At 60.6% G+C, this 55,951-nt stretch carries 54 protein-coding genes, 4 tRNA genes and 1 riboswitch (2 of these 59 only partly in view); of the genes, 39 read left to right on the top strand and 19 right to left on the bottom strand.

Annotation, left to right across the window (positions count from 1 at the left end):
• Positions 1-765 carry the final stretch of a methyl-accepting chemotaxis protein gene (locus ACVWXD_RS04975; RefSeq protein ID WP_457370737.1) on the top strand. It extends 1,293 nt beyond the left edge of the window, so 765 of the gene's 2,058 nt are visible here — the last part of the coding sequence; its start codon lies beyond the left edge, outside the window; the stop codon is at positions 763-765.
• A gap of 3 nt (positions 766-768) precedes the next feature.
• Here the strand turns inward: ACVWXD_RS04975 and ACVWXD_RS04980 are convergent, their stop codons facing one another.
• Positions 769-1,890 (bottom strand): lactonase family protein, encoded by a 1,122-nt coding sequence (locus ACVWXD_RS04980; protein WP_095185534.1) that lies wholly within the window; start codon positions 1,888-1,890, stop codon positions 769-771.
• Positions 1,891-2,104: 214 nt separating this feature from the next.
• Between ACVWXD_RS04980 and ACVWXD_RS04985 the strand changes: the two genes are divergently transcribed.
• A complete protein-coding gene (locus tag ACVWXD_RS04985) occupies positions 2,105-2,563 on the top strand; it encodes an REP-associated tyrosine transposase (protein ID WP_032885881.1) in 459 nt (152 codons plus the stop codon).
• 979 nt (positions 2,564-3,542) lie between these two features.
• Positions 3,543-5,279: an OPT/YSL family transporter gene (locus ACVWXD_RS04990; protein WP_442116397.1), complete on the top strand. Its 1,737-nt coding sequence runs from the start codon at positions 3,543-3,545 to the stop codon at positions 5,277-5,279.
• Positions 5,280-5,306: 27 nt separating this feature from the next.
• On the opposite strand, the gene ACVWXD_RS04995 is transcribed toward ACVWXD_RS04990, so the two are convergent.
• From ACVWXD_RS04995 to ACVWXD_RS05005, 3 genes are all read right to left on the bottom strand, one after another.
• Positions 5,307-5,933 carry a glutathione S-transferase family protein gene (locus tag ACVWXD_RS04995; RefSeq protein WP_032885879.1) on the bottom strand — a complete coding sequence of 209 codons (627 nt, stop codon included), beginning with the start codon at positions 5,931-5,933 and terminating at the stop codon, positions 5,307-5,309.
• Positions 5,934-6,022: 89 nt separating this feature from the next.
• Positions 6,023-7,267, bottom strand: coding sequence for a hypothetical protein (locus ACVWXD_RS05000; protein WP_095185537.1), 1,245 nt, complete (start codon positions 7,265-7,267; stop codon positions 6,023-6,025).
• A gap of 61 nt (positions 7,268-7,328) precedes the next feature.
• Entirely contained in the window at positions 7,329-7,682 is a 354-nt protein-coding gene (locus ACVWXD_RS05005) for a hypothetical protein (RefSeq protein ID WP_181644232.1), read from the bottom strand.
• Positions 7,683-7,792: 110 nt separating this feature from the next.
• Between ACVWXD_RS05005 and ACVWXD_RS05010 the strand changes: the two genes are divergently transcribed.
• Positions 7,793-8,152 carry a hypothetical protein gene (locus ACVWXD_RS05010; RefSeq protein ID WP_143499393.1) on the top strand — a complete coding sequence of 120 codons (360 nt, stop codon included), beginning with the start codon at positions 7,793-7,795 and terminating at the stop codon, positions 8,150-8,152.
• Positions 8,153-8,158: 6 nt separating this feature from the next.
• The gene (locus ACVWXD_RS05015) at positions 8,159-8,467 is read left to right on the top strand and encodes a hypothetical protein (RefSeq protein WP_181644231.1); all 309 of its coding nucleotides are present in this window, start codon (positions 8,159-8,161) and stop codon (positions 8,465-8,467) included.
• Here ACVWXD_RS05015 and ACVWXD_RS05020 read toward each other — a convergent pair.
• Together ACVWXD_RS05020 and ACVWXD_RS05025 are read right to left on the bottom strand one after the other, a co-directional pair.
• A complete protein-coding gene (locus ACVWXD_RS05020; RefSeq protein ID WP_032885870.1) occupies positions 8,455-8,820 on the bottom strand; it encodes a cupin domain-containing protein in 366 nt (121 codons plus the stop codon). The genes ACVWXD_RS05015 and ACVWXD_RS05020 overlap by 13 nt on opposite strands.
• 91 nt (positions 8,821-8,911) lie before the next feature.
• Positions 8,912-9,520, bottom strand: coding sequence for a LysE family translocator (locus ACVWXD_RS05025; RefSeq protein ID WP_181644230.1), 609 nt, complete (start codon positions 9,518-9,520; stop codon positions 8,912-8,914).
• Positions 9,521-9,632: 112 nt separating this feature from the next.
• Here ACVWXD_RS05025 and ACVWXD_RS05030 point away from each other — a divergent pair, with 112 nt between their 5' ends.
• From ACVWXD_RS05030 to ACVWXD_RS05040, 3 genes are all read left to right on the top strand, one after another.
• Complete coding sequence (locus ACVWXD_RS05030; protein WP_032885868.1) at positions 9,633-10,490, top strand: LysR family transcriptional regulator; 858 nt, start codon at positions 9,633-9,635, stop codon at positions 10,488-10,490.
• A 74-nt stretch (positions 10,491-10,564) separates the two neighbouring features.
• Positions 10,565-11,293 (top strand): hypothetical protein, encoded by a 729-nt coding sequence (locus ACVWXD_RS05035; RefSeq protein WP_099603109.1) that lies wholly within the window; start codon positions 10,565-10,567, stop codon positions 11,291-11,293.
• Positions 11,294-11,895: 602 nt separating this feature from the next.
• Positions 11,896-12,456, top strand: a complete 561-nt coding sequence (locus ACVWXD_RS05040; RefSeq protein ID WP_457370738.1) for a hypothetical protein — start codon at positions 11,896-11,898, stop codon at positions 12,454-12,456.
• An 8-nt stretch (positions 12,457-12,464) separates the two neighbouring features.
• Here the strand turns inward: ACVWXD_RS05040 and ACVWXD_RS05045 are convergent, their stop codons facing one another.
• The 4 genes from ACVWXD_RS05045 to ACVWXD_RS05060 form a co-directional block, all read right to left on the bottom strand.
• A complete protein-coding gene (locus tag ACVWXD_RS05045; protein ID WP_457370739.1) occupies positions 12,465-13,088 on the bottom strand; it encodes an SMI1/KNR4 family protein in 624 nt (207 codons plus the stop codon).
• Positions 13,089-13,105: 17 nt separating this feature from the next.
• Positions 13,106-13,801 carry a DUF1963 domain-containing protein gene (locus ACVWXD_RS05050; protein WP_457370740.1) on the bottom strand — a complete coding sequence of 232 codons (696 nt, stop codon included), beginning with the start codon at positions 13,799-13,801 and terminating at the stop codon, positions 13,106-13,108.
• A gap of 81 nt (positions 13,802-13,882) precedes the next feature.
• Positions 13,883-14,821: a hypothetical protein gene (locus ACVWXD_RS05055; RefSeq protein WP_457371575.1), complete on the bottom strand. Its 939-nt coding sequence runs from the start codon at positions 14,819-14,821 to the stop codon at positions 13,883-13,885.
• 72 nt (positions 14,822-14,893) lie between these two features.
• Positions 14,894-15,052: a hypothetical protein gene (locus tag ACVWXD_RS05060; RefSeq protein ID WP_457370741.1), complete on the bottom strand. Its 159-nt coding sequence runs from the start codon at positions 15,050-15,052 to the stop codon at positions 14,894-14,896.
• A gap of 190 nt (positions 15,053-15,242) precedes the next feature.
• Between ACVWXD_RS05060 and ACVWXD_RS05065 the strand changes: the two genes are divergently transcribed.
• The 4 genes from ACVWXD_RS05065 to ACVWXD_RS05080 all read left to right on the top strand — a co-directional run bounded on the left by ACVWXD_RS05065 (position 15,243) and on the right by ACVWXD_RS05080 (position 17,572).
• Positions 15,243-15,476: a hypothetical protein gene (locus ACVWXD_RS05065; RefSeq protein ID WP_032885861.1), complete on the top strand. Its 234-nt coding sequence runs from the start codon at positions 15,243-15,245 to the stop codon at positions 15,474-15,476.
• Between the two features lie 67 nt (positions 15,477-15,543).
• The gene (locus ACVWXD_RS05070) at positions 15,544-16,107 is read left to right on the top strand and encodes a nucleotidyltransferase family protein (protein WP_032885860.1); all 564 of its coding nucleotides are present in this window, start codon (positions 15,544-15,546) and stop codon (positions 16,105-16,107) included.
• A 104-nt stretch (positions 16,108-16,211) separates the two neighbouring features.
• A complete protein-coding gene (gene tspO / locus ACVWXD_RS05075) occupies positions 16,212-16,652 on the top strand; it encodes a tryptophan-rich sensory protein TspO (RefSeq protein ID WP_032885858.1) in 441 nt (146 codons plus the stop codon).
• Complete coding sequence (locus ACVWXD_RS05080) at positions 16,652-17,572, top strand: alpha/beta hydrolase fold domain-containing protein (protein ID WP_401380428.1); 921 nt, start codon at positions 16,652-16,654, stop codon at positions 17,570-17,572. Before tspO ends, ACVWXD_RS05080 begins: the two co-directional genes overlap by 1 nt.
• 89 nt (positions 17,573-17,661) lie before the next feature.
• Here the strand turns inward: ACVWXD_RS05080 and ACVWXD_RS05085 are convergent, their stop codons facing one another.
• Positions 17,662-18,714 (bottom strand): alkene reductase, encoded by a 1,053-nt coding sequence (locus ACVWXD_RS05085; protein ID WP_401380426.1) that lies wholly within the window; start codon positions 18,712-18,714, stop codon positions 17,662-17,664.
• Between the two features lie 100 nt (positions 18,715-18,814).
• On the opposite strand from ACVWXD_RS05085, the gene ACVWXD_RS05090 reads away from it, so the two are divergent.
• The 3 genes from ACVWXD_RS05090 to ACVWXD_RS05100 all read left to right on the top strand — a co-directional run bounded on the left by ACVWXD_RS05090 (position 18,815) and on the right by ACVWXD_RS05100 (position 20,768).
• A complete protein-coding gene (locus ACVWXD_RS05090; RefSeq protein WP_122764658.1) occupies positions 18,815-19,696 on the top strand; it encodes a LysR family transcriptional regulator in 882 nt (293 codons plus the stop codon).
• Positions 19,697-19,833: 137 nt separating this feature from the next.
• Entirely contained in the window at positions 19,834-20,283 is a 450-nt protein-coding gene (locus tag ACVWXD_RS05095) for an N-acetyltransferase family protein (RefSeq protein ID WP_457370742.1), read from the top strand.
• Positions 20,280-20,768: a GNAT family N-acetyltransferase gene (locus ACVWXD_RS05100; protein WP_260366409.1), complete on the top strand. Its 489-nt coding sequence runs from the start codon at positions 20,280-20,282 to the stop codon at positions 20,766-20,768. The genes ACVWXD_RS05095 and ACVWXD_RS05100 overlap by 4 nt, the downstream gene beginning before the upstream one ends.
• Before the next feature lie 528 nt (positions 20,769-21,296).
• On the opposite strand, the gene ACVWXD_RS05105 is transcribed toward ACVWXD_RS05100, so the two are convergent.
• From ACVWXD_RS05105 to ACVWXD_RS05120, 4 genes are all read right to left on the bottom strand, one after another.
• Positions 21,297-22,061, bottom strand: a complete 765-nt coding sequence (locus ACVWXD_RS05105) for an ABC transporter ATP-binding protein (protein ID WP_032885852.1) — start codon at positions 22,059-22,061, stop codon at positions 21,297-21,299.
• Complete coding sequence (locus ACVWXD_RS05110) at positions 22,058-23,074, bottom strand: FecCD family ABC transporter permease (RefSeq protein WP_185168329.1); 1,017 nt, start codon at positions 23,072-23,074, stop codon at positions 22,058-22,060. Before ACVWXD_RS05110 ends, ACVWXD_RS05105 begins: the two co-directional genes overlap by 4 nt.
• Positions 23,071-24,081, bottom strand: a complete 1,011-nt coding sequence (locus ACVWXD_RS05115; RefSeq protein ID WP_032885849.1) for an ABC transporter substrate-binding protein — start codon at positions 24,079-24,081, stop codon at positions 23,071-23,073. Before ACVWXD_RS05115 ends, ACVWXD_RS05110 begins: the two co-directional genes overlap by 4 nt.
• 115 nt (positions 24,082-24,196) lie before the next feature.
• Positions 24,197-24,390: riboswitch (cobalamin riboswitch) on the bottom strand.
• A gap of 252 nt (positions 24,391-24,642) precedes the next feature.
• The gene (locus ACVWXD_RS05120; RefSeq protein ID WP_260366410.1) at positions 24,643-26,025 is read right to left on the bottom strand and encodes an aldehyde dehydrogenase family protein; all 1,383 of its coding nucleotides are present in this window, start codon (positions 26,023-26,025) and stop codon (positions 24,643-24,645) included.
• 103 nt (positions 26,026-26,128) lie between these two features.
• Here ACVWXD_RS05120 and ptrR point away from each other — a divergent pair, with 103 nt between their 5' ends.
• The gene (gene ptrR / locus ACVWXD_RS05125) at positions 26,129-27,001 is read left to right on the top strand and encodes a putrescine utilization regulator PtrR (RefSeq protein ID WP_032885963.1); all 873 of its coding nucleotides are present in this window, start codon (positions 26,129-26,131) and stop codon (positions 26,999-27,001) included.
• A 44-nt stretch (positions 27,002-27,045) separates the two neighbouring features.
• Here ptrR and ACVWXD_RS05130 read toward each other — a convergent pair whose 3' ends face one another.
• Together ACVWXD_RS05130 and ACVWXD_RS05135 are read right to left on the bottom strand one after the other, a co-directional pair.
• The gene (locus tag ACVWXD_RS05130; protein ID WP_032885847.1) at positions 27,046-27,255 is read right to left on the bottom strand and encodes a hypothetical protein; all 210 of its coding nucleotides are present in this window, start codon (positions 27,253-27,255) and stop codon (positions 27,046-27,048) included.
• A gap of 98 nt (positions 27,256-27,353) precedes the next feature.
• Positions 27,354-28,550, bottom strand: a complete 1,197-nt coding sequence (locus ACVWXD_RS05135) for an amino acid aminotransferase (RefSeq protein ID WP_032885846.1) — start codon at positions 28,548-28,550, stop codon at positions 27,354-27,356.
• A 343-nt stretch (positions 28,551-28,893) separates the two neighbouring features.
• Here ACVWXD_RS05135 and uvrB point away from each other — a divergent pair, with 343 nt between their 5' ends.
• From uvrB to ACVWXD_RS05185, 10 genes are all read left to right on the top strand, one after another.
• On the top strand, positions 28,894-30,909 hold the full coding sequence (uvrB, locus tag ACVWXD_RS05140) for an excinuclease ABC subunit UvrB (protein ID WP_032885845.1): 2,016 nt from the start codon (positions 28,894-28,896) through the stop codon (positions 30,907-30,909).
• A gap of 201 nt (positions 30,910-31,110) precedes the next feature.
• On the top strand, positions 31,111-32,592 hold the full coding sequence (gene gltX / locus ACVWXD_RS05145) for a glutamate--tRNA ligase (protein WP_032885844.1): 1,482 nt from the start codon (positions 31,111-31,113) through the stop codon (positions 32,590-32,592).
• Positions 32,593-32,739: 147 nt separating this feature from the next.
• Positions 32,740-32,815, top strand: a tRNA-Ala gene (locus tag ACVWXD_RS05150).
• 78 nt (positions 32,816-32,893) lie between these two features.
• Positions 32,894-32,969, top strand: a tRNA-Glu gene (locus ACVWXD_RS05155).
• A gap of 50 nt (positions 32,970-33,019) precedes the next feature.
• Positions 33,020-33,095 (top strand) — tRNA-Ala (locus ACVWXD_RS05160).
• Between the two features lie 78 nt (positions 33,096-33,173).
• Positions 33,174-33,249: transfer RNA gene (locus ACVWXD_RS05165), tRNA-Glu, on the top strand.
• A 183-nt stretch (positions 33,250-33,432) separates the two neighbouring features.
• Positions 33,433-33,972: a TetR/AcrR family transcriptional regulator gene (locus ACVWXD_RS05170; RefSeq protein ID WP_032888304.1), complete on the top strand. Its 540-nt coding sequence runs from the start codon at positions 33,433-33,435 to the stop codon at positions 33,970-33,972.
• A gap of 16 nt (positions 33,973-33,988) precedes the next feature.
• Entirely contained in the window at positions 33,989-34,822 is an 834-nt protein-coding gene (locus tag ACVWXD_RS05175) for an alpha/beta hydrolase (RefSeq protein WP_032888301.1), read from the top strand.
• A gap of 41 nt (positions 34,823-34,863) precedes the next feature.
• Positions 34,864-35,298: an acyl-CoA thioesterase gene (locus ACVWXD_RS05180; protein ID WP_016976616.1), complete on the top strand. Its 435-nt coding sequence runs from the start codon at positions 34,864-34,866 to the stop codon at positions 35,296-35,298.
• Positions 35,299-35,353: 55 nt separating this feature from the next.
• Complete coding sequence (locus tag ACVWXD_RS05185; protein ID WP_457370743.1) at positions 35,354-36,313, top strand: tRNA dihydrouridine synthase; 960 nt, start codon at positions 35,354-35,356, stop codon at positions 36,311-36,313.
• Positions 36,314-37,062: 749 nt separating this feature from the next.
• Here ACVWXD_RS05185 and ACVWXD_RS05190 read toward each other — a convergent pair.
• Together ACVWXD_RS05190 and ACVWXD_RS05195 are read right to left on the bottom strand one after the other, a co-directional pair.
• Positions 37,063-40,341, bottom strand: a complete 3,279-nt coding sequence (locus ACVWXD_RS05190; RefSeq protein ID WP_032888294.1) for an EAL domain-containing protein — start codon at positions 40,339-40,341, stop codon at positions 37,063-37,065.
• Between the two features lie 66 nt (positions 40,342-40,407).
• Positions 40,408-41,298, bottom strand: coding sequence for a LysR family transcriptional regulator (locus ACVWXD_RS05195; RefSeq protein WP_122680516.1), 891 nt, complete (start codon positions 41,296-41,298; stop codon positions 40,408-40,410).
• 139 nt (positions 41,299-41,437) lie between these two features.
• On the opposite strand from ACVWXD_RS05195, the gene leuC reads away from it, so the two are divergent.
• The 13 genes from leuC to ACVWXD_RS05260 form a co-directional block, all read left to right on the top strand.
• Positions 41,438-42,856, top strand: coding sequence for a 3-isopropylmalate dehydratase large subunit (gene leuC / locus ACVWXD_RS05200; RefSeq protein WP_053128838.1), 1,419 nt, complete (start codon positions 41,438-41,440; stop codon positions 42,854-42,856).
• A 10-nt stretch (positions 42,857-42,866) separates the two neighbouring features.
• Positions 42,867-43,511 carry a 3-isopropylmalate dehydratase small subunit gene (gene leuD / locus ACVWXD_RS05205; protein ID WP_032888286.1) on the top strand — a complete coding sequence of 215 codons (645 nt, stop codon included), beginning with the start codon at positions 42,867-42,869 and terminating at the stop codon, positions 43,509-43,511.
• Between the two features lie 129 nt (positions 43,512-43,640).
• Positions 43,641-44,405: a class I SAM-dependent methyltransferase gene (locus ACVWXD_RS05210; protein WP_032888283.1), complete on the top strand. Its 765-nt coding sequence runs from the start codon at positions 43,641-43,643 to the stop codon at positions 44,403-44,405.
• A gap of 52 nt (positions 44,406-44,457) precedes the next feature.
• Positions 44,458-45,540 (top strand): 3-isopropylmalate dehydrogenase, encoded by a 1,083-nt coding sequence (gene leuB, locus ACVWXD_RS05215; protein WP_017530190.1) that lies wholly within the window; start codon positions 44,458-44,460, stop codon positions 45,538-45,540.
• 64 nt (positions 45,541-45,604) lie between these two features.
• On the top strand, positions 45,605-46,717 hold the full coding sequence (gene asd / locus ACVWXD_RS05220; RefSeq protein ID WP_032888280.1) for an aspartate-semialdehyde dehydrogenase: 1,113 nt from the start codon (positions 45,605-45,607) through the stop codon (positions 46,715-46,717).
• Positions 46,718-46,966: 249 nt separating this feature from the next.
• Positions 46,967-47,977, top strand: coding sequence for an aspartate-semialdehyde dehydrogenase (locus ACVWXD_RS05225; protein ID WP_122680518.1), 1,011 nt, complete (start codon positions 46,967-46,969; stop codon positions 47,975-47,977).
• A gap of 162 nt (positions 47,978-48,139) precedes the next feature.
• Positions 48,140-50,725: a FimV/HubP family polar landmark protein gene (locus ACVWXD_RS05230; RefSeq protein WP_457370744.1), complete on the top strand. Its 2,586-nt coding sequence runs from the start codon at positions 48,140-48,142 to the stop codon at positions 50,723-50,725.
• A gap of 230 nt (positions 50,726-50,955) precedes the next feature.
• Positions 50,956-51,780 (top strand): tRNA pseudouridine(38-40) synthase TruA, encoded by an 825-nt coding sequence (truA, locus tag ACVWXD_RS05235; protein WP_053128844.1) that lies wholly within the window; start codon positions 50,956-50,958, stop codon positions 51,778-51,780.
• A 63-nt stretch (positions 51,781-51,843) separates the two neighbouring features.
• The gene (locus ACVWXD_RS05240) at positions 51,844-52,464 is read left to right on the top strand and encodes a phosphoribosylanthranilate isomerase (RefSeq protein ID WP_099603136.1); all 621 of its coding nucleotides are present in this window, start codon (positions 51,844-51,846) and stop codon (positions 52,462-52,464) included.
• Positions 52,465-52,708: 244 nt separating this feature from the next.
• The gene (gene accD, locus ACVWXD_RS05245; protein ID WP_032888267.1) at positions 52,709-53,629 is read left to right on the top strand and encodes an acetyl-CoA carboxylase, carboxyltransferase subunit beta; all 921 of its coding nucleotides are present in this window, start codon (positions 52,709-52,711) and stop codon (positions 53,627-53,629) included.
• On the top strand, positions 53,626-54,933 hold the full coding sequence (folC, locus tag ACVWXD_RS05250) for a bifunctional tetrahydrofolate synthase/dihydrofolate synthase (RefSeq protein ID WP_401380408.1): 1,308 nt from the start codon (positions 53,626-53,628) through the stop codon (positions 54,931-54,933). The genes accD and folC overlap by 4 nt, the downstream gene beginning before the upstream one ends.
• Complete coding sequence (locus ACVWXD_RS05255) at positions 54,917-55,567, top strand: SPOR domain-containing protein (RefSeq protein WP_122752901.1); 651 nt, start codon at positions 54,917-54,919, stop codon at positions 55,565-55,567. The genes folC and ACVWXD_RS05255 overlap by 17 nt, the downstream gene beginning before the upstream one ends.
• 257 nt (positions 55,568-55,824) lie before the next feature.
• On the top strand, positions 55,825-55,951 hold the start of the coding sequence (locus tag ACVWXD_RS05260) for a CvpA family protein (protein WP_003192538.1). Its footprint extends 431 nt past the window's final position; only the first 127 of its 558 coding nucleotides appear in the window; it begins with the start codon at positions 55,825-55,827; its stop codon lies beyond the right edge, outside the window.

A 55,951-nucleotide genomic window follows, 5' to 3' on the forward strand; every position in this document is an offset into this window, starting at 1 on the left:
AGCGAAGTCGAAGACCAGCAGCATCAAATCAGCCAGATCGCCGCCGCCGCTACGCAGTTGGCCGCGACGTCCATGGGCGTCGCCAGAAGCTGTGAACAAGCGTCGGGCAGTGCCCAGCAAACACGACGCATCGCCGAAGACAGCAGCCGCGACAGCCAACGCACCACGGCCAGCATCCAGCAACTCAACCAACGCCTTACCGATACGGCTGATGCTTTGCAGCAAGTCAGTCAGCAGGGGCAGCAGATTCAGTCGGTGGTCGACACGATTCGCGGCATCGCCGAGCAGACCAACCTGCTCGCACTCAACGCGGCCATCGAAGCAGCTCGCGCCGGCGAGCAGGGCAGGGGCTTTGCGGTGGTGGCCGATGAAGTGCGCAGTCTGTCCCAACGCACCCAGGCCTCCACGGCGCAGATCGCCGGCACCGTCGACAGCCTGCGCGCGACCGTGAGCCAGGCCGTTACGCTGATGGGCGCTGCGTGCGAGCAAGCATTGACCGACGCCGAGTCCGTCACCGGCCTGGGCACGCGCTTGGGCGAGATTGCCGGCGCGGTGCAGAACGTCACCGACACCCTGGCGCAGATCGCCACAGCGGTGGAAGAGCAAGCGGCGACGGCGGACGAAGTGAGCGGCAACATCCAGCAAGTCGATCAGGCGGCAGGACGTTTGCTGGATGGCGCGCGAGCGGTCAACCGGGCGGCGGACACCTTGAGCAAGGGCAGCCAGGCGTTGAGTGACAACACCGCGCGGTTTCGTTTGAGCTGAGTGCTATTTGGCTGCGGTGCGCAGGACTTCAATCCACAGCGCACCTTTGCCTGAAGCCGCCTCACCCACGCGCTTCAACGCACCTGCGCCGCTGACCGCGTAGGTACCGACCTTGTCGCTTTTCTCGCCGGTCACCAGCAACCATTGGCCATTGGGAGAGAAGGCGATATTGCGCGGTTGTTTCTCTTCGACCGGGTAGTTGTCGAGAAACGTCAGGCCACCCGTAGCCGCATCCACCGCAAACGCCGACACCGAGCTGCTGGTGCGCTCGCTCATCAGCAGTAGGGTGCCATCCGGCGACAGGCGCAGGTCGGCGGCCCAGATGCGTGGCGTCGGGTCGTCCTTCAAATCATTGTTGCGCGCGTCCCGCACTTCGCCGTGGGCCAGTTTCAAACGCGCGGGAATGCCGTTGGCTACGCCGATCTGCGTCAGCGCGCCGGTGCTGTCGTCAATGGAAAATGCAGTGACGGTGCCGCTCATTTCGCCGACCACATACAGGTATTTACCGTTGGCTGAAAACGCCAAGTGCCGAGGCCCGGTGTTGGCCGGCACGCTCACGTAGCCGGTGCCGATCGGCGTGAGTGCGCCGGTGTTTGCCTCGAAGCGATATTGCAGCACGTGGTCGTTGCCCAAGTTGCCGGCGTAGGCAAAGCGATTGCTGGGGTCGGTGCGCAGGGAGTGCGCGTGGGGGCCGGTCTTGTAGGTGAGGATCGGCTCGGGCTTATCGACGGGCTGCACACTGAGGGTGTCGGCCCCGTAAGAGGCCGCGAGCAGATAACGTCCGGCGCGGTCGGTGGCCAGGTAGGCCATGCTTTCTGCCAGCGGGGCCTTGGAGCGTGGCGTCAACCGCCCGCTGGCTGGATCAATGCTGAAGCTCTGCACCTGAAACGGCTTGACCCGCAGCGCGGCATACAAGGTTTTACCGTCGGGGCTCAGGGCCATGGGGTTGACCTGATCACCGGCTGTTACCTGGTCAACCAGGCTCAACGCGCCGTTGCTCTCGTCCAGCCGATACTGGGAAATCAGGCCATCGCCGGGGCTGGAAATGTACGCGAAGGTCGCAGCGTTGGCGTGTGCGCTGAGTCCGCAGGCAATGGCGGCGGCCATGAGGAGGGGTTTATTCACGAGTGAGCCTTTATTGTTATGTTTGTGATCAGTCATCGTATGACTGTATTTCTTTCTCCGCAATAGTTGGTTTTTGGGCTCACTTGGTTGTGTCTCTTGCGACGCACCGGTATGCCTGACCCACAGGGTTACATGTGGTCAACAAGCGACAGTTGCTCGTCCCCTGCGGCGCGCTAGCGTTAAGGCTCTTCAGGCATTTCACGTAGAGCAGCGGATGCGCCCCACACCTCAATCACACCGTCTGCGTCACGGCCGTTACTCGGAACACGGTCGCAGCTACCTCATCACCGCCGTGGTTCATCAGCGCCAGCGCTTATTCACTGACCTTTACCTGGGTCGCCTGCTGGTTGCCGAATTCCGGCAGGCTCATGAACTGGGACTGGTCGATTCACTGGCCTGGGTCGTCATGCCTGACCACATTCACTGGTTGTTTGAGTTGAAGCAAAAGGCGTTGGCAGACGTGGTGCGACGTATTAAGTCGCGCAGTACGCTGGTCATTAACCAGCGTCGTCAAAGTAAAGAGCGTGTTTGGCAACCCGGCTATCACGATAGGGCAGTGCGTGCGGACGATGATCTTCGCAAGATGGCGCGTTACATCATTGCCAACCCTTTACGAGCTGGCCTGGTGGAGCGCGTGGGGGATTATTCGTTGTGGGATGCGGCGTGGCTATGAATAAAAGGGGAGAATTCCTGTGTTTGGCAGACTTCCCTGGTGAGCAGGTTTTTGTGGTGGGCAGGCTTCTCTGGTGAGCAGGTTTCTGTAGTGAGCAGGCTTCTTATGGTGAGCAGTGGCTTTTGTGGTGAGCGGGCTTGCCCCGCGCTGGGCTGCGAAGCAGCCCCAAAACCTGCCAGCGTGATCTACCTGACGAAACGCGGTGTTCTTGATGGGGCCGCTTCGCAGCCCAGCGCGGGGCAAGCCCGCTCACCACAAAAAGCTTTCTTGCCACCCACAAGCAGGCTGATCACAAAAAGCTCACTTGCCACCTAAGAACAGGCGAACTCCTGTGTTTGGCAGACTTCTCTGGTGAGCAGGCTTCTTATGGTGAGCAGTGGCTTTTGTGGTGAGCGGGCTTGCCCCGCGCTGGGCTGCGAAGCAGCCCCAAAACCTGCCAGCGCGATCTACCTGACGAAACGCGGTGTTCTTGATGGGGCCGCTTCGCAGCCCAGCGCGGGGCAAGCCCGCTCACCACAAAAAGCTTTCTTGCCACCCACAAGCAGGCTGATCACAAAAAGCTCACTTGCCACCTGAGAACAGGCGAACTCCTGTGTTTGGCAGGCTTCTCTGGTGAGCAGGCCTCTTACGGTGAGCAGTGGCTTTTGTGGTGAGCGGGCTTGCCCCGCGCTGGGCTGCGAAGCAGCCCCAAAACCTGCCAGCGCGATCTACCTGACGAAACGCGGTGCTCTTGATGGGGCCGCTTCGCAGCCCAGCGCGGGGCAAGCCCGCTCACTACAAAAAGCTTAGTTGCCACCTACAGCAGGCTGACCACAAAAAGCTTATGTGCCACCTACACGCAGGCTGACCAAAAAAAGCCCGCACATCACAAGAGCGGACGTGCTTTGTGCTGCTGTTCCTTCTTGCCGATTCAGGAACCTTCAGGGCCCACAGGGCTCACTTGTTAGGTCGCCCTGTTTCATTGCCGAAAGGAATCCGCATGCTGTCAGCCTCGCCAGCCATTCCCCAGTACGCCCCCGTCGAACGCGAACTCAGCCTGCGTGCCGTCGTCACCGGCACCGTGCTCGGTATTTTGCTCACACCATCCAATGTGTACGCCGGCTTGAAGATCGGCTGGTCGTTCAACATGTCGATCATCGCCCTGCTGGTGGGTTATGCGATCTGGCAAGGCTTGGCTAAGCGTTCCACCGAGCAACTGCCGTGGACCTTGCATGAGAGCAATATCAACCAGACCGTCGCCTCGGCCGCCGCTTCGATCATCTCTGGCGGTTTGGTGGCGCCGATTCCGGCCTACACCTTGTTGACCGGCAACCAGTTAGACGCGTTGCCGATGATCGCCTGGGTGTTCTCGGTGAGTTTCCTGGGCATTTGGATCGCCTGGTACCTGCGCCCCTCGTTGCTCAATGACAAGGCGCTGAAGTTCCCCGAAGGCATGGCCACCCTGGAAACCCTGCTGCACATCTACAACCACGGACGCGAAGCCGCGACACGTTTGAAGGTGCTGCTCAGCGCCGCGTTGCTGTCCGGATTGGTGAAGTGGGTGGACACCTTCATGTGGGCCTTTCCGCGCTGGTCGCCGACAGCCTCTTGGGAGCGTCTGACCTTTACCGCCGATCCTTCGCTGTTGCTGCTGGGGTTCGGCGGCATTATCGGTATTCGCGTCGGCCTGACTCTGCTGCTCGGCGCTTTGATTGCGTGGGGTGGCCTGGGCCCGTGGCTGCTGGCACAAAACCTGGTGACGTTGCCGGCAGACAGCAGCGGCCCGCAATTCGCTGCATTGGTGGAATGGTTGCTGTGGCCCGGTGTGAGCCTGATGGTGTGTTCCACCTTGGCCTCGCTGACGATTCGTTTGTGGGCGTTGCGCTCCTCCACGAAAGCTGACGGCGGCAAGATGTGGAGCGTGCCCAAGCCCGGACCGGCCGCTGGTTTTATCCTGTCGATAGGCTTGGTAGTCAGTCTGCAAGCGCTGTTGTTCGGCATCAATCTGTGGATGGCATTGCTGACCATTCCCCTGGCGATCTGCCTGGCGGCCGTGGCCGCCCGCGTGGTGGGTGCCACCGGTATTCCGCCGATTGGCGCCATCGGGCAATTGTCCCAACTGAGCTTTGGCATCGTTGCTCCCGGCCAGGTGCCGATCAACCTGATGAGCGCCAACACCGCTGGCGGCTCGGCGGGGCAATGTACGGACTTGATGAACGATTTCAAGGTGGGCAAAGCGATTGGTGCTACGCCGCACAAACAAGTGATCGCGCAGATCCTGGGGATTTTCATCGGCAGCATCGTTGGCGTGTTTGCGTACCTGGCGCTGATTCCGGATCCGCAGTCCATGCTGCTTACCGAAGAGTGGCCGGCGCCCGCGGTGGCGACGTGGAAAGCCGTGGCGCAAACCCTGACCCACGGGCTGGATTCATTGTCGACGAGCATCCGCTGGGCGATTGCCATTGGCGGCGGTGCAGGCGTGTTGTTGGGCGTGCTCGACAGCCTGTTGCCGGCCCATCGTTCCCGCTACTTGCCGAGTGCCGCCGCGTTGGGGTTGGCTTTTGTCCTGCCGGCTTCGGTGTCGTTGATGATGGCGATGGGCGCGGTGCTCACCTGGTTGGTGAGTTGCCGTTGGCCAAGTATCACTGAGCGCTTTGCGATTACCGCAGCGGCGGGGTTGATTGCCGGGGAGAGCATTACCGGGGTGGGCGCATCGTTGTGGCAGATGGTGGGCTAGTCGCACACCCACCGTGCCCGGGTTTACTTAGTTGGCAAATGCATACTCGCCGCCCTGTTCCAGCGCCTGGCGATACGCCGGCCGCGCCTGGAACCGCTGCACCCACGCTGACAAGTGCGGGTACGCCTGCAACTTGCCCTGGGCCTTGGCGATTTCGCCGATGAAACTCATCTGGATGTCTGCACCGCTCAGCTCATCACCCAGCAGATACGGCGCGTGCCCCAGTGCATCGTTCAGATAGCCCAAATAGTTGGCGACCTCGGATTCGATGCGTGGATGCAACGGTGCACCGGCATCCCCCAGGCGTCCCACGTAGAGGTTAAGCATCAGCGGCAACATGGCCGAACCTTCGGCGAAATGCAGCCATTGCACGTATTTATCGTAGTCGGCCGAGGCGGGATCGGGTTGCAGGCGGCCGTCGCCATGGCGGCGGATCAGGTAGTCGACGATGGCGCCGGATTCGATCACCACATTGGCACCGTCTTCAATCACCGGGGACTTGCCCAGGGCGTTGATTGCCTTGAGTTCAGGCGGTGCGAGGTTGGTCTTTGGGTCGCGCTGGTAACGCTTGATTTCGTAGGGCAGGCCAAGCTCTTCCAGCAGCCACAGGATGCGCTGCGAGCGTGAGTTGTTGAGGTGGTGAACAATGATCATGGGAACTCCACGGGGCAGGGGGTGTGCATCAACAGACCGCTGGGCTGGCGCAGAGTGCCCCAGATCCCAGCGTCCTGGCGTTGGGCTGATCAGCGCACGACATCCAGCGCGGTGTATTGATTCACGTAGTGGAACTGGCTCGACGTCGACTCCAGCGTCAGGGCCACGCCCAAGTCCTCGATAAACGCACGCGAGGTCTTGTAGTCGCCCTGGTCGCACTCAAGCTTGATGGCGTCGCCGGTCAAGGAGGCAAACACCTGGCGCGCCGGGAAGCGCTCACCCACCTTGCAGATCAATGAGGTGTCGGTGGGGGTGTCGGTGGGCTTGGCGGGGACGTTCAGCATCTGCATGTCTGCGCGCAAGATCTGGCCAGGGGCCCAACTGCTCGGCACTTTCAACTCGACTGCGAGGGTTTGCAGCACTCGCCCATCGCCGACGCCGTTCATCTTCGACTTCAACTGGATCAAGTCGGCGAGCACCAGTCGATCGACGTTGAAGGCGTTGCCGTACACCTCATTCTTCTTCAGCAAGCCGCCGTCGGCGGTGAAGGTGACCGAAGTCGGGCTGTCCTGGCTGCCGTCGCCTTTCTTGGACAGGTAGGAGTAGCTCAACCTCTTGAATTTCGGCTGCAACAGCGGTGAATCAAGGCGTTGGAGCACGCTGGCAGGTACGTCGACATCGTTGATGCTGGTTTCTACCACGGTACGCGGGTAGTCAACCGGCGCAATGTCCGGCCGCAGCCAGGCCAGCAGCGCAGCATCGACGCCGCCCTGAACCGAGCAACTGACGCGTGTTTGCTCGCCATCGGGTTCGACAATCAGCACGCGCTCAACGTTGCGTGTGCCCGGTGCCTTACCCGGTTGCGGTTTGATCGCCTGCCAGCGGTCGCCGACCTTGAGTTCACTGCGAATATAAGACCCGTCGATTTTTTGCAGCCGCGCGGGCACGTCCAGCAGTGGTGCCAGGTGCTGGGCCACCTCGTCCACACCGCCTTGCACGACAAAACCCCAGTAATAGTAGCGTCCCAACTGATCGAGGTCGGCGGCCTCGTCGGCGTACGACAACAGCTTCAGGCCTGCGATGGGCGGCGCGCTGACGGGCACCTGATTGGCTTGGCGGTCGGCACGGTTTTTAACGGCGATCCAGGTGAAGTCCTTGTCCTGCTTGAGCGGCGCATAGGCCTGCCACGCGGCGCGGTGCGTGTTCAGGCTGCTGAAGAAGGTCGCGTCGCAGCGCGTGAAGGCCTTGAGCGTCTCGGTCAATGCGGCGTCGTCGGCGTGGGCGATGGCGGGCAGCAAGAGGGCAGAAGCGAGAAGCAGGGCGGGCGACTTCATTGAGCGGGATTTCCGTATCGGGGCGGGAGGAGGGCATTATCCAGAGATTACGAGGCAGCCACTAGCGTTGCAGGCGCACACGCCAATCGCCACCGTGCTGGCGCTGGCATTCCTCTTCAGAGTCAAAACGCACACAGCGGTCAACCTGTACGGGCGCTACCTCGGCGTCATCCAGCGCCGCAGCGGTCAATTCACGCATGCGCTGGTCGACACCGGTCGCAAGGGCGTGGTCCTTGTTGGCGTGCGTATCGAACACCCAGATCACCTGCAGGCTTTGGGGAAAGGCTGTGTAATCGACAGTGTGGGTCAACCATTCGAAGCCGGGGATTTCGGCTTTGGCGGTTTCGCAGGCGTCGGTCAGGGTGGCGACGAGTCGGCGCTCAATGCGGGCGCTGTCGCGTTTGGTCGGTGGCATAAGGGCTCCGGGGGTGCAGGAAAAACAAACAACGGCGCGACAATGGCAGAACCTAGGGCCCTTTTCCACGTCCAACCTCGCGACATTCACGCCTGAAGGATATGGAATCCGTGACCAAAGCTTTTGCCGCACTTGCCTTTCTCCTCCTCGGCGCTTGCACGCAGTACCGCTACATCCACCCTGAAACCCCACAGGGCCAGCAGTGCGTGGCCGAACTGGATGCCAACGTCAACGCCTGCGAACAGCGCGCAAAAGACAGCGCCGAGGGCCAGCGCGTGTTGGATGAGGCGCAAAGAAACAGCTACCAAACGTGCACTCATCAATTTTCGTCGAGCGCCTCGAACCCCGATCCGTGCTCCGGTTTGAAGCCGAGCGGCGTGGCGTCAGTGCAGAGCAACACCTGTCGTGAAGGCTATACCGACAAGTTCATCGCCTGCGGCGGACGGCTGGAAGAGATCAAGGACAAATAACCCGCAATGGACCAAAAAGCCCAACTGATCCTACTCGCAGAGCAGGCCACCGAGGACCTGTTCCGCTGGAGTCGTTTTGTCGCCCATACCGAGTTTCTGTGGCAGGACATCACCCTGGTCACCGACGCTGACGCTTGGCAACGCCAGTGGTTTGAGCTGGAAATCGTCAACGGCCTGGCGTTATCTGAGTGGGAAGAAGACGGCCGACCGAATGATTGGTCGGCGCGCTGGCGTGAAGGCTATCAGCAGGAGGCGGTTGAGTTGGTGAATGAGCTGCTGGGGTTGCTGGGGGCCGCGACGTTTCAGATCCACTGATCATTCTCGGCAGTGCGCTCACCCCCTTCATGCCCGGTGTTCAGGATGCCGCGTGGTTCGATCATCATCAGCTTGGCTTCGCCGTCGGCCGCCGTCCTGTGTTCGACGCCACGCGGCACCACGTACAGCTCGCCCGGAGCCACATACACCGGGCCGTCCGGGAGGTCGATACGCAAAGTGCCTTCAAGCACCAGAAAGGCCTCATCGGTTTCCGGATGCGAGTGCCAGATGAATTCGCCTTCGATCCGCACGACCTTGAACTGGTAGTCGTTCATTTGCGCGACCACTCGCGGGCTCCACAGTTGATCGATGAGCGAGGCTTTTTGGGTGAGATTTACCGGGTGCTGGGCCATGGTGGATCCTCGGGTGGGGTGGGAGATCCAAGGCTACTCACGTTGCGGGTCAGTGGGCTTGTACGATCCTGCAAGGGCAACCATGAAGCTGTCAGGCACGAATGGGGAGCGCCAAGCCAAACAGCACAAAAAAACCACCACAGACTTTATTGAACCGGCGCCCGGTCCTCGCCAACCAAGGCCTGATCCGGTGCGCCGCGCTGGCGACCAGATACTCAACCACAAACTCCACCCCGGCGTAGGTCAGTGCGATGGCAGCCGTCTGGGCGATCAGGCTCCTGTGCGGATCCAGGAACGGTGGGATAAACGCGGTAAACAGCAGCAACGCCTTGGGATTTGAAAGGGCCGATACCAGGCCTTGGCGCAACAGTGACCAACCGCTGAAGCCAGCCGTATCGGCAGTCTCAAGCGTCATCGGCGCAGCCCGCCACAGTCCGAAGCCCAGCCAGATCAGGTACAGCCCCCCGGCCACCTTCAGCGCGTTGAACCACGCGGACGACGCCTGAATCAGTGCGCCCAGGCCCAGCGCGCAAAACGAAAGCACCACCGCAAAACCGAGCACTCCGCCGGTGATGGTGAACAGCGTTTTGCGGCGCCCGTGAATGGCACCATGGGTCAGCACCAATAACGCATTGGGCCCCGGCACGACTGCGATACCGCAGCAGGTAAACACATAGAGCAACCAGGTCTCGAATGGCATGTTCAAATCCCGCAGTGGTGATTCAGGCGAATCATCATTAGGGCTGGGCGGTTATCCTGAAAAGCGCATAATTCACATCGCAGTCATTCGATTAACGCATAGAGGTAGCCCCATGCTCGCCAGCGATCTGCAGATTGATTGGCTCAAGTGCTTCGTGGCTGTGGTGGATGCTGGTTCACTGTCGGGTGCTGCGCACGAGGTGAACCGATCCCAGTCCGCCGTCAGCATGCAGATGAAAAAGCTTGAAGCCGCGCTTGGACGGCAACTGTTGAACCGTGGTCCGCGCCACCTGCAACTGACCGCTGATGGCCAGACGCTGCTGGGCTATGCCCGCCGCCTGCTCGCCCTGCATGCTGAAACCCAGGCGGCTTTTCATGGGGAAGCATTGACCGGTCGCATCCGCCTGGGCGTCGCCGAGGACTACGCGGCAAAGTACCTCACGCCGCTGCTCAAGCGCTTTGCACCGCGCTACGCAGGCGTGGACATAGAGCTGACCTGTGAACAGTCGACCACCTTGATCCCGCGTGTGCGAAGCGGCGATCTTGACCTTGCACTGGTGTCCAGGGACTCGCCGCAAAGCGGCACGTTTCTGTTCAAGGAACCCATGGTGTGGGTGGGCTCACCGCAGTTCGAACTGTGGCGTCGAGAGCCGGTGCCCATCGCTGTTTACGAAAGTGAAAGCCTGGCTCGGCGTTATGCGGTCGACTCACTGACCCGCCAGGGCCGCCAATTCAAAGTGGTCTACAACAGCTCAAGCCTCGCTGGCCAAGTGGCCGCCGTCGAAGGTGGACTGGCAATTGCCGCGATCACTCAGTGCAGCGTGCCGGCATCGCTGCAGGTCTTGGGCAGTGAGCAGGGGGTGGGGAACATTGCGCCGATGGAAGTTTCGATCTTGCGCAGCCGAGCTTCTCGCGGGGCCAACGCCGTCAATAGTCTTCACGCGTTCATCATCAGTGCGCTGAGAGGCTAGGCGGGTCACTGAGCTAAAGGTTGCTCCAGCACCGTCGATAACCTTGAGGAACCCGCCAATCATGGACCGATTAAATGGCTCTCTCCGTCAGTTCCGCCTATCCCTCGCCGGCCAATGTCACCCTTGCGCCTTCCAACCAGACGCTTACGCCCCAGCCGCTGACGGATGTCGCCAAGGAAGCCCTGGCAAACGCCGCGCCAGCCGCCATCTACCATCCCAGTGAAGACACCAGCACCACGTCGAAACCACTGGAGGTCGTCGACGTCTGGGTGGGTCGCTCTGAATCGCCGGAGTACCCTCGGTTCGCCGAAATCTTCAAAGGTGCGCACAACACGTTGAAAGCCTCTTTCCAGGCCTTCCAGTCAACTCTGTCGACTACAGCCCCCGACCTTGCCAGCAAAAAATACGGCTTCACCGTCGACGCTGACGGCAGTCTGAAAGTGCTCAATACCGCCGGCCAGCTCAACAGCTCGGACACCCAGCGGCTCACGGATCTGCTCAACAAATCCCTGGGTCTCAAAACCGCAGCCGTCGCCTACCGAGATGCTGCCATCGACATGACAGACGCCAGCTCGCCCTGGTCCGGCAGCATCATGGGTTACTACAGCCTGACCCAGGAAAACTTCGCCAGCTCCCTTGATTTGGCGCCGCTGTTCAAAGACACGCATAGCATGGTCCCTGCAGAGTTCAGGGATGCGAAGTTTTTGACGCAGTTGGCCTATAAGGGTGAGCGGGCGACTCAGCAGACGGAAGCGGCGATGTATGAGCGGCGTGCGGCGCAGCGGTTCAGTGCGCAGGCGTGAGTCGCTTGGGGTTTTTTTGGTGAGGTGCTTTTTTGGTGCGCTGATCTCTCATGGTAAACGGGCTTTCTGTGGTGATCGAACTTTGTGTGTTGAGTAGGCTCTCTGTGGTGAGCGAACTTCGTGTGTTGAGTAGGCTCTCTGTGGTGAGCGGGCTTGCCCCGCGCTGGGCTGCGAAGCAGCCCTAAAACCAGGCACTGCGGTTTTTCTGAGAAATTGGGGTGGCCTTATTGGGGCCGCTTCGCAGCCCAGCGCGGGGCAAGCCCGCTCACCACAAGAAGCCCTCTCATCACAGAAGCCTGTTCACCACAGGAAAGTCTGCTTACCGTGAGTCGCTTGGGTTTTTTTGTGTTGAGTATGCTTTCTGTGGTGAGCGGGCTTGCCCCGCGCTGGGCTGCGAAGCAGCCCTAAAACCAGGCACTGCGGTTTTTCTGAGAAATTGGGGTGGCCTTATTGGGGCTGCTTCGCAGCCCAGCGCGGGGCAAGCCCGCTCACCACAAGAAGCCCGCTCACCACAGGAAACCTGCACATCACAGGAAAGCCCGCTCACCCTCCTGACCGACTTGGATGAAGTCGGCCCAATTCATAGCCAGGGAAAACCCAAGATGCGTGGCGCACTCGTTAACAGTCTGATGCTTCTCACCATGGCGATATCCGGCGCCGGATGCACCACCTACGCGTCCAAGCCAATCATCAACGACCGCGTTGAAGCCGCCAAAACCGAAAGCATCCCAAGCTTCACTTATGAAGTTGACGCGCCCTGGAAGGACAGCCGCTTCGGCAAGCGCGCCTACCAGGCCACACAGGAAATAATCCCAGCGGCGCAAGACATCAGCTCAGCACCGCTCGCGTCGTCGCGCCCTGTATTAGCCATAAAAATCTCGGAGTTTTCATCGGGCGGCGCGTGTACGCAGGAGTACCTGACGGGCTTGAGTCTTGGCTTGATTCCCAGCTGGTGTACCCGGCCGAAACTGTTCACGTTTCAGTTCATGCTCAATGGCAATCACGGCGTGTGCAGGCAGAAAACCTATTCAATCAGTGCCCAGACGTTTTCACATATCACCGCGATTCCATTTGCCATGCTCGATACCCGGGACCAGCCACTCACGCTGTATCAGGCAGCGCTGAAAGACTTCCTCCAGCCAGCACAATGCGCGACGCCCTGACACCGGCTTCAAATAGGCCTGTCCACCACCCGCGCATTCCACAGGTCCCGATAGCGCTCCCGCCAACCGGGACTGCTTTGATCCAGCCACGCCAGCGTCGCGTCAATGGTGTCGTCGCTGATGACGAAGTGATTGATGTGCTCCGCGATCCGTTCCTGCGACACGTGCAGCAAGTCCAGGTAGGCATTGAACGAGTCCGCCAGCACCACGTACTCATCGCCTTGCTGGCGACGCCCCGTCCAGGCGGGTAAACCTGCGACCATCGCCCCCACATCCTGGCGCCCCTCGCGCAGGTCAAGTAGCAACACGCTGGCGCCGCCATCGCGGCCGATCGGCAATAACCCTGTCGCGGGGAAGCCAGGTTGCTGGCGCAGTTGCTCCAGTTCAAAGGGGTTGGATTCATACTGCTCGCTGGGGGCCAGGCCATACAGCAAGAAACTCAGCAGCTCTTTATCGCCATTGCTCATGGTCGCCAGCACGTCGTATTCCACGGTGGCGCCGTTGCAGGTCTTGAGAAACTGCCGGTAATCGTCCGGCAGGCGGGCGCCGAGGGTGGCTTCCAATTGCGCGAGGGCGTGGTCGGATGCGCTTTCTCGGGTGTCGTCGAAGATCAATCCACGGTAGTCAGTCATTCGGGCCTCCCAGCACCTTAGTAAAAATCATAATAGAGCGCCCATTCCCCGGTTTGGTTGTGCTTCCAGAACATCAGGCTGCCACTGTCGATCACGTTGAGGTTGATCTTCGGGTCCGACGAAATCTGGAACACAAACTCGAAACCTTCACCCGGATCCACCCCCGACTGGCAGAACGAGGGGTAACCGCCGATCTTGTGTTCGTAAGTATGGGTGATCAAGTCGTAATAGCTCTGTATCTCGCCCGCGCGCTCCAGCGTGAGAATGGCTTGCTCAAGGTCCGCGGGGACACCGCCGCCATCCCACAGTGGGAAGTCCTCCGGCACCGCTTCTGCCTTCAACGGGAAAGGTTTGAGAAATGTGCCCGGTACCGGCAGCGCCTTGCGCACCAATACGTCATCGGGACCATATTCGCGGATCACCCAGTTATTTCCCATCGGCTCAAAGTCTTCAGGAAACGGGTCCGAGATAAACAGCGTCAGCACACGAACCCCCGCCAGCAGCGGGCTGTTGAAGGGCAGGGCGGGCAGGTAAAACTGCGCGTAGGGCAGCAAGGGTTGTCCGGCCTGATTGGTGGGTACGCCTTCATCCGGGCGGAACAGGAAGACATTCCCCAGCCAGCTTTCTTCATCGGTGCCGAGAGGGCGAAAGCCGCCGGCCATGAACTTCACGGCGGGGCGGGCCAGGCGTTGCTTGATTTGTTGAATGTCCATGTCGCTGTAAACCTTCCTTTTGCTACAGGCACAAAGGCCGCAGATTAGCAGTGCGCGGGCGCGGTGCCCAACTGGCCTCCTTCACGAGTTGGATTTCAGCCGCCCCAGAATCGCCGTACGCAAACACCCCCAGGCGATCACGCCGATAATCAGCACCTCGGCGACACCCACCAGCACATTGAATGAAAACACCAGAGGTTGCTCGGCCCAATAGAAGCTTGTCGAACCCGATCGAATGCCACTGACCCGCAGCCGCCCGGTAAACAGCGCGCGCACCAACGCGATCACATGCGTCAGCTCCAGCACCGCCAGGAAAACACCCAGCAGGGAAAGCAGGGCGCGTGCGGGCCTGCCGAGTTTGTCGGTGGACTCAGTCATGGGTGCCGGCCCCTCGGATTTGCGCCGCCGGGCGACCTTTGCCGGTGATGGCGCAGGCCTGTAGGGCGCCGCGGCCGCCGACCCAACGTGCACCTCAGTGGGCACGGCCACGTTCAGATAGTCAGCCAGTTCTCGCAGCCACATATCGGTGCGTGTGCTCCCCGGTATCACGGGCACGTTGTCGGTGGTCAAGCGCTGCTCGGTGCCGTCGCGCATCACCAGCCACACCTGGGTGCTGGCCGGCTCTGCCTGTGGACGGCGGCGCAGTTCGAGGTGGTGGGCTTTATCGATGCTGAAGGTTGACTGCACACGCTCGCGGCCACCGAAAAAGTTTCGAGTGCGGCGCTCACCCTCACCGTTGGCCCGCGACAACAACAAGCTCTCGCGGATGCCGGTGTACACCATCAGCAGCAGGCCAAGGGCAGGAATGAGCAGCAGGCCGAGCACGATCAGCAGCGAGGTCAGCGGGTCCATGTCCGCCCACTGCGAGCTGCTATCGGTGAGCCAAAACACGACGAAGGCCAATGGCAGGGTGAACGCCATTGCGCCTGTCAGCAGTACCAATGCGCTTTGCACCCCGTTGCGCGAGTGGATGTGCAAGTCACCCTGCGTGGTGCGCTCGAAGCGATGCCCAATCAATATGCAAATCTCCTGAAGCGCCTTGAGGGGCAGCGATTGGCGGCCGAGGTCGGCATTAACGCCATGGAGAATACCTTAAGCCGAGAACGCCACGCGTTTCCCGGCCCGGAATGCCAGGTAGCGGTCATATTCAAGGGTGAACGCTGGGTTCGGTGTGTCGTTGGCGTGGGTGTAACGCACCACACGTATCGTGTCGCGCATTTGCCGTGCGTCTTCGCCCTTGAGTCCTCGCATGATGCCTGCTCAGGCGCGCGGTGATGCGGTGCCGAGCGCTGCATGACAATGAAATGCCATGATGAAGGCATCTTGAGTTTTAAACCGGTTGACTCGCAAACACCCCTTTGCAGGGCATATCGGTCTACCATGCCATCCCCCGGCAGTGGTTCCACGCGCTACCGACCTCTCTCTCGCAAGGTATCGCCTCATGTCCATCGACCAAATCAGCCTCCCCAAGGGCGTCGGCCCGCATGCCACCAAGCTGCTCGACGCCATCACCGGCGCGTCCACCCATGAAGAACTCAACCGCGCGGGCGGTAAGGCGGAAGGGTTTGTGTTGGGTCTGGAGGCTTCCAAGGCCATTAAGAGCCAGATCGCTGAGTCGCTGTATGTGGCTTATGACGATGCGGCGAGTCATCGGGCCAGTGAGTTGAAGGGGTAAACCTCAACGCCCTCCCTGATGTTGTACAGTCGACTTCCACCAAAGGGCTGATTAACTCAGGGATCCCATGACATTGACCGTCGACACCTTGCTCAACCTGGCCATGGCCAACCCCATCAACGCCGAAATCACCGCGCGTCTGCCCGACCTCGGGGTGGAGCAATGCATGCTCACGGCGGGATGTCTGTTCCAGGCGGTGTGGAATCATCAGTCCAATCTCCCTGCCGCGCAGGGCGTAAAGGACTACGACGTTTTCTACTTCGACACCGACTTGTCCTACGAGGCCGAGGACGCTGTGATTCGCAGGGCCGAGCAGTTGTTCCAGGATTTGGGCGTGAATGTTGAGGTCAAGAACCAGGCGCGGGTTCACCTCTGGTATGGGCAGCGGTTTGGCCGACCATATCCGCAGTTGCACTCGGCTAAACAGGGGGTGGACCGTTACCTGGTGGCGGGGACGTGCATCGGGTTGGAGATCGCCACCGGTGAGGTGTATGCGCCCTATGGGCTGGCGGATGTGGAGCAGGGGATTCTTCGGATTAACCCACTGCACCCGGAGCCTGAATTGTTTGCGCGCAAAGCCAGGAGTTATCAGGTGCGGTGGCCGTGGCTGAGGATTGTGGAGCCGGTTTGAGCACCGTGCAGTCCATTTTTGTGTGGTTGATTGAATTTATCTGCGGCGGTTTGAGTCACTGATGCTATGCGTGGTTTTCTTTCAACCGACCTCAAGGACCGACCATGACCTTCTTCATCTTCCTGCTCGCCTGCGCCGCCGCCGCCAGCACCGGCATCCTTTTCAAACCTGGCGCCTGGTATGAATCCCTCGTCAAACCCAGCTTCACCCCGCCCAATTGGCTGTTCCCGGTCGCGTGGACGATTATCTACCTGCTGCTGGCCTGGGCCGGTTATCGCCTCACACTGATCCCTGGCAGCGAAATGGTATTGGCGCTGTGGGCTGCGCAGATCGCATTGAATACATTGTGGACCCCGGTGTTCTTCGGCGCCCATCGCATCTTTGCGGGGATGGTGATTATTGCGGTGCTGTGGGTAACGGTGGCGACGATGGTGGTGATGGCGGTGCGTCTGGACTTGATCACCGGCTTGATCCTGTTCCCGTATTTGGCGTGGCTGTGCGTAGCGGCGGCGTTGAATTTCTCGATCCTGCGGAATAACCGTTGATGGCCCACCAACCTTGGCCGGCCAGCGAGTCGGATTTGGCCCAGATGCGCCGCTTCAATCAAAAGCTCGCCTGGATGCCGCGCTTCAAGATCCGTAACCGCGTGACGCCGCGTTTGATCCAGGGGTTGTTGCGCGTCAGCCAAACCCTTAAGAAGGCCCCCGCGGCGCAGTGCAAAATTGTCGACAACGTCCCCGTACGCATCCTGCGGCCAGTCGGCAAGCCTAAAGGCGTGGTGCTGGATATCCACGGCGGCGGCTGGGTGATTGGCAATGCGCAGATGGACGACGATCTTAACCTCGGCATGGTTAACGCATGCGACGTGGCGGTGGTGTCGGTGGATTACCGGCTGGCGGTGGATACGCCGGTGGAAGGGCTGATGGAGGATTGCCTGGCGGCGGCGCGCTGGTTGCTCTGTGAGGATGAGTTCAAACAGCTGCCGGTCTTCGTCGTCGGCGAATCGGCCGGCGGGCACCTTGCGGCGGCGACGTTGTTGGCGCTCAAGCAATGGCCGGAGTTGCTCCAGCGTGTGAGCGGCGCGGTGCTGTATTACGGTGTTTACGATTTGACCGGTACGCCGAGTGTGCGCAACGCCGGGCCTGAGACCTTGTTGCTGGACGGACCAGGAATGGTCGATGCGCTGCGCATGCTGACGCCAGGTCTCAGCGATGACGAGCGCAGACAGGCGCCGTTGTCGCCGCTGTATGGCGACTTCGACGGCCTGCCACCGGCGTTGATGTTTGTGGGTGAGTTGGACCCGCTCAAAGACGACACACTGTTAATCGCTGAACGGTGGCCACAGGCAGAGGCCCATCTGCTGCCGGAGTCGGCCCATGGATTTATCCATTTTCCAGTGGCGATGGGCGAGGCGGTGTTGGCGTATAGCCGACGGTGGATCTCGACGAGGATCAGTGGTGAATAGGTGTTTTGGTGGGGCAGCCCTGCTCACCACAACTGGACCCCCATTCACCAACCGTCCCGTATCAGACAAGTGGCTGAAGGTTCTACGCTTCAGAGTGCTGGGTAGTCGATGTAACCCTCGGCACCTGGCGTGTAGAAGGTGTCTTTGTCGGGCACATTCAAAGCGGCACCACTGAGAAAGCGCGCGGGCAGGTCCGGATTGGCCAGGAACGCGCCGCCGAACACCGCCGCATCGGCTTTGCCCTCGGCGATCAAGGTGTCGGCGCTGTCCCGTGTAAGGCCGCCTCCGATCAGGTAGCGGCCCTCGAACAATTCTCGCAACGCAGCGTGATAGTCGAAGCTCGCCCCGAACAGTGCCACATGCAAGTAGGCCAGTTTCAGCTCGCGCAGTTGCTTGACCAGGTAGGTGAAGGTTTCCTGCGGGTTGGCATCGCTGATGTCGTTGAAGTTCATCTCCGGGGAAATTTTGATGCCCACGCGATCACTGCCTACTTCATCGACCATTGCGGCGAGCACTTGCATTACGAAGCGGCTACGGTTTTCCACCGAACCACCGTACTGATCTTCGCGTTGGTTGCTGCTGCTGGAGAGGAATTGCTCGGGCAGGTAACCGGAGGCGGCGTGCAACTCCACCCCGTCAAAGCCTGCCTCGATTGCCCGGCGTGCGGCATGACGGTAGCTGTCGACCACGCCACCGATCTGCGTGACGCTCAAAGCATGGGGCGTGACGAAATCCTGCAGGCCGTTCGCGGTCCAGGTCTGGCCCGCCGGTTTGATCGCAGAAGGGGCCAGCGGCAGCGCGCCGTCGGGCAGCAGTGAAGGGTGAGAGACTCGCCCGCAATGCATCAGTTGCATGAAGATGTGCCCGCCCTGGGCGTGCACGGCTTGGGTGACAGATTTCCAGGCGGCCACGTGTTCGGCGGTTTCGATACCTGGAGTGCGGACGTAGCCTTTGCCCGACGCGTCGGGAAATACGCCTTCCGAGATGATCAAACCGGCGGTGGCGCGTTGGGCGTAGTAGGTGGTCACAAGGTCGGAAGGCACACCGGCGTCGTTGGCGCGCGAGCGTGTCATCGGCGCCATGATCAGGCGGTTGGCGAGGGTGTAGCGACCAAGGGAAAGGGGAGAGAAAAGAGCATTCATGGCGGTGTTCCTCATCAGTGATGGGGTTATGATTGATCAATCCGATTTCGGGATAAATGTCTGAAATACGAAATGACTAATCCACTGATGGGATAATGCTGTGGAATTTCTCAACGATATGGCGCTGTTTGTCGAGGTGGTGAAGGCACGCAGTTTCAGTCGCGCGGCCGAAAGCCTGGGCATGCCGAACTCGACGCTGTCCCGGCGCATCAGCGAATTGGAAAAAGGTATCGGCCTGCGGCTGTTGCACCGCACTACGCGCAAGATCGAGCCCACTGAGGCGGGTCAGTTGTACTTTGAGCGGTGCAAGCGCATCGTCGACGAGGCCCGGCTGGCCCATGAACAACTCGGCGAAATGCTCGCCCAACCCAACGGCGTGCTGCGCGCTTCGTTGCCGGTGGATTTCGCGATGGTCTACCTGGCGCCGTTGATTGCCGAGTTTTCCCGGTTGTATCCGGACATCACGTTCGAACTCGACTTAACGCCGCGCCAGGTCGACTTGATCAGCGATCCAGTGGACGTGGTCATTCGCATGGGCGAGCCCGCCAATTCCCACCTGATCGCGCGCAAACTCGCGAATATGCGGCGAGCGTTTTACGCCTCGCCCCAGTACCTGGAACGCGCCGGACTGCCAGCTCAGCCAGCAGATCTGGCGCATCACGAATGTTTGCGCATGCGCGGGTCAAGGGCGCATCGATGGGTCTTAGAGTCGGGGTCGGAGAAGGTGGACGTCGACGTGAGCGGGCGGTTTGAGCTCAACAGCGTGGGCATGCTCAGACGCCTGGCCGCGTTGAACCTGGGGATTGCGCTGCTGCCCGAAGGCATTGCCGAGCAGGATGTGGTCAGCGGGACACTGTGCAGAGTACTGCCCGACTGGCATGGCTCGTCGGTTTCAGTTTATGCCCTGACCGAAACGCGGCTGCTGCCCGCGAAGACCCAGCGGTTTATCGAGTTTTTGCGCGACAAGCTGGAGGATGCATGACTGGCCGGGTAACCTTTCGCCTCCCACTCAAACGAAGGGATGTACATGAGCTTCTTCAACCCGGCCTCAAGCGCTCAGCCCCATCCTGCCTGTCCGCCTGCAGCCCTGAAGGGCACTTCATTCTGCAAGTTGCTTGAGTGAACGAGCTGACGCTACGGCCGGCCAGGATCACCGACCTGCCCGCGGTTTACCGGGGTGAGCGGGGATATATCCAGCGTTGGGAGCCTGCACACGAAGTGGCCTGGCAAGATCAGTTGGAACGGCACCTCACACGTTGGGTCAACAACGTTGAGCGATTGACGGTGGCCATGCTCGACGGACAGTTCGCCGGTTATTCGATGTGGATGCCCGAGGACGGTCTTGCCGAGTTGTGCACAATCAACGTCGGCGAGGCATATCGGCGCAAGGGTATTGGGCGTGCATTGCTGGAGGCCTACCGGGCGGCGGCGGGGCAGGCTGGTTATGCGCGGTTGAGCTTGTGCGTGCGGGCGGACAACCCGGCCCGGTTAATGTATGAGGCGGCTGGGTTCGTGTGTGTGGGAACAGCGGCCAACGGGTATTTGCGGTACGAGCGGGTGAGTGAATGATCAATATCCAGACGGTCACGGTTGCCGACATTCCAGAGGTTCTGGCCTTCGTCCTGGCAGCCCGTGCCGAGCTGTTCCCCAAGCTCAGCGATACCAGCATGCCCGCCGACCTGGCGCAATTCGAGGCCACTTACCTTCACGGCGATGGGCACTTCCTGATCGCTCGCCAGGACCACCAGATCATCGCCGCCATCGGTTATTTGCCCTACGACGATCGTTTCCCCCAATTGAATTACCAAGGCCGCAAGACTGTGGAAGTGGTGCGCCTGTTCGTCCTTCCGGCCTTTCGCCGCTTCGGTCTGGCGGGGGAGTTATACCGCGCGTTGGAGGGCAGGGCGCGGGCGGACGGCGTGGACGTGGTGTATCTGCATACCCACCCATTCCTGCCTGGGGCGATTGATTTTTGGGTACGGCAGGGGTTTGAGATTGTGGATGTCGAGGCCGACCCGGTGTGGCAGACGACGCATATGCAGCGGAGTTTATAGGTTTGCGGTGAGCGCGCTCGTTGTGGTCAGAGGGCTTCTTGTGGTGGAAGTATTTCCTGTGGTGAAAGTACGTCCTGTGCTGAACGTGTGTCCTTTGGTGAAAGTGCTTTCTGTAGTGAGCGGGCTTGCCCCGCGCTGGGCTGCGCAGCGGCCCTAAAACCAGGCACTGCGGTTTTTCTGAGAGATTGGGGTGGCTTTATTGGGGCCGCTGCGCAGCCCAGCGCGGGGCAAGCCCGCTCACCACAAAAGGCTCATCGGTCACATAACGCCCATCTGCGTGGAAGTGCTGTCTGTGGTGAAAGTACTTGCTATGGAGGAAGAGCTTTATGTGCTGAAAGTGCTCTCTGTGGTGAGCGGGCTTGCCCCGCGCTGGGCTGCGCAGCAGCCCTAAAACCAGGCACTGCGGTTTTTCTGCGAAATTGCGGTGGCTTTATTGGGGCTGCTTCGCAGCCCAGCGCGGGGCAAGCCCGCTCACCACAAAAGGCTCATCGGTCACTTAACGTCCATCTGCGGTGCTCACCGAGCGCCTCAGTTAGAACGCAACCGCAGTATCTGCGCTCCATCAAACGGGTCCGTCAGGTAATGCCCCTGCACACCGAACGTCTCCTGCAACCGCTGCGGTGTCAGCACGTCCAGCGGTGTGCCCAGCGCCACCAATTGTCCGTGATCGAGCACCGCCAATCGATCACAGGTCAGGGCCTGATTAAGGTCATGCAGCGCGATCAGCGTCGTCACCGGTAACCCTTGCACACCCTTCAAGATTGCCAGTTGATGTTGAATATCCAGGTGATTGGTCGGCTCATCCAACAGCAGAATCTGTGGCCGTTGCGCCAAGGCGCGGGCGATGTGCACACGTTGGCGTTCGCCGCCGGAGAGGCTGCGCCAGGCGCGTTGGCTCAGGTGGGTGGCGTCCACATCGTGCAGGGCCTGGCACACGATGGCGTCGTCCTCGCGTGACCACGGGCTCAGCGCCGACAACCATGGCGTGCGCCCCAACGCCACGGCGTCGAATACGCGGATGGCGTCGTCGGTGTCGGCCTGTTGCTCCACCACTGCCAGCTGTTGCGCGATGGCGCGGCGGGACAGGTCGCCCAAACGGGTGCCCCCAAGCCTTACCTCACCAGAGGCGGGTGTTCGCAACCCCGCCAGCAGTTTGAGCAAGGTGGATTTACCGGAGCCGTTCGGGCCGACAATCCCCAAGGTTTCCCCCAACTGCACCTCAAGATGAATATCCCGTAGCAACTCGGCATCGCGCACTTTGAAACCCAGGCCCGTACAACTGAGCACTTTCATCGCGCATTCCTCCGCCCGATCAGGATCAACGCGAACACCGGCGCGCCGACCAGGGCAGTGACCACGCCCACAGGAATCACTTGGCCTTTGATCAAGGTGCGCGACAGCACATCCGCCGCGATCAAAAACAGCGCGCCGCCCAAGGCGCTGGCTGGCAGCAACCGCGAGTGCCCGGTGCCCAGCAACAGGCGCACCGCATGGGGGATCACCAGGCCGACAAAGCCAATGGAGCCGACAATCGACACCATCACCGCCGTCACCAACGCCGCGCAGCCCACCAGCACAAATTGCACGCGGCGCACCGGAATGCCGAGGGACGCCGCCGAGTCACTGCCGAAGGTAAACGCATCCAGCGCACGCCGATGCCACAAGCACACCGCCAAGCCGGCAACCGCCACCGGCACCGCCAGCCACACCGAAGGCCAGCGCACACCGCTGAGGTTGCCCAGCAGCCAGAACATGATGCCGCGGGCCTGCTCGGAGCTGGCCGACTTGGTAATGAGAAACGCGGTCAGGGCATTGAACATCTGCGAACCGGCAATGCCCGCGAGGATGATCTGGCCGGTACCGCTCATAGAGCCGCTGGCCCGCGCGAGCAAGATCACCAGGGCAAACGCCGCCATGGCCCCGACAAACGCGCCGGCCGACAGTGAAATCAACCCGCCGCCCACGCCCATCAGCGCCACCAACACCGCGCCGGTGGAGGCGCCGGCGCTGATACCCAGCAGATAGGGATCGGCCAGCGGGTTGCGCAGCAACGACTGCAAGATCACCCCACAGGTGGCCAGCCCCGCACCGCACGCGGCAGCGACCAGGGCGCGCGTCAGGCGGTAGTTCCACACCACGCCTTCGTCGATTGGATCGAGCAGATAGCCGGCGTTCCACAGCTTATTGGCGAGCACTTGAAGCACCACCTGCGGATCGATGGACGTTTCGCCGATGGCCACGCCCGCGAGTAGGGCGGCTGAAAGCAGGGTCAGGGCGAGCAGGGTGCGGATCACGCTTTTACTCATTTGCGCAGGTCGTAGCCGTCGATGGCGCCGGCCAGCTGTTCAAGGCCATCGAACGTGCGGAGGCTGGCCTGCAACGCCAGGGCGTCGAGGATGATGATGCGGTTGTGTTTGACGGCGTCCATGTTGCGCGTGACCGGGTCGCTGCGCAGGAAGGCGAGTTTCTTTTCATGGTCGTCGGCAGGGTAGCGGCGACGGTCCATGCGGGCGATCACCAGGAACGTCGGGTTGGCCTTGGCGATGGTTTCCCAGCCAACGGCGGGCCACTCTTCATCGGACTGCACCACGTTGTGCAGGCCGAGGGTTTCGAGCATGAATTCGGGGATGCCCTTGTGGCCCGCCACGTACGGGTCGCTGGCTATCTCGGAACTGGAGAACCACACCAGCGCGCTGGCTTGCTTGAGGCCTTTACTCTGCGCCGTGGCAACGGACTTGGCCAGGCGCGCCTTGAGGTCGTCGTTCAGCTGTTGGCCGCGCGCCTGCACGTCGAAAATCTCGGCCAGTTGGCTGATGCTCTTGTAGAGGGTCTCGATGCGGAACGGCTCTAGCCGCGTGCCGTCGGCGCCCACCAGATTGTCCTTGCCTTCGCAGTCGGAAGGCAGCAGGTAGGTGGGGATCTTCAACTCGTGGAATTGCTCACGGGTGCCCACCACGCCTTGCGGGCCGACCACCCATTCCAGCTCGGCAGCCACCAGTTGCGGGCGTTTGGCGATCACGGCTTCAAAGCTTGGCTCGTTGTTGGCCAGGCGTTCGATTTTGTCGTTCTGCGCCTGGTACTGGGGCAGCACACTGTTGAACCACAGCGAGGTGCCGACCACTTTGTCGCCGACGCCCAGGGCATACAGCATTTCGGTGGCGGCCTGGCCGATGGTCACGCTGCGTGCGGGGGCTTGCGGGAAGGTCACGGCGCTGCCGCAGTTTTGGACCGTCAGCGGGTAGTGAGTGGGCGCCGCTTGAGCCAGGGCACAGAAACCCAGACCGGTGATCAGGGCAGTAACGCGTGGCAGCATGGGGCGATCTCCGTGTGAACCGTAGGTGAAGCAGGGGCAGTACGGCTCGGAAATACGCCCTTGAACGCTGCCGGTCGGGCAGGCAAGGATGTCCTTCCCGGACACCCCGCCGGTTAGTGATTGTGCTGGGCCGGCAGGTCTCCTGACTGATGCGTCTTCGCCACGCTCCAGCCTTCCCGGACGAGGTCCAGTGGCGTTAAGGAGCAGGCTCGGCACCTAAAGTTGCGGGGGCAGTTTCGATTGACGCCGCGGGCGGCGTTTCGAATTCCCTATTAGTCCCATGGGGGAACCGGCGGCGCTATGGTAGTTGATTCAGCCTCGCAGAGGGAGGCTGAGCTTCAGTTTGCGTGCCGGTGGCGCGATCTTCGATGTCGCGCCAAGTGATGGGGTCTATCGTTAAAAAGTCGCTAGGACGTTCGCGCCTCGCAAAAAGGAGGCGGCCAATGTGTGTTCGTCAGTAGCTTCGCAATCCGTTTTTTGCTTGATCCCGCCTAAATGCGCGATCAGATCGCTCACCACAACACGGCCACCTGCCATGAAAGGCCCGCTGCGCAGCCGGGGTTATTTTCGATCCAGCCACACCGTCTGCGCATTGCAGAACTCGCGAACGCCGAAGTGCGACAGCTCGCGACCGAATCCACTTTTCTTCACGCCGCCAAACGCCACCCGTGGGTCGGAGACGCTGAAGGCGTTGATGAAGATCCCGCCGGTTTCCAGCTGATTGGCGATATCCCGTGCTTTCGCTGCGTCAGTGGTGAAGATGCTCGCGGTGAGGCCGAACTCGCTGTCATTGGCCAGGGCCACCGCGTGGTCGGCGTCGCGGGCGGTGATGATCGAGGCCACGGGGCCGAACAGTTCCTGTTTGAACGAGGTCATCTGGTCGGTGACGTTGGCGAGTACGGTGGGCTCGTAGTAGTTGCCGTCGCCTGTGACTTTATGGCCGCCGAGCAACAGGGTCGCGCCTTCCTCCAGGGTGGCCTGGACCTGACCGTGCAACTCGTCGCGCAGGTCGAAGCGGGCCATTGGGCCAATGTAGGTGGCAACTGATGTGGGATCGCCCATCACCAGGGCACGGCTGGCTTCGACGAACTTGGCCGTGAAGGCTTCCACAACACCGGCTTCGATGATCAAGCGCTTGGCGGCGGCGCAGACTTGGCCACTGTTCTGGAAGCGGCCGATGAGCGCGGCTTGCACGGCGGCGTCGAGGTCGGCGTCGTTGAGCACGATGAACGGGTCGGAGCCGCCCAGTTCCAGCACGCTTTTTTTCAACGCTGCACCGGCCTGGGAGCCGATAGCGATGCCGGCGCGCACGCTGCCGGTGAGGGTCACGGCGGCAATACGTGGGTCCGCGATGGCTTTGGACACGCCCTCGGGGGTGACGTTGATCACTTCGAATAAGCCTTCAGCAAAGCCGGCTTTACGGAACGCTTGTTGGATCAGGTAGGCGCTGCCCATCACATTCGGCGCGTGTTTGAGCACGTAAGTGTTGCCGGCGAGCATGGTTGGCACGGCGCCGCGCAGTACCTGCCATACAGGGAAGTTCCACGGCATTACGGCGAGAATCGGGCCCAGCGGGCGGTATTCGATGTGGGCGGTGCCGTTGTCGACCAGGGTCGGTTCCGGGGCGAGCATGGCCGGGCCTTGGGCTGCGTACCATTCACTCAGTTGCGCGCATTTTTCGACTTCGGCACGTGCCTGGGCGATGGGTTTGCCCATTTCCAGAGTGATCATCTGCGCCATGGCTTCGGCTTGCTCGCGCAAGGCGGCGGCCAGGGCTAACAGCAGCTCGGCGCGCTGGCTCACCGGCTGGCGGCGCCAGGTGCGGAAGGCGCTGGTGGCGCGGTCGAGGGCGGCATCCAGCTGCGCTGTTGTTTCGTAGGGATAGTTGCCGACGGTTTGGCCGTTGGCGGGGTTGATCGATAAGGCGTGGGTGTTCGCGTTCATGGCACCGTCCTGTGTACGTTGGGAATGGAGGTCAGCGTACGGGGCTGGATCTTTTCTGGAAACTGAATAATATTAAGCAATACGTTCACGAATGGAGAATGAATTGGATCTCGTGCAACTGGAAATCTTCAAGGCCGTCGCCGAACAAGGCAGCATCAGCGCCGCCGCGCAGTTGATTCATCGGGTGCCGTCAAACTTGACCACGCGGATCAAGCAACTGGAGCAGGATCTGGGCGTGGAGCTGTTTATCCGCGAGAAGAGCCGACTGCGCCTGTCGCCGGCGGGTTGGAATTTCCTCGGTTACGCGCGGCGCATTCTCGATCTGGTGCAAGAGGCCCGCGCGACGGTGGCGGGGGAAGAACCTCAGGGGGCGTTTGCCCTCGGCTCCCTGGAAAGCACGGCGGCGGTGCGTATCCCGGCGTTGCTGGCGGCGTATAACCAGAAGCACACCAAGGTCGAACTGGACCTGAGCACCGGGCCGTCGGGCACCATGATCGAAGGGGTATTGTCGGGGCGCCTGACCGCCGCGTTTGTCGACGGGCCGGTGCTGCATTCGACCCTGGAGGGCGTGGCGGTGTTTGAGGAGGAGATGGTGGTGATCGCGCCACTGCACCATGCGCCGATCAGCCGGGGGCAGGACGTAAATGGCGAGAACATCTATACGTTCCGCTCGAACTGCTCGTACCGGCATCACTTTGAACGCTGGTTCTCACAGGACGGCGCGGTGCCGGGCAAGATCTTCGAGATTGAGTCCTACCACGGCATGCTCGCCTGCGTCAGCGCCGGTGCTGGGCTGGCGCTGATGCCGCGCAGTATGTTGGAAAGCATGCCCGGGTTCGCTGCGGTGAGTGTGTGGCCGCTGATGGACAGCTTTCGCTTGCTGAACACTTGGTTGATCTGGCGGCGGGGGACTGTTTCGCAGAGTTTGAACAGCTTTGTGAAGTTGCTGGAAGAGCGCGGGCTGGTAGCCGCCTGAATCCACTGTGGGAGGGGATAAGTCCCGTCCCACCTGTTTTTTTATCAGCCGCCGAACTGGAAGGTGCCCATGGCGAGTTTCGCCATGATTGCTGTCGCACCCAGCTGCACCAGCCACAACGCCAAACCACCAAGGAATACACCGAGGGCCACCTGCAACACCAAACTCTTCTGCCGCTTCACCTGCGGCGCGCGTGGGGTGTAGTCGTGCAGTTCGTCGCGGTCGGCGCGCAGGTCCAAGTCGTCGTTTCTCATAGAGCTCTCACAGCAAAGGGGCGGTCAGGGTTCAGTCTAGGGGCTGGACACAAAAAAGGGGAAACCATGGCTTCCCCTTCTGTGCAACGCTAGCAGGTTTACAGCACCTGAACGATTGCCTGTGTGACCGCAGCAATGTTCGACTGGTTCAACGCCGCCACACAGATACGCCCGGTATCCAGCGCGTAGATACCAAACTCGCTGCGCAGGCGGGTGACTTGCTCAACGGTCAGACCGGAGTAGGAGAACATCCCACGCTGGCGACCGACGAAGCTGAAGTCGTGGCCCGGCGCAGCCTTGGCCAGTTCGGCAACCATCTGCTCACGCATGCCACGGATGCGCAGGCGCATCTCGGCCAGTTCGGCTTCCCACTGGGCGCGCAGTTCAGGGCTGTTCAACACGGCGGCAACGATCGCTGCGCCGTGGGTTGGCGGGTTGGAGTAGTTGGTGCGGATCACGCGCTTGACCTGGGACAGGATGCGCGCGCTTTCTTCCTTGGAGTCGCCGACGATGGACAGCGCGCCCACACGTTCGCCGTACAGGGAGAACGACTTGGAGAACGAGCTGGAGACAAAGAAGGTCAAGCCCGATTCCGCGAACAGGCGCACAGCGGCGGCGTCTTCGTGGATGCCATCGCCAAAGCCCTGGTAGGCCATGTCGAGGAACGGCACCAGGTTCTTGGCCTTGACCACGTCCAGCACGTTTTGCCAGTCGGCCGGGCTCAGGTCGACGCCGGTCGGGTTGTGGCAGCAGGCGTGCAGCACCACGATGGACTGCGGCGGCAGGGCGTTGAGGTCTTCGAGCAGGCCGGCGCGGTTCACGTCGTGGGTGGCGGCGTCGTAGTAGCGGTAGTTCTGCACCGGGAAACCAGCGGTTTCGAACAGCGCACGGTGGTTTTCCCAGCTCGGGTCGCTGATGGCGACGACGGCGTCTGGCAGCAGTTGCTTGAGGAAATCAGCGCCGATCTTCAGGGCGCCAGTGCCACCAACGGCCTGGACGGTCACGACACGACCAGCTTCGAGCAATGGCGAGTCGTTCCCGAACAGCAGGGTTTGAACGGCCTTGTCATAGGCGGCGATACCGTCGATCGGCAAGTAGCCACGGGCGGCGTGTTGCGCCACGCGAATGGCTTCCGCTTCGGCAACGGCACGCAAGAGTGGAATCTTCCCCTCCTCGTTGCAGTAAACGCCTACGCCAAGGTTGACCTTGGTGGTTCGTGTGTCGGCGTTGAATGCTTCGTTGAGGCCCAGGATAGGATCGCGTGGTGCCATTTCGACAGCGGAGAACAGGCTCATTTTTGCGGCAGCTCTATGGGGGAAGGGAGGGACGTGTCGCGCTCCAGCCGAATGCACTAGAGCGGTGCACAAACGGGGAGCTAGTATAGAGGCCATCACGGCTGAGGGCGACAACCGAAACGGCTTTTCGGCCAAGTTTTTCGGTTTATTTGCTGACCGTTAGTCTTATTGCAACGTCGATCCCAGATGGCAGGCAGGACGATTGCCTTGAAACCCGTCACATTCGCCACCACTTCTATGGCTATCATGGTTTTTTCCTACTGCTCGCTCTGAAAGTTCGCGGGTGGTGGTCTATTTCTTCCCCGACGGGTTTACAGTCCGGGGTGACTTCAAGAGGTACGTTATGTCGGATTTCCAACTAGTCACCCGCTTTGAACCCGCTGGCGATCAGCCAGAAGCCATTCGCCAGATGGTCGAAGGCATCGAGGCCGGCCTGGCTCACCAGACGCTGCTCGGGGTGACCGGTTCAGGCAAGACTTTCAGCATTGCCAACGTGATCGCACAGATCAACCGGCCCACCTTAGTGCTGGCGCCAAACAAGACCCTGGCCGCGCAGCTCTACGGCGAGTTCAAGGCGTTCTTCCCGAATAACGCAGTGGAATACTTCGTTTCCTACTACGACTACTACCAGCCTGAAGCTTATGTGCCGTCTTCCGACACCTTTATCGAGAAGGATGCGTCGATCAATGACCATATCGAGCAGATGCGGCTGTCGGCGACCAAGGCGCTGCTGGAGCGCAAGGACGCGATCATTGTCACCACGGTGTCGTGTATCTACGGCCTGGGCAGCCCGGAAGCATATTTAAAGATGGTGCTGCACGTGGACCGTGGCGACAAACTCGACCAGCGGGAGTTGTTGCGCCGCCTGACGAGTTTGCAGTACACCCGCAACGACATGGACTTTGCCCGCGCCACCTTCCGCGTGCGCGGCGACGTGATCGATATTTACCCGGCCGAATCCGATCTGGAAGCGATCCGCATCGAGCTGTTCGACGATGAAGTGGAGAGCCTCTCAGCCTTCGACCCGTTGACCGGCGAGGTCATCCGCAAGCTGCCGCGCTTCACCTTCTATCCGAAAAGTCACTACGTGACCCCGCGTGAAACCCTGATGGGTGCCATCGAGGGCATCAAGGTGGAGTTGGCCGAGCGCCTGGAATACCTGCGGGCCAATAACAAACTGGTGGAAGCCCAGCGTCTTGAGCAGCGCACCCGGTTTGACTTGGAGATGATCCTGGAGCTGGGCTACTGCAACGGCATCGAAAACTACTCGCGCTACCTCTCGGGTCGCGAATCCGGCGCGCCGCCGCCGACGCTCTATGACTACCTGCCCGATGACGCGCTGCTGGTGATCGACGAATCCCATGTCAGCGTGCCGCAAGTGGGCGCTATGTATAAGGGCGACCGCTCACGTAAAGAGACGTTGGTGGAGTACGGTTTCCGGCTGCCGTCGGCACTGGATAACCGGCCGATGCGCTTCGACGAGTGGGAGGCTATTAGCCCGCAGACCATTTTTGTGTCGGCCACACCGGGTAACTATGAGGCCGAGCATGCCGGCCGCGTTATTGAGCAACTGGTGCGTCCGACCGGCCTGGTGGACCCGGAAATTGAAATCCGCCCGGCGCTGACCCAGGTCGATGACCTGCTGTCCGAGATCAATAAGCGTGTCGCTCTGGAAGAGCGGGTGCTGGTCACCACGCTGACCAAGCGCATGTCCGAAGACTTGACCGACTATCTGGCCGACCACGGCGTGCGGGTGCGCTATCTGCACTCGGATATCGACACCGTGGAGCGCGTTGAGATCATCCGTGATCTGCGCCTGGGTACCTTTGATGTGTTGGTAGGCATCAACCTGCTGCGCGAAGGCTTGGACATGCCGGAAGTGTCGCTGGTGGCGATCCTCGATGCGGACAAGGAGGGCTTTCTGCGCTCCGAACGCTCGCTGATCCAGACCATCGGGCGGGCGGCGCGAAACCTTAATGGCAGGGCGATTCTCTACGCGGACCGCATCACCGGTTCTATGGAGCGGGCGATTGGTGAGACTCAGCGTCGTCGCGACAAGCAGATCGCGTTCAACCTGGAAAATGGCATCACGCCCAAAGGCGTGTTCAAGGACGTCGCCGACATCATGGAAGGCGCCACCGTGCCCGGTTCGCGCAGCAAGAAGCGCAAGGGCATGGCCAAGGCCGCAGAGGAAAGCGCCAAGTACGAGAACGAACTGCGCTCGCCGAGTGAGATCACCAAGCGGATCCGCCAGTTGGAAGAGAAGATGTACCAGTTGGCGCGGGATCTGGAGTTCGAGGCGGCGGCGCAGACGCGGGATGAGATTGGCAAGTTGCGCGAGCGCTTGCTGGCTGTCTGATCTGCGGTGGCTGAGCGGGCCTCATCGGGGGCAAGCCTCCTCCCACGCTTTGACTTGTGAACACCGTCAAATGTGGGAGGGGCGGTGCGACGATTCGACTTGCCCTCGATGGCTACGCCTCGGTTTTCCAGAAATCACCCAGGCTGTTACCATTCGCCCCTTGTTTCAATTTTAAGTTTTATCGCCCATTCGAGACCCGCCATGACCACCGTCCGCACGCGCATTGCGCCATCGCCTACTGGGGATCCCCACGTCGGCACCGCCTACATCGCCTTGTTCAACTACTGTTTTGCCAAGCAGCACGGCGGTGAATTCATCCTGCGGATCGAAGACACCGATCAACTGCGCTCCACTCGCGAGTCTGAACAGCAGATTTTCGATGCCCTGCGCTGGCTGGGCATTACCTGGGCTGAAGGCCCGGACGTCGGCGGGCCGCACGGCCCGTATCGCCAAAGCGAGCGCAGCGACATTTACAAGCAGTACACACAGCAACTGGTCGACATGGGTCATGCGTTCCCGTGCTTCTGCACCGCCGAAGAACTGGACCAGATGCGCGCCGAGCAACAGGCCCGTGGCGAAACCCCGCGCTACGATGGCCGCGCGCTGCTGCTGTCCAAGGAAGAAGTGGCTCGGCGCCTGGCTGCTGGCGAACCGCACGTTATCCGCATGAAAGTGCCGAGCGAAGGCGTGTGCGTGGTGCCGGATATGCTGCGCGGTGACGTCGAGATCCCATGGGATCGCATGGACATGCAAGTGCTGATGAAGACCGACGGCCTGCCGACGTACTTCCTGGCCAATGTGGTCGACGACCACCTGATGGGCATCACCCACGTACTGCGTGGCGAAGAGTGGCTGCCGTCGGCGCCGAAACTGATCCTGCTTTACGAATACTTCGGTTGGGAACAGCCGCAGCTGTGCTACATGCCGCTGCTGCGTAACCCGGACAAGAGCAAGCTGTCCAAGCGCAAGAACCCGACTTCGGTGACCTTCTACGAGCGCATGGGCTTCATGCCGGAAGCGATGCTCAACTACCTGGGCCGTATGGGCTGGTCGATGCCGGACGAGCGTGAGAAGTTCTCGTTGCAGGAAATGGTCGACAACTTCGACCTGTCACGCGTGTCCCTGGGCGGTCCGATTTTCGATGTCGAGAAACTGTCCTGGCTCAACGGCCAGTGGTTGCGCGATCTGCCGGTGGAAGAGTTTGCCAGCCGCGTGCAGCAGTGGGCGTTGAACCCCGAGTACATGATGAAGATCGCGCCGCTGGTGCAGGGCAGGGTGGAAACGTTCAGCCAGGTTGCACCATTGGCCAGTTTCTTCTTTGCCGGGGGCGTTAACCCGGATGCCAAGCTGTTCGAGTCCAAGAAGCTCTCTGGCGACCAGGTTCGTCAGTTGATGCAGTTGATCCTGTGGAAGCTGGAGAGCCTGCGTCAGTGGGAGAAGGATGCAATCACTGCGACGATTCAGGCGGTGGTTGAATCCCTGGAACTGAAGTTGCGTGATGCAATGCCGCTGATGTTTGCTGCGATTACCGGGCAGGCCAGTTCGGTGTCGGTGCTCGATGCGATGGAAATTCTCGGTCCGGACCTCACCCGTTTCCGTCTGCGCCAAGCCCTTGATTTGCTTGGTGGTGTCTCGAAGAAAGAAAACAAAGAGTGGGAAAAGCTGCTGGGCGCTATCGCCTAAGCAGGCCGTTGCGGTGACGAAACCCCGGTTTTCCGGGGTTTCGTCGGTAAGTGATTGTTATCCCGGCAAAAAAATTTGGAAAATGTTGAAAATAAATTTGACACACTTCCAAGCCGCCATTAAGATTCGCCCCGTCCTCACCGATGAGGGGCTATAGCTCAGCTGGGAGAGCGCTTGCATGGCATGCAAGAGGTCAACGGTTCGATCCCGTTTAGCTCCACCAATTTACAGGTTCAAGGTCTGGCCACACCGTCCTTGAATAGATCAGGTCTCAGCTCTGATCGGTTGTACAGAAGGTTTTGTCCCCTTCGTCTAGTGGCCTAGGACACCGCCCTTTCACGGCGGTAACAGGGGTTCGAGTCCCCTAGGGGACGCCATTTTCAACAAGCAGATCGAAAGGTCTGCTGCGCCGCGAGGCGAAAAATCTGGGGCTATAGCTCAGCTGGGAGAGCGCTTGCATGGCATGCAAGAGGTCAACGGTTCGATCCCGTTTAGCTCCACCAATTTACAGGTTCAAGGTTCCGGCCACACCGTCCTTGAATCGACCGATCTCAGCTCGGTCAGTTGTATAGAAGGTTTGTGTCCCCTTCGTCTAGTGGCCTAGGACACCGCCCTTTCACGGCGGTAACAGGGGTTCGAGTCCCCTAGGGGACGCCACGATTACCCGCTCTGCGGGATTTTTAAGGGTCATTCAATTATTGAATGGCCCTTTTGTTTGTCTGGCGTTTGACCACTTCTCTCATCATCTCCTTTCTTCCTGTTCTGACCAGTGGTCATGACTGTCGCTTGCTAAATATTATTATGGTAATAATATTCAACCCATGAGAGTCGGAGGCTTTGATGAACGATAAAAAAGCGCAAACCCGCGAACGCATTCTGCAGGCCGCCAGCGCCGCGTTGATCCAGCGCGGCCCGGCCGAGCCGAGTGTCGGTGAAGTCATGGGCGCGGCGGGGCTGACCGTCGGCGGCTTCTACGCGCACTTTGAAAGCAAGGATGCGTTGATGCTGGAGGCCTTTACGCAACTGCTGGCACGGCGTCGCGCCTCCATTGACGATATGGACGCGCAGTTGACCGGAGAAGAACGCAGGGGGTTGGTTGCGGCGTTTTACCTCTCGCGCAAGCATCGCGACTCCACCGCGCAGGCCTGCCCGATTCCAGCGACTGTAGGGGAGATGGCTCGCCTGCCGGACGCCTTTCGCGACGCGCTGAGCGAACATGTCGAGTTGATGGCTGCTCAGCTTGCCGCAAGCCCTGAAGACACCGACAAGGCCTTAGCCGATATGGCATTAATGATCGGTGGCCTGGCCTTGGCCCGCGCCTTGGGGCCGGGTGAGCTGTCGGACCGAGTGTTGCGCGCTGCCAAGTCGGCTGTGCGATAGGAAGAGGGCTCGCAGAATGGGCGCGTTAACCTGGATTCGTCGCTTCAACGGCACGCTGGGGTACCTGGCGCCGCACACGGTGGCCAACAAGATGCGTCGAGCCTTCATGACGCCCCGCGACCTGCCGCCCCGTGACTGGGAGTTACCGCTGCTGGCGCAATCGGAGCGCATCACCTTGCGCTTTGGCTTGTCGGCCCTGCGCTGGGGGCAGGGTCCGGCAGTTTTGTTGATGCACGGCTGGGAAGGCCGGCCAACCCAGTTTGCCAGTCTGATCACCGCCTTAGTCGACAACGGTTACTCCGTGATTGCTCTGGACGGGCCTGCTCATGGCCGCTCACCGGGGCGTGAGGCTCATGTGCTGCTGTTTGCTCGCGCCATGCTGGAGGCGGCGGCCGAGTTGCCGCCCCTGCATGCAGTGGTCGGCCATTCCATGGGTGGCGCCAGTGCAATGTTGGCGGTGCAGTTGGGGTTGCGTACCCAGGCGCTGGTCAGTATCGCTGCACCGTCGCGTTTCCTGGATGTACTGCGTGGTTTTACCCAAATGGTCGGTTTGCCAGCGAAGGCGCGTTCGGTGTTTATTCAGGAGGTGGAGCAAACATTCGGAATGCCACTCAAGCATTTGGATGTGGCCCACTATCAAATGAATATTCCCGGGCTGATCGTGCACGCTGAAGACGATACCTTTGTCCCCGTCAACGCCTCCCAAGCCATTCACGAAGCCTGGTTCGACAGCCGCCTGCTGCGCCTTGAACAAGGCGGCCACCAGAAAGTACTGGCCGATCCGCGGGTGATCGATGGCGTGCTGGCGCTGTTGGCGGGTTGCCGTCTACAGGCGCGGCAAAGCGCCTGATACACTGCCTCCCGCCGCCATTAATCGACTGGGAGCAAGGCATGGGCTGGGATTTGGCAACGCCGTTTATCATTGACCTGCAGGTCGCCCCTGAGGATATCGACGGCCTGGGGCACGCAAATAATGCGGTGTACGTGTCCTGGCTGGAGCGCTGTGCCTGGCGTCATTCCCAGCGTTTGGGGCTGGACCTGACCGAGTATCGCCGTCTGGACCGCGCCATGGCGGTGGTGCGCCATGAGATTGATTACCTGGCGGCAGGCTACGAAGGCGACGAGCTGCAACTGGCCACCTGGATCGTCGATTGGGACCAGCGTCTGAAGATGACCCGCCGTTTTCAACTGGTCCGCCCGCGTGACGGTGCAACCCTTCTGCGCGCGCAAACCACCTTCGTCTGCATCGAACTGTCCACGGGCAAGCCCAAGCGCATGCCGACCGAGTTTCTCGATGGCTATGGCCCCGCCCTGACAGGGGGTTAACGGTTGCCGTAGGAAACCCAGTAAACTGCGCCACGATTTTTGTTGAGTGTTTTCCATGCAAATTGCTTTGGCGCCCATGGAAGGGTTGGTCGACAACATCCTGCGGGACGTGTTGACCCGTGTGGGCGGTATTGACTGGTGCGTGACCGAGTTTATCCGCGTCAACGACCGCCTGCTGACCCCGGCGTACTTCCACAAACTTGCTCCAGAGCTGCTGCACGGTGCCCACACCGCTGCGGGCGTGCCCTTGCGCGTGCAATTGCTCGGTTCCGATCCTGTGTGCCTTGCGGAGAATGCCGCACTGGCCTGTGAGCTGGGTTCGCAAGTGATCGATCTGAACTTTGGCTGCCCGGCCAAGACCGTCAACAAGTCCCGAGGCGGTGCCGTGCTGCTCAAGGAACCGGAGTTGCTCAACCAGATCGTTGAACACGTGCGGCGTGCGGTGCCTGCCCATATCCCGGTGACTGCCAAGATGCGCCTGGGCTTCGATAGCCCGGATGGCGCGCTGGTGTGCGCCACGGCCCTGGCCGAAGGCGGTGCGGCGCATATCGTGGTGCATGCGCGTACCAAGGCCGATGGTTACAAGCCGCCGGCTCATTGGGAGTGGATCCCGCGGGTCCAGGACGTGGTCAGGGTGCCGGTGTTCGCTAATGGCGATATCTGGAGTGTCGAAGACTGGCGCCGCTGTCGGGAGATCAGCGGCGTAGAGGACATCATGCTTGGCCGTGGCCTGGTGGCGCGCCCTGACCTGGCGCGGCAGATTGCAGCAGCGCGCGCAGGCGAGGAAGTGGTCGAAATGACGTGGGCAGAGATGCAGCCCATGCTCCGCGAGTTCTGGACCCAGTCGGTAGCGCAACTGACTGAAAAACAGGCGCCTGGCCGATTGAAACAATGGTTGGCGATGTTAACGCGTAATTACCCGCAGGCGGTGGAACTGTTTACCGCCCTTCGTCGCGAGACGGATGTGCGGCAGGTAAGTTGTCTATTGGGTATGAGTCATCCTGACGTGCTTTAAATGTTGATGTAAGTCGTTCGGGCTGTATGACAAATTCAACGTGAGCGGTTGGCATTGATCAAGGAACTTTTTTGGGGGGATGGCCACGTAAGGGTTGGGCGTCAGGTAGTTAGTGCGTAAAAAATACTGGTCTTCTGTATTGCTGCTATCTGCCGTCTTAACTCGGATAAATATAGGACTAAAATTCTTATGCGTGATCCAGTTGTGAGCCGTACCTATGGCGTTAATTCCGTTTACTCCCCTAACTGCGGTTCCAGTGCGACGTTGCCCATCCGTGCCTCAGGCCCTGGTTGCGGCATCCGGTTTGGGTGTTATAACCCGCCCCCGCCAACATACTGTGTACCCTGCAAGCCAGCCCCGCCAAAGCTTTGCAGGCCTTGTAAGCCAGCTCCGAAGAAGCAGAGTTTTTTTTCCAAGATTGGCAGCTTTTTCGGAAAAGTCTTTGACAAAGTCGGCAGTGTTTTCAGTGGGATTGGTAAGGTGTTGGGGGGAGTAGTAAAAGCACTTAGTCCGCTGATAAGTCTGGCGGCGCCGTTATTAGGTCCGGTCGGGTTGGCGATTTCCGGTGCGGTTAGTATCGGTGGTTCACTTGCTGCTTCGATGTTTGAAAAGGTGGGTGGGGCCATGAGCGGATTGAAGTCGTTTTTTAAAGCGTAATGTTTTAGCAATTGATTAATGTATTGGCGTTGGCCTGAAAAATAATCGACTGTCGCTGTTCGTCATGAAAGTAGCAGTCGACTATTTAATAGTTATATCAGCAATTGCCTGAACTCTTTCAGCGGTAGCGGCCTGCTGTAAATGAACCCTTGATACAGATGACACCCCAACGCTTGCAGGAATGCCAGTTGCTCGGGGGTCTCCACACCCTCGGCAATCACCTCCAGATTCAAACTGCGAGCCATCGCCACGATCGCCCTGATGATTTCCGCGTCGTTTGGATCATGGGTCGCGTCTCGCACAAACGACTGATCGATCTTCAGCGCGTCCACCGGCAAGCGCTTGAGGTATGTCAGTGAAGAGTAACCGGTGCCAAAGTCATCCATCGCAAAGCTCACGCCGAGCTTCTTCAGGCGGCGCATCTTGTTGACGGTGTCATCCAGGTTCTGGATCACGATACCTTCGGTGATTTCCAGTTTCAGAAGGCTGCAGGGCAAGGAATGCTGCTTAAGGCTGTGCTCCACCCGTTCTACGAAATCGTTCTGGCGAAACTGCCGGGGGCTGATATTCACGCATAGACTGAAATTCAGCGGGTCCACCAAGCCTTCTTTGATCAGTTGCCCAAAGGCGGCGCAGGCCTCATCAAGGATCCAGGTGCCCACTTCAAGGATCAGGCCGCTGTCTTCCAGCACCTTGATAAATTCCGACGGTGACTGCGCACCCAATTGTGGGTGCTGCCAACGCACCAGTGCCTCCGCACCTACGATCTTGTTACCGCGCGCATCCACCTGGGGTTGGTAATGAACGCTGAATTCGCCGCGCGCCAGGGCCAGGCGCAGGTCGGTTTCCATGCGCAGGCGTTCGCTGGCGGCTTTTTGCATGCTGTTGTGAAACATCTGCGTGGTGTTGCGCCCTGAGTCCTTGGCGCGGTAAAGGGCAATGTCGGCGCGCTTGAGCAGGTCGGCCGGTGTGGAGCCGTGATCGGGAATCAACGCCACGCCAATGCTCGGCGTGACCTGCAATCTGTGCCCGTCCAGGAACATCGGCTCCGAAAGCAATTCACGCAGGGTGTCGGCCAGTTCCTGCACCTGGTTGCTGACCTCCTGGCGCGAGCCATCCAGGCCGCTGAGCAGCACCACGAATTCATCGCCACCCAGGCGCGCCACGGTGTCTTCCATGCGCACGCTGGCTTCCAGCCGCGCGGTGACGATTTTCAGCACGGTGTCGCCGACCGGATGGCCCAAGGAGTCATTGATGTGCTTGAAGTGGTCAAGATCGAGGAACAGCAGCGCGCCGCGTAGGTTATGGCGCTTGAGCAGGGCGATCTGCTGGCTCAGGCGGTCCATCAACAGCGCACGGTTGGGCAGGTTGGTCAGCGGGTCGTGGTAGGCCAGATGGCGGATCTGCGCCTGGGCGTTTTTCAGCAGGCTCACGTCCCGCGCGGTCAGCAGCAGGCACGGGGTTTCATTCAGGGTGATGGGCTCGACCGAGACTTCTACTGCCAGCACTTCACCGCGTTTGTTGTGCCAGAGCATTTCCAGGTGGTGAATCCGGCCCTTGATCTGCAACTCGGCCAATAGCGCCGAGCGTTGGTTCTCATCGGCCCAGATGCCGATCTGATAAAAAGTCAGGCCAATAGCTTCTTCAGCTCGCAAGCCGGTCAGGCGGCAGAAGCCATCGTTGACCTCCACATAGCGGCCAGTGTCGCGCTCGGTGATGGAAATCGCGTCAGGGCTGGAATGGAAGGCCTTGGCGAATTTCTCCTCGCTGGCCTTCAGCGCGGCCTCGGAGCGCTGTTGTTGGGTGATATCGCGCAACGTCGTAACGATGCACGCTTGATCTCCGACCTTGATCAGGCGGCTGGAAATCATGCAGGTCAGGCTGTGGCCATTCTTGTGATGCACCACCACGGCCACGTTGCTCAACGACTGCTCGCGAATGACCCGCTCGATACGCTCCAGGCGCTGACTGGAATCATCCCATAGGCCGATCTGGTCAGCGCTCTTGTCGATTACCTCGGCAGCGCTCCAGCCAAAGGTTTGGGTAAAGGCCGGATTGATCTCGATAAAGGCGCCACTCTCCAGGCCTGTGACGCAGATCGGGTCGGGGCTGGCCTGGAACAGGCTGGCGAATTTTTCTTCGGAGGCGCTCAGGCGTTGTTCGCGCTCCACTTGGTCTGTGATATCGAGCAGCGTACCGGCCATGCGCAGGGGTAAACCTCGCTCGTCGCGGTACAGGCGAGCACGGCTTTCCAAGTAGCGCGAGCTGCCATCTTCCATGGCCACGCGGTAGGTCAGTTGGTAGTTTCCGGCAGGGCCTTCGCGCAGGGTGCGGTAGGCGTTGCGCATGTTGTCCCGTTCCTCGTTGGGCATGCCTTCGAAAAAGGCGTCGAAGGATTCGTGGAACGGTTCGGACGGCAGACCGTGCAATTGGGCTGCGCGCGCCGAGCCATAGAGCATGCCGCTGGGAATGTGCCAGTCCCAAGTACCCAGTTGTGCCGAGTCCAGCGCCAGGTCGAGGCGCTCCTGACTGTCCTTGAGCGCCTGCTCTGCATTTTTGCGTTCGGTGGTGTCGAGGAAGGTGCTGATCAGATAGGCCTCACCCTCCAACTCGACTTTTTGCGCGCTGAGCGTGCCATTGTGGACTTGGCCGTTGCTGGCGCAAAACTGCACCTCCATGGTAATGGGCTCGCCCTTGCGCTGCGTGGCCTTGACCAATTGTGCGCGTTGCTCCGGGTGGCGCCACAGGCCCAGTTCCAGGGTCGTGCGGCCGATGGCATCGCCCAAGGGCCAGCCGAAGAGCATCTCGAAATACTGGTTGGCTTCGCTGATCAGGCCGTCGGCCCGGCGCGTCAGCAGTACCATGTTCGGGCACAGGTGAAACAGCGTGGCGAAGCGTTTTTCGGAGTGCCCGAGGGCGTTTTCACGTTCACGCTGGTGGGTAACCTCGCGGATCACCCCGATCATGCGGCGCCGACCGGTTTTGTCCGGCTGCAGGCTGCCGTTGATTTCCAGCCAGTGAAAGCTGCCGTCAGGCCATTGGATGCGGTGATGCATGGCCTGCTCAAGCGGCTCGCCGGCCAGTACGGCGTGAAAAGCCCGTACCACTCGGGCGCGATCCGACTGGGCCAGCAAATCAAGGTAGTCCAGGTCCTGGGGCAGCGGTTGGCGCGGATCAAAACCAAACAACGCCTGGGTGCCCCGTGACCAACTTATGCGGCCGGTGTCTATTTCCCAGCACCATGCGCCCAGCCGCGCGGCGTTAAGGGCTGCCAGCAGTTGTGGCGCGCTCTCCCAGCTTTGTTCCGCCTGTTGAGGGTCCAGCGCGTAAATGCGGGGTAGGGGTGGCACGGGGTCGACGGGGTTGCGCATTATCAAAGGGCCTTGATTCGATGGGCAAACAGCACGGTTTTACTCAGAACCCGAGGCCGCACAGTGTCATGCCGGTATCCCTGGCAAATCCATCTGTGCGTCCAATAGGCTCATGAAAGCCCGCGCAGCATTCGACAGCGTCCTTTCGGTGTGCACGATATAGCCTAGCTGGCGACTGAGTTGTATGCCTGGCAAAGCGATACTTGCCACCTGATCGTCGAGCATGGTGCGCGGCAACACGCTCCAGGCCAGGCCGATAGACACCATCATTTTGATAGTTTCCAAGTAGTTAGTACTCATCGCGATGTTCGGGGTAAGGCCTTGGGCCTCGAACAACCGGCTGACAATATGGTGGGTAAACGTGTTGCCGCCAGGGAAAACCGCCGGATGGCCGGCAATATCAGCCAGGCTGATGGAGCCGTTACTGATCAGGCTATGCTCCGGCGCCACCACAAAGTCCAGCGGGTCGTCCCACACTGGCGTGGCGCGCACCAGGTTGTGGGGCTCGGGCGCCAGGGTGATCACTGCCACTTCAGCGCGGCCATGGAGGATTTCTTCGTAGGCCACTTCAGAATCGAGAAATTGAATATCCAGCGCCACGTTCGGGTATTCCCGGGTAAAGGTTCGCAGGATAGGCGGCAGGCGATGCAGGCCTATATGGTGGCTGGTGGCTAATGTGAGCCGCCCGCTGACCTCGCCGGTAAGGTTGGTGAGGGCGCGGCGGGTGTCGTCCAGCACATTGAGAATCTGGTAAGCGCGCGGCAGCAAGGCGCGTCCGGCCTCGGTCAGGCCGACTTCGCGGCCCAGGCGATCAAACAGTCGCACCTTCAATTGCTGTTCCAGGCCGGCGATACGTTTGCTGATGGCCGGTTGGGTCAAGTGCAGGCGTTCTCCAGCGCCGGAGAAGCTGCCGATCTCGGCGATGGCGATAAAGGCATTGAGGTTGGCCAAGTCCATTGTGGTATTCCAGTTGGTAATCCAAAGCATAAAAAATATGAATTTGAGTTATTTAATGTAGCGCCATACCATCAGCCTCACAAGCCAAAGGGTTATTGAAAAGCCCGGCGAATGAAATACCGCTGATGAGGACCGACTGATGGCCGGCAAAACGCTTTACGACAAGCTTTGGGATTCCCATGAAGTGAAACGGCGCGATGATGGGTCGTCGCTGATCTATATCGACCGTCACATCATCCATGAAGTGACCTCGCCACAAGCGTTCGAAGGCCTGCGACTGGCCGGGCGCAAGCCTTGGCGCGTCGACTCGATCATCGCCACCCCGGATCACAACGTACCGACCACCCCGGAGCGCAAGGGCGGCATCGACGCCATCGTCGACACTGTGTCGCGGTTGCAGGTGCAGACCCTCGATGATTACTGCGATGAATATGGCATCACCGAATTCAAGATGAATGATGTGCGTCAAGGCATCGTCCATGTGATCGGCCCGGAGCAGGGCGCCACCTTGCCAGGCATGACCGTGGTTTGCGGTGACTCCCACACGTCGACCCACGGTGCCTTCGGCGCTCTGGCTCACGGTATCGGCACCTCGGAGGTCGAGCACGTGTTCGCCACCCAGTGCCTGGTTGCCAAGAAAATGAAGAACATGCTGGTGCGCGTCGAAGGCAAGTTGCCGTTTGGCGTCACCGCCAAGGACATCGTCCTCGCTGTGATCGGCAAGATCGGCACCGCTGGCGGTAACGGCCATGCCATCGAATTCGCCGGCAGCGCCATTCGCGACCTCTCCATCGAAGGCCGCATGACCATCTGCAACATGTCCATCGAAGCCGGTGCCCGCGTGGGTATGGTGGCGGCGGATGAAAAGACCGTCGAATACGTCAAGGGTCGTCCTTTCGCACCGGCTGGTGCCGATTGGGATGCCGCCGTCGAAGCCTGGAAAGACTTGGTCTCCGACGCTGATGCGGTGTTCGATACCGTGGTCGAACTCGACGCTGCCCAGATCAAGCCGCAAGTCAGCTGGGGTACTTCGCCGGAAATGGTCCTGGCCGTCGACCAGAACGTGCCGGACCCGGCTCAGGAAGCCGACCTGGTCAAGCGCGGTTCCATCGAGCGCGCCTTGAAGTACATGGGCTTGAAGGCCAACCAGGCAATCACCGACATCCAGTTGGATCGCGTGTTTATAGGTTCCTGCACCAACTCGCGGATCGAAGACCTGCGCGCTGCGGCGGTGATCGCCAAGGGGCGCAAGGTCGCCTCGACCATCAAGCAGGCCATCGTGGTTCCGGGCTCAGGCTTGGTTAAAGCCCAGGCTGAAGCCGAAGGCCTGGACAAGATCTTCCTCGAAGCCGGTTTTGAATGGCGCGAGCCGGGCTGCTCAATGTGCCTGGCGATGAACCCGGACCGCCTGGAGTCGGGCGAGCATTGCGCGTCGACCTCCAACCGTAACTTCGAAGGGCGTCAGGGTGCCGGTGGCCGTACCCACCTGGTGAGCCCGGCCATGGCCGCCGCCGCTGCCGTCAACGGTCGTTTCATCGACGTTCGCGAATTGATCTGAGGAATACCCGATGAGAGCTTTTACCCAACACACAGGTCTTGTCGCGCCGTTGGACCGTGCCAACGTGGACACCGACCAGATCATCCCAAAGCAGTTTTTGAAGTCGATCAAGCGCACCGGTTTCGGCCCTAACCTGTTCGACGAGTGGCGCTACCTGGACGTGGGCTACGCCTACCAGGACAACTCCAAGCGCCCGCTGAACAAGGACTTCGTGCTTAACGCCGAACGCTACCAAGGCGCCAGCGTGTTGCTGGCCCGGGAAAACTTCGGGTGCGGTTCCAGCCGCGAGCACGCGCCGTGGGCCCTGGAAGAATATGGCTTTCGCAGCATCATCGCGCCGAGCTATGCCGACATCTTCTTCAACAACAGCTTCAAGAACGGCCTGTTGCCGATCATCTTGACTGACGAAGAAGTCGACGAGCTGTTCAAGCAAGTGGAAGCCGATGTGGGCTACCAGTTGACCGTCGACCTCGCTGCGCAAACCGTGACCCGTCCGGACGGCAAGGTGTACCACTTTGAGGTGGACGCCTTCCGTAAACACTGCCTGATCAACGGCCTGGACGATATCGGCCTGACCTTGCAGGACGGTGATGCGATTGCGGCGTTTGAAGCCAAGCACCGGGCGAGCCAGCCTTGGCTGTTTCGCGACGCCTAAATTGATATAGGCAGGACCGGCCTCATCGGGGGCAAGCCCCCTCCCACATTTGGAATGCGTTCCCCTGTGGGAGGGGGTTTGCCCCCGATAGGGCCGGTACTAGCAACGCAACCCTTGAAGGATGCCACCATGACCAACACCGCCCACACCCAAGTCGTGCAAAAACAATTCGGCGAACAGGCGTCTGCCTACCTGAGCAGTGCCGTGCACGCCCAAGGCACCGAATTCGCGCTGCTGCAGGCAGAACTGGCCGGGCAGGGAAGTGCGCGACTGCTGGATCTCGGTTGCGGTGCCGGTCATGTGAGCTTCAATGTGGCGCCGCTGGTCAAGGAAGTGGTGGCCTATGACCTGTCCCAGCAGATGCTTGATGTGGTGGCTGCCGCTGCGCAAGATCGCGGCTTCACCAATATCAGCACCGTAAATGGCGCCGCCGAGCGCCTGCCGTTCGCCGATGGCGAGTTCGACTTCGTTTTCAGCCGCTACTCGGCCCACCACTGGAGCGACCTTGGCCTGGCCCTGCGTGAAGTGCGCCGCGTGCTCAAGCCGGGCGGCGTGGCGGCCTTTGTTGACGTGTTGTCACCGGGTAGTCCGCTGTTGGACACTTACCTGCAGACCGTCGAGGTGCTGCGCGACACCAGTCACGTGCGCGATTACTCCGCCGCCGAGTGGATGCGTCAGCTCAGCGAAGCCGGTTTGCATGTACGCAACAGCAGCCGCCAGCGCCTGCGCCTGGAATACACCTCGTGGGTCGAACGTATGCGTACACCGCAAGTGCTGCGCGCCGCGATCCTGGAGTTGCAGCAGGCGATGGGCCAGGAAGTGCGCGATTACTACGAAATTCAAGCCGACGGCACCTTCAGCACCGATGTGCTCGTGGTATGGGCCGAACGCTGATTAATTTTCCCGACCTGCCCACGGGCAGGTCGCTCGATGAAATGAGGAACCCATGAGCAAGCAGATTCTGATTCTCCCTGGCGACGGTATTGGTCCGGAAATCATGGCCGAAGCGGTCAAAGTCCTGGAACTCGCCAACAGCAAGTACAGCCTGGGGTTCGAGCTGAGCCACGACGTGATCGGCGGCGCCGCCATCGACAAACACGGCGTGCCACTGGCCGATGAAACCCTGGACCGCGCCCGTGCTGCCGATGCTGTGCTGCTCGGCGCCGTGGGTGGTCCGAAGTGGGACAAAATCGAACGTGACATCCGCCCTGAGCGCGGCCTGCTGAAGATCCGCGCGCAACTGGGCCTGTTCGGCAATCTGCGTCCGGCGATCCTCTACCCGCAACTGGCCGACGCGTCGAGCCTCAAGCCGGAAGTGGTGGCTGGTCTCGATATTCTGATCGTGCGTGAGTTGACCGGCGGCATCTACTTCGGCTCGCCACGCGGCGTGCGCGAACTGGAAAATGGCGAGCGCCAGGCCTACGACACCCTGCCGTATAGCGAGAGCGAAATCCGCCGTATCGCCCGTGTCGGTTTCGACATGGCCCGCGTGCGCGGCAAGAAAGTCTGCTCGGTGGATAAGGCCAACGTACTGGCCTCCAGCCAACTGTGGCGCGAAATCGTCGAGGAAGTGGCCAAGGACTACCCGGATGTCGAACTGAGCCACATGTACGTGGACAACGCCGCCATGCAACTGGTGCGCGCGCCGAAGCAATTCGACGTGATCGTCACCGACAACCTGTTCGGCGACATCCTGTCCGACCAGGCGTCGATGCTCACCGGCTCTATCGGCATGCTGCCTTCGGCGTCGCTGGACACCAACAACAAGGGCATGTACGAGCCTTGCCACGGTTCGGCGCCGGACATTGCGGGCCAGGGCATTGCCAACCCGCTGGCGACCATTTTGTCGGTCTCGATGATGCTGCGTTACAGCTTCAACCTGAGCGATGCGGCGGACGCGATCGAGAAGGCCGTAAGCCTGGTGCTGGATCAGGGTTTGCGCACCGGTGACATCTGGTCGCAGGGTTGCACCAAAGTCGGTACGCAAGAAATGGGCGACGCAGTAGTCGCCGCGCTGCGGAATCTGTAATCTCTCCGGCCCGCTTGCAGTTGTTGCTGCAAGACGGCCCACTTTTTAACAAGGTGTAGTTGCGATGAAACGTGTAGGTCTGATCGGTTGGCGCGGTATGGTCGGTTCCGTGCTCATGCAGCGGATGCTGGAAGAGCAGGATTTCGATCTTATTGAGCCGGTGTTTTTCACCACCTCGAACGTGGGTGGCCAAGGGCCGTCCGTGGGCAAGGATATTGCCCCGCTCAAGGATGCCTACAGCATTGACGAGTTGAAGACACTCGACGTGATCGTGACCTGCCAGGGTGGCGACTACACCAGCGAAGTCTTCCCGAAACTGCGCGAAGCGGGCTGGCAGGGTTACTGGATCGACGCCGCGTCGAGCCTGCGTATGCAGGACGATGCCGTGATCATCCTCGACCCGGTCAACCGCAAGGTCATCGACCAGCAACTGGATGCCGGCACCAAGAACTACGTCGGTGGCAACTGCACCGTCAGCCTGATGCTGATGGGCCTGGGTGGCCTGTTCGAAGCGGGTCTGGTCGAGTGGATGAGCGCCATGACCTATCAGGCGGCCTCCGGTGCCGGCGCGCAGAACATGCGTGAGCTGATCAAGCAGATGGGCGCCACCCACGCGGCCGTCGCCGATCAGCTGGCCGACCCGGCCAGCGCAATCCTCGACATTGACCGTCGTGTGGCCGAAGCCATGCGCAGCGATGCTTACCCGACCGAGAACTTCGGCGTGCCATTGGCCGGTAGCTTGATCCCATGGATCGACAAAGAGCTGCCGAACGGCCAGAGCCGCGAAGAGTGGAAGGCCCAGGCCGAGACCAACAAGATTCTCGGCCGTTTCAAGAGCCCGATCCCGGTTGACGGCATCTGCGTGCGCATCGGCGCCATGCGCTGCCACAGCCAGGCGCTGACCATCAAGCTGAACAAAGACGTGCCAATCGCCGATATCGAAGGGTTGATCAGCCAGCACAACCCGTGGGTCAAGTTGGTACCGAACAACCGCGACATCAGCATGCAGGAGCTGAGCCCGACCAAGGTCACTGGCACCCTGAATGTACCGGTGGGCCGTCTGCGCAAGCTGAACATGGGCAGCCAGTTCCTCGGCGCGTTTACCGTCGGCGACCAACTGCTGTGGGGCGCGGCTGAGCCGTTGCGCCGCATGCTGCGGATTTTGCTGGAGCGTTGATCGCTTGAAGCAATAATAGAAACCCGCGTTCTGGTGACAGGCGCGGGTTTTTTATTGTTCTTTCGGAGGCTTTCGGGGGCAAGCCGCCTCCCACATTCGACCGAATTCCAACGTTGAAATGCTGTTCATTGTGGGCAGGGGCTTGCCCCCGATAGCGACGTCAGCCATGGCCCCCCCCCCAGGTTAATTGCCTCACCTCCAGCCACCCGGTAAAGTGCCGCTCCCCCCGCAATGCCCGAGGCAGCCCCCATGACCCAGACCTTTGAAATTGCCGTGATCGGCGCCACCGGCACTGTTGGCGAAGCCCTGGTGCAGATTCTCGAAGAGTTGGCATTCCCGGTCGGCACCCTGTACTTGTTGGCCGGCAATAATTCCGCCGGTGCGTCGGTACCGTTTCGCGGCAAGAACGTGCGGGTCAAGGAAGTTGATGAATTCGATTTCAGCAAGGTGCAACTGGCGTTCTTCGCCGCCGGTCCAGCCGTTACCCTGAGCTTCGCCCCACGTGCCACGGCGGCGGGTTGTTCGGTGATCGACCTGTCCGGTGCATTGCCCGCCGAACAGGCGCCACAGGTCGTGCCAGAGGCCAATGCCCACGTCCTGAAGGGCTTGAAAAAACCGTTCCAGCTGGGCAGCCCGAGCCCGTCCGCGACCAACCTGGCGGTATTGCTGGCGCCGTTGCGTGGGCTGCTGGATATCCAGCGCGTCAGCGTCACGGCTAACCTGGCGGTGTCTGCTCAAGGACGTGAAGCCGTCAGCGAACTGGCCCGTCAGACCGCCGAGCTGCTAAACGTACGCCCGCTGGAGCCGAAATTCTTCGACCGGCAAATGGCCTTCAACCTGTTGGCACAAGTCGGCACGCCAGATGCCCAAGGTCATACAGCCCTTGAGAAGCGTCTCGTACACGAACTGCGTGCTGTGCTTGAATTACCGTCACTAAAGATTTCTGCGACCTGCGTTCAAGCTCCGGTGTTTTTTGGCGATAGCCTGACGGTGTCGTTGCAATTGGCTGCGCCGGTCGACCTTGCTGCGGTCAACCGTGCGCTCGACGCTGCGCCGGGTATAGAACTCGTGGAGGAGGGGGATTACCCAACAGCCGTTGGTGATGCGGTAGGCCAGGACGTGGTCTATGTCGGTAGGGTTCGCGCCGGTGTGGATGACCCGGCGGAACTAAATCTGTGGCTGACGTCAGATAACGTACGCAAAGGCGCTGCACTTAACGCCGTGCAACTGGCGCAGTTGTTGATAAAAGGCCTTGCGTAAAAGATACTTGGCCGCAATTTGTAGATTGATTCTAGCCAGGCGCTATGCTTGGCCCGAAGTGCAACAGAAGCGTGTCGGTAACCTATCGGCTCGCCATGCCTTATGGCAAGCGGTTACCAACCTTCTCGCAGGCCGGGGAGTGTTCAAACAAAGGATGAGGCTATGGTTCAAGTTCGCAAACTGGTGTTAGCAATAGCGGCCGCCTCGGCGCTGTCCTCCGGTATGGCGCAGGCGCTGCAGCTGGGGGAAATGACCCTCAAGTCGAAGTTGAACCAGCCGCTGTCGGTGGAAATCGAATTGCTCGATGTCGGCGGCCTCACCGCGTCCGAGATCACTCCTAGCCTGGCGTCCTCGCAGGCGTTTGTGGATGCCGGCGTCGATCGCCAGGCATTCCTCAATGACCTGACATTTACCCCAGTGATCAACCCCAACGGTCGCAGCGTGGTGCGTGTCACCTCCAGCAAGCCGCTGCCTGACTCCTACGTTCGCTTTCTGCTGCAAGTGCAATGGCCCAATGGTCGTTTGATGCGCGACTACAGCGTATTGCTTGATCCGTCCAAGTTCGACCGGTCGACCCCGGCCGCAGCGGCGCCAGCCCCACGCTTGGGCGCACCTGCCAGCGCCGCGCCTGCCGCAAGCAAACCGGCCCAGCACACCACCACCTCCCGCGACACCCTATGGGAAATCGCCGAGAAACACCGCAATGGCGGTTCGGTGCAGCAGACCATGCTTGCGATTCAGGCGCTTAACCCTGGCGCCTTTATCGACGGCAATATCAACCGCCTGAAAACCGGCCAGGTGCTGCGCCTGCCGGACACTGTCCAAAGCACCGCACTGCCGCAACCCCAGGCGGTTGCCGAAGTTCGCGCGCAGAATGATGCCTGGCGCCAGGGGCGTCGCACGGCAGCCAACCAGGCCGCCGGCAAGCAACAACTGGACGCCACCAAGCGTACCCAGGCGGGCAGTGCGCCGTCGACCACCAATGCCCAGGACAACTTGAGCCTGGTTTCGGCCGAGGCGGCCAAGAAGGGCGGCAAGGGCAAGGCGGGCGACAGCCAGGGTCTGAGCGACAAGCTGGCGATGACCCAGGAACAGCTGGATACCACTCGCCGCGATAACGACGAACTCAAGAGCCGTGCAGCTGACCTGCAAAGCCAGCTGGATAAACTGCAAAAACTGATTCAATTGAAGAATGATCAGTTGGCCCGTTTGCAGGCGGAAAAAGGCGACCCGGCGACGCAGGCAACGGCTGCAACGACTGCAGCGGCGATGCCCGCGCAGTTGGCCAGCGAACCGGCAGCCACTCCGGCAACCCCCGCCGAACAGGCGGCAACACCAGCACCAACGCCGGCCGTTCCGGTAGCTGCTCCCGCACCGGAAGCGGCTACACCGGTTGCCGCAGCTGACGCTCCCGAAGGCAAGTTCAATGACCTGCTGACCAACCCGGTTGTCCTCTCTGTGATCGGTGGTGCGGCGGGCCTGGTGGTGTTGTTGCTCCTGCTGCTGTGGCTGCGCCATCGCAATGCCCGTCGCGAAGAGGAAAAACACCTGCGGATGGCGCGTGCATTGGCCGAAGAGCCGCAATTTACCTCTGATATCGAACACGACCTTCCTTCGGATAGTTTCGAGGGGCTTGAAGTCCCGCCGCCGAACGTCAAGCTGTCCGCCGCTCCGGCGCCCGCTCCAGTGGTTGAGCCTGCAGTGGTAGTGCCGACGGTCGCCTCCGTGCTCGCACCGCTGGCCGTTGCCGTTGCGCCGCAAAACGCCAACGACGCACTGGTGCAAGCCCAGTCCCATATCGACCGTGGTCATCTGAACCAGGCCGCTGATGTGCTCGAACAAGCCATCAAGCACGAGCCCAAGCGCAGCGACCTGCGTTTGAAGCTGATGGAGGTTTATGGCCTGCAAAGCGACAAAGACGGTTTCGTGACCCAGGAGCGTCAACTGGTAGCCAATGGTGAAAACCACGCCCAGGTCGAGCAACTGAAGTCGCGCTTTCCGGCGATGGCGGTGTTGGCGGCAGGCGTCAGTGCGGCGGTTGCTGCCGCTGCGCTGGATGCTCAGTACGTCAAGGACTTGCTCGAAGACAAACCGGCAGCACCCAAGCCAGAGGCTTTTGACACCGATTTTGATTTGAGCCTGGATGATCTGGAGGCTGCTTCACCGGCCGAGATCAAGGACGATCAGCAGACATTCGAGTCGCTGCTGCGAGAGCAAACCGCCACTAAGCCGGCCTCGGATGACCTGTCTGACTTTGATTTGGATCTGCAGCTGGATGCGCCGACGTCAGCTCAGTCCGATGATGACTTCCTGTCCGGCCTTGAAGATCAGATGAACGACGTGCCTGCCGTTGAGCCGCCTACGCTGACGCCTGCGGCCGTGGATGACTTCGACCTGCCGGAAGATTTTGATCTGTCACTTGCCGATGAGCCGGACGCAGTCGTCAAGCCTGACGCGTTTGCATCGGAGCTGGACGATGTCAACGCCGAGCTGGATCGCCTGTCCCAGAGCCTTGAGCATCCACCCATCGAGCCATCTTTCACTGCTGAAGACGCAGCCTTGGGTGATGATGAGCCCGAGTTCGACTTCCTGTCCGGCACTGACGAGGTCGCTACCAAGCTTGACTTGGCCCAGGCCTATATCGACATGGGCGATGCGGACGGCGCTCGGGACATCCTGTCCGAAGTGCTGACCGAGGGCGACGAGTCCCAGCGCGGCGAAGCCAAGAAAATGCTCGGCAAAATCTGAAGGTCGATACCGCTCTGATGTGGGAGGGGGCTTGCTCCCGATAGCAGTGGATCAGCCTTACATGTGCTGATTGGCACCGCGCTATCGGGAGCAAGCCCCTTTTCACATGTGGTCTGCGTCAATCCCTAACAAAAGCGCCCGTCACACGGCTGCCGCATTTATAATGGCCGCCTTTGCGCAATTCATCAGGCTCTCAGTTCTTGGCAAATATAGATAACGCGGCCGCCGAAATGGCGGCCGCAGGCTTTTACCGCATCGCCCTGGGCGTGGAATACAAAGGTTCGCGCTATCGCGGCTGGCAGCGCCAGGCGTCTGGCGTGCTGACGGTACAGGAAACCCTGGAAAAGGCCCTGTCCAAGGTCGCCGATTCGCCCGTTTCGCTGATGTGCGCCGGACGTACCGACGCCGGTGTGCACGCCTGTGGCCAAGTGGTCCACTTCGATACTCAGGCCGAGCGCACGATGAAGGCTTGGGTGATGGGCGCCAACATCAATTTGCCCCACGACGTCAGCGTCAGCTGGGCCAAGGTCATGCCAGCGCATTTTCATGCGCGCTTCAAGGCGATTGCGCGGCGTTACCGCTACGTGATCTACAACGACCAGATCCGCCCGGCGCACCTTAACGAAGAAATCACCTGGAACCACCGTCCGCTGGATGCCGAGCGCATGGCCGAGGCCGCGCAGCATCTGGTGGGTGTGCATGATTTCAGCGCCTTCCGTGCCGGCCAGTGCCAGGCCAAGTCGCCTATCAAGGAAGTCCACCACCTGCGTGTGACCCGCCACGGCAAGATGATCGTGCTGGATATACGCGCTGGCGCGTTTCTGCACCATATGGTGCGCAATATCGCCGGTGTGCTGATGACCATCGGTACCGGCGAACGCCCGGTCGAATGGGCCAGGGAAGTGCTGGAGAGCAGGGTTCGCCGTACCGGCGGGGTAACTGCGCATCCATTTGGCCTATATCTGGTGGATGTGGAGTACCGCGACGAGTTCGAACTGCCCCAGCGATTTATCGGGCCGCACTTCCTTACCGGATTCAGCGAACTTGGCGGCTGACGCCCGGAAAAGCTTTTGTTACCATCCGGGACTTTCTCGGTCCAACCCTGAGGTTTCTACGATATGCCCGTCGTTCGCAGCAAGATTTGCGGGATTACCCGCATAGAAGATGCGCTGGCGGCAGTCGAGGCGGGGGCGGACGCCATTGGTTTCGTGTTTTATGCCAGGAGCCCGCGGGCGGTGAATGTGTTGCAGGCGCGGGCGATTATTGCCGCATTGCCACCGTTCGTGACTACCGTGGGTTTGTTCGTCAATGCTAGTCGTTGTGAACTCAATGAAACCCTGGATGCCGTGCAACTGGACATGTTGCAGTTTCATGGCGACGAAACCCCGGACGAATGTGAAAGCTATCAGCGTCCGTATATCAAGGCGCTGCGCGTGAAGTCTGGGGACGATATCGCCAGCGCGTGTGCCGCCTACGGTGGCGCCCGCGGGATTTTGCTGGATACGTATGTCGAAGGCGTGCCCGGCGGCACTGGCGAAGCGTTCGATTGGTCGCTGATTCCTGAGGGTTTAAGCAAGCCGATCATCCTGGCAGGTGGGCTCAATCCCGCGAACGTTGCGGCAGCCATTGAGCAGGTTCGCCCTTACGCCGTGGATGTCAGCGGTGGCGTGGAGCAGGGCAAGGGTCTCAAGGATCACGACAAGATTCGCGCATTTATGCAGGCTGTGCGCGGGATGTGACGGCTGGCAGTCTGCCGCCGTCCATAACTACCACTGTGTAAAACAGCCCGGTGCCGTCTGAGGATGGCCCGGAAATGAAGTGGCAACCCTGCGCTGGCAGGTTGTCTGGAAGGCTGAGGATGCAGGCTGGAAATGGCAGGTCGAACGTCTGACCCCGTCCAGCCGGCGTCATCGCCACATATGAATTTAGCTCAAGGGCATACGCGGGGCTGTGTTCAAGCCACCGGTACTGGAGAAAGAAAGCATGAGCAACTGGTTAGTAGACAAACTGATCCCTTCGATCATGCGTTCCGAGGTGAAAAAAAGCTCGGTTCCTGAAGGTCTGTGGCACAAGTGCCCTTCCTGCGACGCGGTGCTGTACCGTCCGGAGCTGGAAAAGACCCTGGACGTTTGCCCAAAGTGCAACCACCACATGCGTATCGGCGCCCGCGCCCGCATCGACATCTTCCTGGACGCTGACGGCCGTAACGAGCTGGGTGCTGACCTGGAGCCAGTGGATCGCCTTAAGTTTCGCGACGGCAAGAAGTACAAGGACCGCCTGACCGCTGCACAAAAGCAGACCGGTGAGAAGGACGCGCTGATTTCGGTCAGCGGCAAGCTGCTGGGTATGCCGGTGGTGGTCTCGGCGTTCGAGTTCTCCTTCATGGGTGGCTCCATGGGTGCGATCGTCGGCGAGCGCTTCGTGCGCGCCGCCAACTACGCCCTGGAAAACCGTTGCCCGATGATCTGCTTCGCCGCCTCCGGTGGTGCGCGTATGCAGGAAGCCCTGATCTCCCTGATGCAAATGGCCAAGACCTCAGCGGTGCTGGCGCGTCTGCGCGAAGAAGGTATTCCGTTCATCTCCGTGCTGACCGACCCGGTCTACGGTGGTGTTTCTGCCAGCCTGGCGATGCTGGGCGATGTGATCGTCGGCGAGCCAAAAGCCCTGATCGGCTTTGCCGGCCCGCGCGTGATCGAGCAGACCGTTCGCGAGAAATTGCCGGAAGGTTTCCAGCGCAGCGAGTTTTTGCTGGAGCACGGCGCAATCGACTTGATCATCCCGCGTGGTGAACTGCGTCCACGTCTGGGTAACCTGTTGGCGCAAATGATGGGCCTGCCGACACCTGTGTACGTCGCGCCTAAAGTCGAGCCTATCGTCGTACCGCCAGTGCCTGCGAACCTATGACCCAACGTACCCTGGGCGAGTGGCTCGCCTACCTTGAGCAGTTGCATCCGTCCGCCATCGACATGGGCCTGGAGCGCTCGCAACAGGTAGCGGCCCGCCTCGGGTTGAGCCGTCCGGCACCGCGTGTGATCACGGTGACCGGCACCAACGGCAAAGGCTCTACCTGCGCCTTTGTCGCCGCGCTGCTGCAAGCCCAAGGGCTGAAGGTAGGCGTGTACAGCTCACCGCACCTGCTGCGCTACAACGAGCGGGTGCAACTCAATGGCCTTGAGGCCACTGACGAGCAACTCTGCGAAGCCTTCGCCGCACTGGATGCCGGCCGGGGCGAGACTTCCCTGACTTACTTCGAGATGGGCACCCTCGCGGCGTTCTGGTTGTTCGAGCGTGCGCAGTTGGATGTGGTGGTTCTGGAAGTCGGTCTGGGTGGGCGTCTGGACACAGTCAACGTGGTGGATGCCGACCTGGCGCTGGTGACCAGTATTGGTGTTGACCATGCTGACTACCTAGGGGATACCCGCGAGTCGGTGTCTTACGAAAAGGCCGGAATTTTCCGCCAAGGCAAGCCCGCGCTGTGTGGTGATCTGGATCCGCCGCAGCCCTTGCTGGACAAGGTGCGCGAGCTGGATTGCCCGTTCTACCTGCGTGGTCGCGAATTTAATCTTGAAATCGGCGCGCAGCACTGGCAGTGGCAAGGGCGGGATGCCCGTGGCCAAGTTGTAGAGCTGCGCGATCTGCCGCTGCTGAACCTGCCGATGGAAAACGCCGCGCTCGCCTTGCAAGCCTATCTGCTGCTGGATCTGCCTTGGCATGCCGAGCAGATTGCTGCGACTTTGCTGGCAGCCCGAATGGTGGGCCGCTTGGATCGTCGCGCATTCGAGTGGCAGGGCAAACGCCTCAACTTGTTGCTGGATGTAGGTCATAACCCTCATGCGGCCGAGTACCTGGCGCAGCGCCTGGCGCTTACGCCGCCGGTGGGGCGTCGTCTGGCCGTCTTTGGGTTGCTTGCCGATAAGGATCTGGACGGCGTGATTGCACCGTTGCAGGGCAGTGTTCAGGCGTGGGCGGTGGCGCCGCTGGATACACCGCGCAGCCGTCCGTCCGCAGAGCTTAAAGTTGCGTTGCAGAACCTTGGTGCGCCCGTGACGTCGTATGCAAGCGTGACCGCTGCCCTTGAGGCGCAGTGCGCGTTAGCGACGGCCGAGGACGAGATTCTGTTGTTCGGATCATTTTATTGTGTTGCCGAGGCGCTTGAGTGGTTGGCCCGGCGCTCCACGGAGGAAGCTGCACATGGCATTACTGGATAGCGCATACAAGCAGCGAATGGTCGGCGCCCTGGTATTGGTGGCATTGGCGGTGATTTTCCTGCCGATGCTGTTTTCCCGTCAGGACGAACAGCGCCAAGTGGTCGTCGAGGCCCCGGCTGCGCCCGAGGCACCGTCATTGCCGCAGGTGCAGGTTGAGCCGGTTGTGGTCCCTGAGCCCCAGGCCTTGCCTGAGGAAGAGCCTGTGCCGACCGATGAGGAAATGGCGGCGCCCTCTACGCCGGTGCAGCCGAGCGTGCCGGTGGTCAAGCCCGCTCCGGCTCCAGTCGTAGCCGCCAAGCCTGCCGCACCGGTGCCTGCGCCCAAGCCGGTAGCGCCGCAACCTGCCGCGCCGGGCAAGCCGGACGTGGGTCAGAGCCGTATCGATCCTAACGGTTTGCCGATCAGTTGGTCGATCCAGGTGGCTAGCCTGGGCAATCGCGAAGGTGCCGATGCCTTGCAGAAGAAGCTGCGCAGCCAGGGTTACAACGCCTATATCCGCAGTGCCGATGGCAAGAATCGCGTGTTTATCGGGCCGCTGATCGAGCGTGCCGAGGCCGACCGCCTGCGTGACTTGCTGGATCGCCAGCAAAACCTGAAGGGGTTCGTTACGCGTTTCCAACCTGAGCGCGGCTGAGTTCGTATCGATTTTGGCTTGGAATGCGATCAAATGTGGGAGGGGGCTTGCTCTCGATGGCGTTGTGACAGTCAACGGATGAATTGACTGATCCGCCGCCATCGCGAGCAAGCCCTCTCCCACATTGGTTTTTCAATGGGTTGAAATGGTGCTGGCTCGCCACAAACTATTGATTTGCAAAGCAGCTGCAATCACAGCTTACCGATAGCCCGGCGCTCTGCTAAAATGCGCCGCCTTATCTGTCCGTAGGCTCAAACGTGCCATTTACCTGGGTTGATTGGGCGATTGTTGCAATCGTCGCCATCTCCGCTTTGATCAGTCTAAGCCGCGGCTTCGTAAAAGAAGCACTGTCGTTGCTGACCTGGATCATCGCAGGAGTCGTAG

Source organism: Pseudomonas sp. TE3911, assembly GCF_054062775.1.

Coding starts and splice junctions, on each gene's coding strand:
- ACVWXD_RS04985 (WP_032885881.1), top strand. CDS start 2,105: ATGCGCCCCACACCTCAATCACACCGTCTGCGTCACGGCCGTTACTCG.
- ACVWXD_RS04990 (WP_442116397.1), top strand. CDS start 3,543: ATGCTGTCAGCCTCGCCAGCCATTCCCCAGTACGCCCCCGTCGAACGC.
- ACVWXD_RS04995 (WP_032885879.1), bottom strand. CDS start 5,933: ATGATCATTGTTCACCACCTCAACAACTCACGCTCGCAGCGCATCCTG.
- ACVWXD_RS05000 (WP_095185537.1), bottom strand. CDS start 7,267: ATGAAGTCGCCCGCCCTGCTTCTCGCTTCTGCCCTCTTGCTGCCCGCC.
- ACVWXD_RS05005 (WP_181644232.1), bottom strand. CDS start 7,682: ATGCCACCGACCAAACGCGACAGCGCCCGCATTGAGCGCCGACTCGTC.
- ACVWXD_RS05015 (WP_181644231.1), top strand. CDS start 8,159: ATGGACCAAAAAGCCCAACTGATCCTACTCGCAGAGCAGGCCACCGAG.
- ACVWXD_RS05020 (WP_032885870.1), bottom strand. CDS start 8,820: ATGGCCCAGCACCCGGTAAATCTCACCCAAAAAGCCTCGCTCATCGAT.
- ACVWXD_RS05025 (WP_181644230.1), bottom strand. CDS start 9,520: ATGCCATTCGAGACCTGGTTGCTCTATGTGTTTACCTGCTGCGGTATC.
- ACVWXD_RS05030 (WP_032885868.1), top strand. CDS start 9,633: ATGCTCGCCAGCGATCTGCAGATTGATTGGCTCAAGTGCTTCGTGGCT.
- ACVWXD_RS05035 (WP_099603109.1), top strand. CDS start 10,565: ATGGCTCTCTCCGTCAGTTCCGCCTATCCCTCGCCGGCCAATGTCACC.
- ACVWXD_RS05040 (WP_457370738.1), top strand. CDS start 11,896: ATGCGTGGCGCACTCGTTAACAGTCTGATGCTTCTCACCATGGCGATA.
- ACVWXD_RS05045 (WP_457370739.1), bottom strand. CDS start 13,088: ATGACTGACTACCGTGGATTGATCTTCGACGACACCCGAGAAAGCGCA.
- ACVWXD_RS05050 (WP_457370740.1), bottom strand. CDS start 13,801: ATGGACATTCAACAAATCAAGCAACGCCTGGCCCGCCCCGCCGTGAAG.
- ACVWXD_RS05060 (WP_457370741.1), bottom strand. CDS start 15,052: ATGCGAGGACTCAAGGGCGAAGACGCACGGCAAATGCGCGACACGATA.
- ACVWXD_RS05065 (WP_032885861.1), top strand. CDS start 15,243: ATGTCCATCGACCAAATCAGCCTCCCCAAGGGCGTCGGCCCGCATGCC.
- ACVWXD_RS05070 (WP_032885860.1), top strand. CDS start 15,544: ATGACATTGACCGTCGACACCTTGCTCAACCTGGCCATGGCCAACCCC.
- tspO (WP_032885858.1), top strand. CDS start 16,212: ATGACCTTCTTCATCTTCCTGCTCGCCTGCGCCGCCGCCGCCAGCACC.
- ACVWXD_RS05080 (WP_401380428.1), top strand. CDS start 16,652: ATGGCCCACCAACCTTGGCCGGCCAGCGAGTCGGATTTGGCCCAGATG.
- ACVWXD_RS05085 (WP_401380426.1), bottom strand. CDS start 18,714: ATGAATGCTCTTTTCTCTCCCCTTTCCCTTGGTCGCTACACCCTCGCC.
- ACVWXD_RS05100 (WP_260366409.1), top strand. CDS start 20,280: ATGATCAATATCCAGACGGTCACGGTTGCCGACATTCCAGAGGTTCTG.
- ACVWXD_RS05105 (WP_032885852.1), bottom strand. CDS start 22,061: ATGAAAGTGCTCAGTTGTACGGGCCTGGGTTTCAAAGTGCGCGATGCC.
- ACVWXD_RS05110 (WP_185168329.1), bottom strand. CDS start 23,074: ATGAGTAAAAGCGTGATCCGCACCCTGCTCGCCCTGACCCTGCTTTCA.
- ACVWXD_RS05115 (WP_032885849.1), bottom strand. CDS start 24,081: ATGCTGCCACGCGTTACTGCCCTGATCACCGGTCTGGGTTTCTGTGCC.
- ACVWXD_RS05120 (WP_260366410.1), bottom strand. CDS start 26,025: ATGAACGCGAACACCCACGCCTTATCGATCAACCCCGCCAACGGCCAA.
- ACVWXD_RS05130 (WP_032885847.1), bottom strand. CDS start 27,255: ATGAGAAACGACGACTTGGACCTGCGCGCCGACCGCGACGAACTGCAC.
- ACVWXD_RS05135 (WP_032885846.1), bottom strand. CDS start 28,550: ATGAGCCTGTTCTCCGCTGTCGAAATGGCACCACGCGATCCTATCCTG.
- uvrB (WP_032885845.1), top strand. CDS start 28,894: ATGTCGGATTTCCAACTAGTCACCCGCTTTGAACCCGCTGGCGATCAG.
- gltX (WP_032885844.1), top strand. CDS start 31,111: ATGACCACCGTCCGCACGCGCATTGCGCCATCGCCTACTGGGGATCCC.
- ACVWXD_RS05170 (WP_032888304.1), top strand. CDS start 33,433: ATGAACGATAAAAAAGCGCAAACCCGCGAACGCATTCTGCAGGCCGCC.
- ACVWXD_RS05175 (WP_032888301.1), top strand. CDS start 33,989: ATGGGCGCGTTAACCTGGATTCGTCGCTTCAACGGCACGCTGGGGTAC.
- ACVWXD_RS05180 (WP_016976616.1), top strand. CDS start 34,864: ATGGGCTGGGATTTGGCAACGCCGTTTATCATTGACCTGCAGGTCGCC.
- ACVWXD_RS05185 (WP_457370743.1), top strand. CDS start 35,354: ATGCAAATTGCTTTGGCGCCCATGGAAGGGTTGGTCGACAACATCCTG.
- ACVWXD_RS05190 (WP_032888294.1), bottom strand. CDS start 40,341: ATGCGCAACCCCGTCGACCCCGTGCCACCCCTACCCCGCATTTACGCG.
- ACVWXD_RS05195 (WP_122680516.1), bottom strand. CDS start 41,298: ATGGACTTGGCCAACCTCAATGCCTTTATCGCCATCGCCGAGATCGGC.
- leuC (WP_053128838.1), top strand. CDS start 41,438: ATGGCCGGCAAAACGCTTTACGACAAGCTTTGGGATTCCCATGAAGTG.
- leuD (WP_032888286.1), top strand. CDS start 42,867: ATGAGAGCTTTTACCCAACACACAGGTCTTGTCGCGCCGTTGGACCGT.
- ACVWXD_RS05210 (WP_032888283.1), top strand. CDS start 43,641: ATGACCAACACCGCCCACACCCAAGTCGTGCAAAAACAATTCGGCGAA.
- leuB (WP_017530190.1), top strand. CDS start 44,458: ATGAGCAAGCAGATTCTGATTCTCCCTGGCGACGGTATTGGTCCGGAA.
- asd (WP_032888280.1), top strand. CDS start 45,605: ATGAAACGTGTAGGTCTGATCGGTTGGCGCGGTATGGTCGGTTCCGTG.
- ACVWXD_RS05225 (WP_122680518.1), top strand. CDS start 46,967: ATGACCCAGACCTTTGAAATTGCCGTGATCGGCGCCACCGGCACTGTT.
- ACVWXD_RS05230 (WP_457370744.1), top strand. CDS start 48,140: ATGGTTCAAGTTCGCAAACTGGTGTTAGCAATAGCGGCCGCCTCGGCG.
- truA (WP_053128844.1), top strand. CDS start 50,956: ATGGCGGCCGCAGGCTTTTACCGCATCGCCCTGGGCGTGGAATACAAA.
- ACVWXD_RS05240 (WP_099603136.1), top strand. CDS start 51,844: ATGCCCGTCGTTCGCAGCAAGATTTGCGGGATTACCCGCATAGAAGAT.
- accD (WP_032888267.1), top strand. CDS start 52,709: ATGAGCAACTGGTTAGTAGACAAACTGATCCCTTCGATCATGCGTTCC.
- folC (WP_401380408.1), top strand. CDS start 53,626: ATGACCCAACGTACCCTGGGCGAGTGGCTCGCCTACCTTGAGCAGTTG.
- ACVWXD_RS05255 (WP_122752901.1), top strand. CDS start 54,917: ATGGCATTACTGGATAGCGCATACAAGCAGCGAATGGTCGGCGCCCTG.